36 protein-coding genes, 1 tRNA gene and 1 riboswitch are annotated in these 51,473 nt (G+C 62.5%); of the genes, 12 read left to right on the top strand and 25 right to left on the bottom strand.

Annotated elements, in window-relative coordinates; translation table 11 throughout:
• Nucleotides 1-47: 47 nt before the first annotated feature.
• Together mrdA and HRF45_09105 are read right to left on the bottom strand one after the other, a co-directional pair.
• Nucleotides 48-1,859, bottom strand: coding sequence for a penicillin-binding protein 2 (gene mrdA / locus HRF45_09110; protein ID MEP0766682.1), 1,812 nt, complete (start codon nt 1,857-1,859; stop codon nt 48-50).
• The gene (locus HRF45_09105; protein ID MEP0766681.1) at nt 1,856-4,162 is read right to left on the bottom strand and encodes a transglycosylase domain-containing protein; all 2,307 of its coding nucleotides are present in this window, start codon (nt 4,160-4,162) and stop codon (nt 1,856-1,858) included. Before HRF45_09105 ends, mrdA begins: the two co-directional genes overlap by 4 nt.
• 121 nt (nt 4,163-4,283) lie before the next feature.
• Here HRF45_09105 and HRF45_09100 point away from each other — a divergent pair, with 121 nt between their 5' ends.
• The 4 genes from HRF45_09100 (at nt 4,284) to nadA (ending at nt 7,524) form a co-directional block, all read left to right on the top strand.
• Nucleotides 4,284-4,736, top strand: a complete 453-nt coding sequence (locus HRF45_09100) for an OsmC family protein (GenBank protein ID MEP0766680.1) — start codon at nt 4,284-4,286, stop codon at nt 4,734-4,736.
• 2 nt (nt 4,737-4,738) lie between these two features.
• Nucleotides 4,739-5,545 (top strand): triose-phosphate isomerase, encoded by an 807-nt coding sequence (locus tag HRF45_09095; GenBank protein MEP0766679.1) that lies wholly within the window; start codon nt 4,739-4,741, stop codon nt 5,543-5,545.
• On the top strand, nt 5,496-6,083 hold the full coding sequence (locus tag HRF45_09090) for an acyl-CoA thioesterase (protein MEP0766678.1): 588 nt from the start codon (nt 5,496-5,498) through the stop codon (nt 6,081-6,083). The genes HRF45_09095 and HRF45_09090 overlap by 50 nt, the downstream gene beginning before the upstream one ends.
• 322 nt (nt 6,084-6,405) lie before the next feature.
• Complete coding sequence (gene nadA, locus HRF45_09085) at nt 6,406-7,524, top strand: quinolinate synthase NadA (protein MEP0766677.1); 1,119 nt, start codon at nt 6,406-6,408, stop codon at nt 7,522-7,524.
• Nucleotides 7,525-7,715: 191 nt separating this feature from the next.
• Here the strand turns inward: nadA and HRF45_09080 are convergent, their stop codons facing one another.
• Nucleotides 7,716-8,567, bottom strand: a complete 852-nt coding sequence (locus tag HRF45_09080) for a YihY/virulence factor BrkB family protein (GenBank protein ID MEP0766676.1) — start codon at nt 8,565-8,567, stop codon at nt 7,716-7,718.
• A gap of 12 nt (nt 8,568-8,579) precedes the next feature.
• The gene (purL, locus tag HRF45_09075; GenBank protein ID MEP0766675.1) at nt 8,580-11,006 is read right to left on the bottom strand and encodes a phosphoribosylformylglycinamidine synthase subunit PurL; all 2,427 of its coding nucleotides are present in this window, start codon (nt 11,004-11,006) and stop codon (nt 8,580-8,582) included.
• A gap of 107 nt (nt 11,007-11,113) precedes the next feature.
• Between purL and HRF45_09070 the strand changes: the two genes are divergently transcribed.
• On the top strand, nt 11,114-12,343 hold the full coding sequence (locus tag HRF45_09070) for a GAF domain-containing sensor histidine kinase (protein ID MEP0766674.1): 1,230 nt from the start codon (nt 11,114-11,116) through the stop codon (nt 12,341-12,343).
• Nucleotides 12,344-12,591: 248 nt separating this feature from the next.
• Here HRF45_09070 and HRF45_09065 read toward each other — a convergent pair whose 3' ends face one another.
• Nucleotides 12,592-15,120, bottom strand: coding sequence for a hypothetical protein (locus tag HRF45_09065; protein MEP0766673.1), 2,529 nt, complete (start codon nt 15,118-15,120; stop codon nt 12,592-12,594).
• Between the two features lie 287 nt (nt 15,121-15,407).
• Here HRF45_09065 and HRF45_09060 point away from each other — a divergent pair, with 287 nt between their 5' ends.
• Both HRF45_09060 and HRF45_09055 read left to right on the top strand, forming a co-directional pair.
• On the top strand, nt 15,408-16,799 hold the full coding sequence (locus HRF45_09060) for an MBL fold metallo-hydrolase (protein MEP0766672.1): 1,392 nt from the start codon (nt 15,408-15,410) through the stop codon (nt 16,797-16,799).
• 371 nt (nt 16,800-17,170) lie between these two features.
• The gene (locus HRF45_09055; protein ID MEP0766671.1) at nt 17,171-19,621 is read left to right on the top strand and encodes a trypsin-like peptidase domain-containing protein; all 2,451 of its coding nucleotides are present in this window, start codon (nt 17,171-17,173) and stop codon (nt 19,619-19,621) included.
• A 62-nt stretch (nt 19,622-19,683) separates the two neighbouring features.
• On the opposite strand, the gene HRF45_09050 is transcribed toward HRF45_09055, so the two are convergent.
• The 5 genes from HRF45_09050 to dacB form a co-directional block, all read right to left on the bottom strand.
• Nucleotides 19,684-22,149 (bottom strand): hypothetical protein, encoded by a 2,466-nt coding sequence (locus HRF45_09050; protein MEP0766670.1) that lies wholly within the window; start codon nt 22,147-22,149, stop codon nt 19,684-19,686.
• Between the two features lie 181 nt (nt 22,150-22,330).
• On the bottom strand, nt 22,331-23,215 hold the full coding sequence (locus tag HRF45_09045; GenBank protein MEP0766669.1) for a M48 family metallopeptidase: 885 nt from the start codon (nt 23,213-23,215) through the stop codon (nt 22,331-22,333).
• A 73-nt stretch (nt 23,216-23,288) separates the two neighbouring features.
• A complete protein-coding gene (gene mtnA, locus HRF45_09040; GenBank protein ID MEP0766668.1) occupies nt 23,289-24,260 on the bottom strand; it encodes an S-methyl-5-thioribose-1-phosphate isomerase in 972 nt (323 codons plus the stop codon).
• Nucleotides 24,261-24,263: 3 nt separating this feature from the next.
• Nucleotides 24,264-24,722 (bottom strand): thioredoxin-dependent thiol peroxidase, encoded by a 459-nt coding sequence (bcp, locus tag HRF45_09035; protein MEP0766667.1) that lies wholly within the window; start codon nt 24,720-24,722, stop codon nt 24,264-24,266.
• On the bottom strand, nt 24,662-26,056 hold the full coding sequence (dacB, locus tag HRF45_09030; protein ID MEP0766666.1) for a D-alanyl-D-alanine carboxypeptidase/D-alanyl-D-alanine-endopeptidase: 1,395 nt from the start codon (nt 26,054-26,056) through the stop codon (nt 24,662-24,664). Before dacB ends, bcp begins: the two co-directional genes overlap by 61 nt.
• 48 nt (nt 26,057-26,104) lie before the next feature.
• On the opposite strand from dacB, the gene HRF45_09025 reads away from it, so the two are divergent.
• Nucleotides 26,105-26,962, top strand: coding sequence for a hypothetical protein (locus HRF45_09025; protein MEP0766665.1), 858 nt, complete (start codon nt 26,105-26,107; stop codon nt 26,960-26,962).
• A 5-nt stretch (nt 26,963-26,967) separates the two neighbouring features.
• Complete coding sequence (locus HRF45_09020) at nt 26,968-28,176, top strand: phosphopentomutase (GenBank protein ID MEP0766664.1); 1,209 nt, start codon at nt 26,968-26,970, stop codon at nt 28,174-28,176.
• A gap of 138 nt (nt 28,177-28,314) precedes the next feature.
• On the opposite strand, the gene lysS is transcribed toward HRF45_09020, so the two are convergent.
• Nucleotides 28,315-29,817 carry a lysine--tRNA ligase gene (gene lysS, locus HRF45_09015; protein ID MEP0766663.1) on the bottom strand — a complete coding sequence of 501 codons (1,503 nt, stop codon included), beginning with the start codon at nt 29,815-29,817 and terminating at the stop codon, nt 28,315-28,317.
• An 8-nt stretch (nt 29,818-29,825) separates the two neighbouring features.
• Nucleotides 29,826-30,314: a transcription elongation factor GreA gene (locus HRF45_09010; protein ID MEP0766662.1), complete on the bottom strand. Its 489-nt coding sequence runs from the start codon at nt 30,312-30,314 to the stop codon at nt 29,826-29,828.
• Between the two features lie 604 nt (nt 30,315-30,918).
• A riboswitch (cobalamin riboswitch) is annotated at nt 30,919-31,034 on the top strand.
• A 127-nt stretch (nt 31,035-31,161) separates the two neighbouring features.
• Here HRF45_09010 and HRF45_09005 point away from each other — a divergent pair.
• Genes HRF45_09005 through HRF45_08995 form a run of 3 tightly spaced genes read left to right on the top strand, consistent with a single transcriptional unit; the run spans nt 31,162 to nt 33,666 of the window.
• Nucleotides 31,162-32,109: a hypothetical protein gene (locus HRF45_09005; protein ID MEP0766661.1), complete on the top strand. Its 948-nt coding sequence runs from the start codon at nt 31,162-31,164 to the stop codon at nt 32,107-32,109.
• The gene (locus HRF45_09000) at nt 32,106-32,894 is read left to right on the top strand and encodes a hypothetical protein (GenBank protein MEP0766660.1); all 789 of its coding nucleotides are present in this window, start codon (nt 32,106-32,108) and stop codon (nt 32,892-32,894) included. The genes HRF45_09005 and HRF45_09000 overlap by 4 nt, the downstream gene beginning before the upstream one ends.
• Nucleotides 32,887-33,666 (top strand): prepilin-type N-terminal cleavage/methylation domain-containing protein, encoded by a 780-nt coding sequence (locus tag HRF45_08995; GenBank protein ID MEP0766659.1) that lies wholly within the window; start codon nt 32,887-32,889, stop codon nt 33,664-33,666. Before HRF45_09000 ends, HRF45_08995 begins: the two co-directional genes overlap by 8 nt.
• A gap of 441 nt (nt 33,667-34,107) precedes the next feature.
• Here HRF45_08995 and HRF45_08990 read toward each other — a convergent pair whose 3' ends face one another.
• The 13 genes from HRF45_08990 to HRF45_08930 all read right to left on the bottom strand — a co-directional run.
• Nucleotides 34,108-35,133, bottom strand: a complete 1,026-nt coding sequence (locus HRF45_08990) for a hypothetical protein (GenBank protein MEP0766658.1) — start codon at nt 35,131-35,133, stop codon at nt 34,108-34,110.
• A gap of 56 nt (nt 35,134-35,189) precedes the next feature.
• Complete coding sequence (locus HRF45_08985; GenBank protein ID MEP0766657.1) at nt 35,190-37,664, bottom strand: DUF4982 domain-containing protein; 2,475 nt, start codon at nt 37,662-37,664, stop codon at nt 35,190-35,192.
• A 22-nt stretch (nt 37,665-37,686) separates the two neighbouring features.
• A complete protein-coding gene (locus HRF45_08980) occupies nt 37,687-39,960 on the bottom strand; it encodes a fibronectin type III domain-containing protein (protein ID MEP0766656.1) in 2,274 nt (757 codons plus the stop codon).
• Nucleotides 39,961-40,031: 71 nt separating this feature from the next.
• Nucleotides 40,032-41,117, bottom strand: a complete 1,086-nt coding sequence (locus HRF45_08975) for a deoxyguanosinetriphosphate triphosphohydrolase (GenBank protein ID MEP0766655.1) — start codon at nt 41,115-41,117, stop codon at nt 40,032-40,034.
• Nucleotides 41,068-42,246 carry a glycosyltransferase family 4 protein gene (locus HRF45_08970; GenBank protein ID MEP0766654.1) on the bottom strand — a complete coding sequence of 393 codons (1,179 nt, stop codon included), beginning with the start codon at nt 42,244-42,246 and terminating at the stop codon, nt 41,068-41,070. Before HRF45_08970 ends, HRF45_08975 begins: the two co-directional genes overlap by 50 nt.
• Before the next feature lie 6 nt (nt 42,247-42,252).
• Nucleotides 42,253-43,158 carry a helix-turn-helix domain-containing protein gene (locus tag HRF45_08965; protein MEP0766653.1) on the bottom strand — a complete coding sequence of 302 codons (906 nt, stop codon included), beginning with the start codon at nt 43,156-43,158 and terminating at the stop codon, nt 42,253-42,255.
• Between the two features lie 26 nt (nt 43,159-43,184).
• Entirely contained in the window at nt 43,185-44,174 is a 990-nt protein-coding gene (queA, locus tag HRF45_08960; GenBank protein ID MEP0766652.1) for a tRNA preQ1(34) S-adenosylmethionine ribosyltransferase-isomerase QueA, read from the bottom strand.
• Nucleotides 44,175-44,178: 4 nt separating this feature from the next.
• Nucleotides 44,179-44,898 carry an HAD-IA family hydrolase gene (locus HRF45_08955; protein ID MEP0766651.1) on the bottom strand — a complete coding sequence of 240 codons (720 nt, stop codon included), beginning with the start codon at nt 44,896-44,898 and terminating at the stop codon, nt 44,179-44,181.
• Nucleotides 44,899-45,078: 180 nt separating this feature from the next.
• Entirely contained in the window at nt 45,079-46,104 is a 1,026-nt protein-coding gene (locus HRF45_08950) for a BMP family ABC transporter substrate-binding protein (GenBank protein ID MEP0766650.1), read from the bottom strand.
• Nucleotides 46,105-46,125: 21 nt separating this feature from the next.
• Nucleotides 46,126-47,676, bottom strand: a complete 1,551-nt coding sequence (gene lpdA / locus HRF45_08945) for a dihydrolipoyl dehydrogenase (protein ID MEP0766649.1) — start codon at nt 47,674-47,676, stop codon at nt 46,126-46,128.
• Between the two features lie 20 nt (nt 47,677-47,696).
• Nucleotides 47,697-47,780: transfer RNA gene (locus HRF45_08940), tRNA-Leu, on the bottom strand.
• Nucleotides 47,781-47,805: 25 nt separating this feature from the next.
• A complete protein-coding gene (locus tag HRF45_08935; GenBank protein ID MEP0766648.1) occupies nt 47,806-48,999 on the bottom strand; it encodes a SpoIID/LytB domain-containing protein in 1,194 nt (397 codons plus the stop codon).
• Between the two features lie 468 nt (nt 49,000-49,467).
• A partial coding sequence (locus tag HRF45_08930) for a hypothetical protein (protein ID MEP0766647.1) occupies nt 49,468-51,473 on the bottom strand: 2,006 nt, incomplete at its 5' end.

Raw genomic sequence — 51,473 nt, 5'->3', positions numbered from 1 at the left:
CCCCCAAGCCAACCCCCCACTCCGGCTTCGCAGGCCCTCTCTGGCCTTCAGCGGGATGGGAGGGAAGTGGGTTGCGGAGTGGCATTAGGTTGGAGGTAGGTGCGGACCAGCTCCGCTGCGATCGGGGCGGCTTGCTCGCCGCCGTGGCCGGCCTTTTCCAACAACACCGCAACCGCGATCCGCGGATTGTCCACCGGAGCGTAACCTATGAACCAAGCGTGCGTCTTCTTGCTCTTGGTGTGCTCGGCCGAGCCCGTCTTCCCGGCCCAGCGAATACCCTCGATTCGCGCATGTGTGCCCGTGCCCGACTCGATGCACCGCACCATCCCACGCTGAATCGCATCCCAGCCGGCTGCCGACGTGTCCAGGCGGAACCTGCGCTCTGGCTCGGCTCGCCACAGCGTCTTGTCCGTCATCGGGTCCAGCACGGCGCGCACGAGGTACGGGCGATAAGCCACCCCGCGATTGGCGAGCAGCGCGGCCCAGTTGGCCATCTGCAGCGGAGTGGCCAGTAGGTAGCCCTGCCCGATGGCCATGTTCGCCGTGTCGCCACCCCGCCACGTGAGCTTCTTCTTCGCCAGCCAGGCATCGGTCGGAACCAGCCCGCTGCGCTCGCTCGGCAAGTCTACGCCGCTCGCAACGCCGAAGCCGGCCTTCACAGCGGTGTCGCGCAGCCGATCTGGCCCGGTTCGCATAGCGGCGTGATAGAAGAAGGTATCGCACGACAGCGCGATGGCGTCCACGAAGTCCACGTAGCCGTGCGTTCGGTGGCACCGAAAGCTCCTCTTGCCGACCTGATACGCCCCCCGACAGACCACGCCGGACCGTATCGAGATCTGCCCGGCATTTAGTGCCGCGATCGCGGTAAGCATCTTGAAGGTCGAAGCGGGCGGGTAGGCGGACTGCAGTGCCCGGTTCAGCAAGGGCTGGTTGGGGTCGTCCCTAAGTGCAGCCCAGTCTTCGGGCAGGATGCGCGACGCGAATAGATTCGCGTCGAAGGTCGGCGAGCCGGTCAGCGCGAGTACCTCACCGGTTCTGGGCTCGATCGCTACGACCGCGCCGAGGCGACCTCGCAGAAGCTCGTTCGCCTTTCGCTGCAGCCTGCCATCCAGGGTCAGCACGACCGTGCCACCCGGGCGCGGTGGCCGAGCGGTGATCAGCGAGGCCCCGACAGGGCGACCGACCGCGTCCACCTCCATCGCCTCGACGCCGGGCTGGCCGTGCAACACTCGTTCCTGATGACGCTCCACGCCGACCTTGCCGACGAAGTCCCCGGGATCGAAGTCTGCGCCGGAGAACTCTTTCAGATCTGCCTCTGAAGCTGGCCCGACATAGCCTACCGCGTGGCTGAAGCTGACACCATCCGGATAAACGCGAATTGGTTTCTCCGTGATCTGGATTGCGGGGTGCAAGAAGCGCTCCTCCGAAAGGGCCACATACTGCTCGGGAGTGAGACCCACCGCCACCGGCGTCGGAAGGTTGCGGTTCGGCGCTGCCTTAAGGATCTTGTAGATTCGTTCCTTCGGTTCTCCGAGCACTCGAGCGACGAAAGCGATGGTCTGGTGTTGATCCAGAGCCTCGGCGGGCACCATCGTAAGCACATCCTGTGCTTGCACCTTGGCGACCAGCTCGCCGTTGCGGTCGAGAATCTTACCACGCATGGGAGGCTGGCGCAGGCTCTTCGTGCGGTAGCGCTCGGCTTCTCGCTCGATCTCCGGTCCGAGGGCCACCTGTAGGTACCACAAGCGCGCAAGCAGCACGCCGAGCAGCCCGAGCACGACAGTTAGCAGCGCATAGGCGCGTCTACGGTCGAACGGCGCAGCATCGTTCGGCTTGTTCGCAGGGGTTAGTGTGGTCACCGCGGCCTCCCCGGACCGTGCAGGTCACATAGCCCAGGCGGCACACGATCCTTTGGAAATCTCCTCGGGATCGCCTCGGGGCAGTAGGCGTTGGCGGGCTTGCCACTCTCCGCGCAGATCCAGATCGTTACTTCGCCCCGGCCCAGACCCGGCGGCTGCACTTCCTGCACCGGGGGCTCTACGCCGCTCCTAACCGCAGGTTCGTCCACCGTCACGACAGGCTCGTCCTCGCCTACGTGCACAGGGCAGGCACTGGTCGGCTGCGTTCCCGCGACGAACGAGCGGCGTACAGTGGAGGGGCAATATTTCGTGGCTACCTGCCCCGTCTCTTCGCACACTGAGACCACCACCATGTCGCGGCGGCTCTCGGACTCCGGCTCAGGACGATCGGGCGAGCCAGCGATACGGATGACGGCGTTCATCATCCTGGCCCACACGGTGACCGGGACCGTACCCCCGTAAATGCCAGGCATCGGCCGGTACACCCACCGTTTCTCATTCTCGAGATACAGCGGGTTGCCCACCCACACCACACCGATATGGTTGCCAGCGTAGCCGATGAACCAGGCATCGCGGTGGTCCGAAGTGGTTCCCGTCTTGCCACGTGCGCCCTCCACGCTTCGCGCCCCGCTGCCCGTTCCTCGCGTCACCGCGTCTCGCAAGATGGAGTCCATCGCCTGAGCCGTGGTGACGCTGATCACCCCCCGCCACATCTGAGCAGAACCGCGATGAACGGTCACACCCTCTGGCGTCAGCACGCGCTCAACGAGGTAGGGTCGGACGCGGGTGCCGCCCGTAGCGAAGGTGCTGAAGGCTTCCACCATCTCGATCGGCCGTACCGCAGACGCGCCGAGCGGGAGCGACAACACCGGCTCAATCTTGCTGCGAAAGCCGAAACGTGCCGTGATCTCGTCGGCAGCCCGTCTTGGGCCGATAAGGGAGTTTGCGTATACAGCGGCGCAGTTCCTGGAGAGGCGCAGGGCGGTGCGGACGGTGATGCTGCCCATGTACCTGCCGTCCGCGTTGGATGGAGTGTAGAAACGTCCGGGCACTCCGGTCGGATAGCTCTTCTTGCTGTCGCTCACCCTCTCTTCCGGCCCCAGTATGCCCAGCTCGAAACCGACGGCGTACATGAGCGGCTTGAACGACGACCCGGGTTGACGGTGGCCCTGAGTTATCGTATTGAACTGGCTGCGGCCGAAGCTGGACCCTCCGATCATCACCAGCGTGCGCCCGTTAGTGTCCATTACCATCGAGGCGCCCTCGCTCACACCGCGACGGCGATACTGCCTAAGCGCATCGGCCAGCGCGGCTTCTGCAGCTGACTGCATCTTCATGTTGATGGTCAGCTCGACGCGGTAACCGCCTGCATAGAGTTGCTCCGGGTCCATCACGCCACGCAGCTCGCGCATGGCCTCGGACACCGCGTAGGGAGCTTGCCACCGCGACACCAGGGACGGTCGCTTGCTTGCAAAACGAGGCTTCTCCTGCTTCGCCGCTTCGGCCTCGTCTGCTTCGATCAGCCCCTGCTCCCGCATGAGGTCCAGCACTACGTCGCGGTTCCTCAGAGCCGCTTCTTTGCTGACGAACGGGTTCTCGGTCGAGGGTCTGCGAGGGAGTCGCGCGAGAAGCGCGCACTCGCCGAGTGTGAGTTGGTTGAGCGGCTTGTCGAAATAAATGTCTGCTGCGGCCTTCACCCCGTACGCGCCGCCGCCGTAATAGACCTGGTTCAGATAGAGCCGCAGAATCTCTTGTTTGGTGAGCCGGCGCTCGAGCTGGATGGCCAGCGCCATATCTTGCAGCTTTCGCCCGATAGTGCGCTCCTGGGTGGTGAATAGACGCTTGGCAAGTTGCTGTGCCAGCGTGCTTCCTCCCTGAAGAGAGCCGCCCCTCAGCATGGACCAGCCCGCGCGAACCATGGCGACGGGGTCTACTCCCGAGTGCTGCCAGAAGCGGCGATCTTCAGCCGCAATCGTGGCGTTCTGCAGGTGCTTCGGTATCTCTTCCAGCTTCGCCGGCTCTTGATATGCAGTGCGAAACTCTGCGAGGCGCACGCCGTCGGAGCTCGCGAAGACAGTGGGCTTGGATACGGAGCGAGCCGTGATCTCATAGATGCTCTGGATGGTCTGGTCGGCCCGATAGAGCAGCACGCCGAAATACACCGAGCCGAGGAGGAAGGCGCTCAGCAGGATGAACGCAACCCACGAGAGAGCGCGTTTGACGCGCCTCTTGACGGGATTGGAGGCCCGCCTTCGCCCCGCGTTTCGGCGGTCTGCGGACGTTCTTGCTGACTTCCCGCTCATCCTCTACTGGATACTGTACCTGAGCCCGATTCCGCTGCCAACCGCCCTCCCCGATTGGTGCGGCGCCGGCAGACGGGGACCGAATCGACTCCCAAACCCCAAATCAGGTGATAATAGGGACATGTCCAGCATTCATGATTATCCGGTTCGAGTGTCGTGGTCGGGGGGACGAATGGGAAGCGGTACGGTGCGCACCGAGGACAGCAAGGTGCAGGCCGAACTCGCTGTGCCGGAGGAGTTCAAAGGACCCGGCAACGCCGCCAACCCGGAACAACTGCTCAGCTGTGCCATTGCTGCATGCTATGCGATCACCTTCGGCATCATCGCCGAGAACCGTAAGCTGCCCGTCGAGGATGTTCAGGTCGAAGCGGTCGGGCATGTGGACGCTTCCTCGCCGCTGCCGAAGTACACATCCATCGAGATTCGACCGACCATCCGCGTCGCCTCTCCCACCGAAGAGCAGCGCAAACTCATCCTGGAGATGGCGGAGAAGGCGGATTCGTATTGCATCGTCACGAACACACTAAGGGAGAAGGTCGCCATTTCTGTGGAGCCAACCCTTATCGAGGTGTAGGTATGCGTGTTCAGCTCGTCGCGGGCAACTGGAAGATGAACATGACCGGGCCACAAGCCTGTGCTCTCGTGCAGGGCATAGTCGAGCGCGTAGATCAGCGTCCGGACGTAGACGTGGTGGTGTGCCCGCCGTTTACGGCCATCGAGAGGGTGAAGGACGAGCTCCGAGACAGCCATATCAAAGTCGGTGCGCAAAACATGTTCTGGCTGGAGTCGGGGGCATATACCGGACAGATCTCACCCCTGATGCTAATGGACCTGCGCGTAGACTACGTAATCGTAGGGCACTCGGAGACGCGGGGCAGATTCGGCCAGCCTTCGGACGAGATGAGGCCTGTGCTGGGATACTTCGGCGAGACTGACGAGACCGTCAACCGCAAGGTTAAGTGCGCGCTGTTCCACTCCATCCAGCCTATCCTCTGCGTGGGGGAGACTTGGGAAGAGCGGCAGGCGGGCAAGACGGACGACATCGTTCGCACTCAGCTCACCGGCGCGTTGCGGGGAGTGGAGCCCGACGAGATGTACGGGCTGGTCGTTGCGTACGAGCCCGTCTGGGCTATTGGTACCGGACAGACTTGCGACGACGAAGAGGCCAATCGCGTGTGCGGCACCATCCGCCAAATTCTATCGGAGCTGGCGGGAGAGGAGCCGGCGGACAACATTCGCGTGCTTTACGGCGGAAGCGTGAAGGCCTCTAACGCGAAAGGCCTGCTGCACCAGCCGGAGATTGACGGGGCGTTGGTGGGTGGTGCTAGCCTCGATGCCCACGAGTTCGTGGAGATTATCTACGGCGCACAACGTGAGGGCTGAGCAAGCGGCAAGCGACACCGAAGTCCGCATCTCCGAGCTTGCCACGCCGGAGATGGCGAACTTCCTCGGCAAGCTTTTCGGCGGCGCCCTCCTCGCGATGATTGACAAGGCCGCATATGTGTGCGCAGCTCGATACGCCGGGACCGTGTGCGTCACAGCCTCCTTCGACCGTGTGGACTTCCACTCGCCCATCGAAGTAGGCGAGCTCGTCCACCTGACCGCCCAGGTACATCACGTCGGACGTACGTCGCTGGGCATCGGCATCGAGGTGCACTCGGAGAATGTGCAGACGGGCGAGGTGCGACACACGAACAGCTCTTACGTGACAATGGTGGCACTGCGGGACGGCAAGCCCGCGCCGGTGCCGCCCCTCGTATGCGACACCCCAGAGGCAAAACGGCACTATCTCCTGGCGAAGTACCGTCGTGAGTATCGCACTGAGTACTCCGAACGCGTCGCCCGCCGCGAGGCCGAGCTGGTCCAGATGAGCGAGGAAGAGCTGGACCGGCTGCTCGCCGAGACCCGGCGCAGTTCCTGACGCTTGGGCAGAATGCCGGAATTTCCCATTCCCATGTGCCTCTACCGCTTGCGTTGGAAGCGTGCTGCTCTGGAGATAGTTGGCTCAGCGCCCCGATGACGCCGCTGTTCCTGCAGTGGAGACTGCTCCTTCTCCGGGTCACGCCACCTGTGCCTCCACCGCAAGCGATAGAGGCATCGCAGCACCAGAGATATTCGTCTATACCAGGCTAACGATCTCTTAGCATCTGTGGTAGAATAGAGCAGCTACGCGTTTTCCTAACGACGCGCAACATCCCCGTCCGTCCAACCCGGACTGCGCGCCGAGGAAGGGGTCGCAACCCGTGTACCAACCGCCTCTACCAGCGGAATACGTCTCGTTATCGGAGTCCGAGACCCACGAGCGAATCCAGGCCGCACGGCAGGTCCTGGGCAGTCGATTGGTCATCTTGGGCCACCACTACCAGCGCGACGACATCATCCGGTATGCCGACTACCGGGGAGACAGCTACAAGCTGTGCCGGGATGCAGCCTCGCGCCCGGAAGCGGATTACATCGTGTTCTGCGGCGTGCACTTCATGGCCGAGAGTGCCGACATGTTGTCCGCAGACCACCAAATTGTCATTCTGCCCAACCTCTCGGCGGGTTGCAGCATGGCGGATATGGCGAACACCTTCCAGGTTCGGCAGGCGTGGAGGCAGCTCGAAGAGGTCACGGACATCGCTCGGGTGGTCCCAATCACCTACATGAACTCAGCCGCCGCCCTCAAGGCTTTCGTTGGTGAGCGTGGTGGCGCCGTGTGCACCAGTTCCAACGCGTCGAAGGTGCTGTCCTGGGCTTTGGGGCAAGGCGACAAGGTACTGTTCTTCCCGGACCAGCATCTCGGGCGAAATACCGCAGTGCGCATGGGTTTTGACGTGGACCGCGACATGCTGGTGTGGGATCCCAACCAGCCCTTCGGCGGCAACGTGCCCGAGCGCATCCGCGAAGCCACATTCCTGCTTTGGAAGGGGCACTGCTCCGTGCATATGCGCTTCACCCTAGAGCAGGTTCGACTCGCCCGCAAGGTCCACCCCGGTATCAACGTCGTCGTGCACCCCGAGTGCACCAAAGATGTGGTGGATGCCGCCGACAGCTTCGGCTCCACTGAGTTCATCATCAAGACCGTGACGGCGGGCGCGCCGGGCACGAAGTGGGCCATCGGCACAGAGATCAACCTGGTCAAGCGACTGGCGGATGAGAACCCCGACAAGCTGATCTTCTGTCTCGACCCCATCACGTGTCCTTGCAGCACCATGTACCGCATCCACCCGTCGTTCCTGCTCTGGGTGCTGGAGAATCTGGTCGCCGGGCGCGTCGTCAACCGCATCGAGGTCCCGCCGCAAACCAAGCGCCACGCGCTGCAGGCGCTTCAGCGCATGGTGGCCATCACCGAGCAATCGGTTACCGCCTCCGCTGTCTGAGTTCCCATGATTGAGGGAGACACGGAACCGACATCCTCCCTGCAGGGCTGGTCACCGCAACCATACAAGCCTGTCGAAGCATGCAGCAAAAAGCCGCGATGGTAGTAGCCTTGCCAGAGAGCATGCGCCGGGCGAGCACCTGCTTCGACAGGCTCAGCATAACGGAACGCGAGCCCGAAGGTCCGCAGAATCTAAGTGATGGTCGGAAGTGGTTGGGGCCGGTCCGGGCGGCAAGAGGCCAGCACCATCTCCCCTCCGAGGAAGAACGCGAGCGAAGACACATATACCCAGAGCAACACCAACACCGGGCCGACGGCGGCGCCATACGCCGATTGCACGCCCGCCACCTCGACGTACCATAGAAGCAAGCGCTGGCCCGTCGCCACCAAGAGCGCACCGATCGCGGCGCCGGCCCACACATGACGCATGCCGATGCGTTCGGGCGGCAAGGTCACGTAAAGGATGGCGAACATGAGTGTAACCAGGAACCAGGTGATGATAGGTTCTGCAAAGCCACGATGGAGCAACCACGATGGGAGCCAGTCACTCAGCCACTCCCGCAGCAGGCGGACCGTGGCATCGAGGATCAGCCAGCAGAGAACCAGGGAAGCCGCGCAGAATACGAGTGCAGCCGAGAGCAACCTTTTCTTAGCAACCTGTGCTGCACCCCAGGTGGTGCGTCCCACGCGCCAGATGGTGTCTATGGAGAACTTGGCCTGGTAGAAGACGTTTGACGCGGCGAAGAGGGACACTAACAGGCTTGCCGCGGTGGTCAGCACGCCCCCCGTGTGGACGCCTACTCCCGATAGTATGCGGTGGACTAGTCGTCCTGCATCCTCACCGATGCGTAGACTGACGCCCTCCACTACTCGTGCCTGCGTCTCCTCGAAGCCATACACGTAGCCGACGGCAGCCAACAACACGACGAGCAGTGGTGCAAGGGCCAGTAGGGTGTAGAAGGCAAGAGCGGCAGCGTGATGGGGTAGGGCATCGGATCGCCACCGGCGGACCACCTGGGATAGGACTTGTGCGAAGCCCCTCATTAGCGTGCTTCCCTACGCCGGAATGGCTGCCGGCTCACCCATCGCGGAGGGGATAGCACCCTCGTACGCCGCGCGCGCTTCCGCGACCGGCACACGCACCCAAGGTTCCGCCGCTCCAACCACTACGATCTCCCGAAGGCTTGCGTCGTATGCACCCATGCAACGAACCTCGAGCCGCAATTCCTTCCCCAGTCGGTGCAGGGCCTCCCTGCGTGCTTCGAGCCTATCATCCGCGATGATGCCCAGTAGCACCATAGGGGCTACCTCGCCGAACAGCAGCGCCGCCGGGGAGCGACTCCATGTGAAAGGGTTGTGCTGAAGTGGAGCCCCCACCACCGCTCGACCTATCATCGCTCGCAGATCCGGACTGCCCGATGCAATGTCCCCGAGTGCGGCCGCGGACTGTGGAGTCATGTCACCTCCGAACATGCAGTACGCACCTACGTCTCCGGTGATACAGCATTCTGCTAGGGCCACGGCCAGGCCACCGTCCGAGCTGTCGTGAGCGCTGTCCACGATGCGCTCGTGAGCGGCGCAGAACAGGAACTCGCACACGGCCCGCTCCGCATCCAGGTCCACGTGCACGGGCAGTCCATCCTCAATCCCATGGCATACCGCCAAGTACTCGCTCGCCCCGATGCCAGAGTGCCGAACGGCGCCAGCAGGTCGCCACAGCACGAAGATCAGTCCACTCCCACCATGAAAGCCCATGCCGATACGTGCCGAAGCGTCCTCCAGCACACCCAACATGCCAATGGTAGGAGTAGGCAGTACCTCTCCCGTCGGGCTTTCGTTATAGAAGCTGACGTTGCCACTGATGACCGGGGTACCTAGTTGCTCCGCGGCCTCGGCGATCCCGCGAACGGCATTTTTGAATTGCCAATACACCGCAGGGTCGTTCGGGTCGCCGAAGTTGAGACAGTCGGTCACCGCGCGAGGTCTTGCGCCCACACATGCAACGTTACGCGCAGCTTCCGCGACCGCGTGCCGACCACCCTCATAAGGGTCGAGGAAGCAGTAGCGTCCGTTGCCATCTACGGACAGTGCGATCCCCCTCTGCGTATCCCGCAAGGCCAAGACCGCGGCATCTCCGCGTCCGGGAAGGAGCGCTGTCTGCGTCTGCACCTGATAGTCGTACTGCTCGTATACCCAGCGCTTGGAGGCGATGTTAGGGCTTGCGAGCAGCTTCAGAAGCGCTTCACCGTAGTCCGGCGACTCGGCGATGCTGTGCGGATCGAACTCGGTTGCCTTTCTCGCCACCTCGGGCATCCGAGCCTCCAGGTCATATACCGGACACTCATCGGTCAACATCTTGGCAGGAATGTCGGCGACGACCTGACCGTCGTCGGTGACACGCACGCGTCCGCCCTCTGTTACCTGTCCGATCACCTCGGCGGCCAATTCCCATTTATGGAAGACCCTACGCACCTCCTCCTCTCTCCCGCGCTGCACTACCGCTAGCATCCTCTCCTGGCTCTCGGAGAGCATCACCTCGTAGGGGCTCATATCGCGGTCGCGGAGGGGCACCTTCCGAATCTCGATCTCCATGCCCACTCCGCCCTTGGCAGACATCTCGCACGTAGAGCATGTTAGGCCGGCAGCCCCCATGTCTTGAATGCCCACTATGGCACCAGTCTCTAGCGCCTCCAGTGTGGCCTCGATCAACAGCTTCTCGGCGAACGGGTCGCCGATTTGCACATTGGGGCGACTGGCTTCGGAGTCCTCTCCGAGCGTGTCGCTGGCAAACGTGGCACCGTGGATGCCGTCCTTGCCAGTGGAGCTTCCAACGTACAGCACAGGATTGCCGGGGCCGTCGGCGCGCGCGGATGCGATGCTGTCGAGCCGAACTACTCCGACTGCCATAGCGTTTACCAAGGGGTTCCCACTGTAGCGTGGGTGAAAGAGCACCTCCCCGGCCACCGTGGGCACCCCCACGCAGTTTCCGTAGCCGCCGATTCCCGCGACCACGTGCTCGAACAGGTAGCGGTTTCTCGCGACCTCCTCCGACGGACCATCGCCGTCGCGGATAGGCCCGAAGCGCAAAGAGTTGAGGCTCGCGATCGGCCTGGCCCCCATGGTGAAGATGTCTCGAAGGATGCCGCCCACGCCCGTTGCCGCCCCGTTGTACGGCTCGACCGCGCTCGGATGGTTGTGGCTCTCCATCTTCATCGCGATACCCAGTCCGTCACCGATGTCCACGATTCCGGCGTTCTCGAAGCCCTCGCCCTCCAGCGCATCGGCATAACGCTTGAACAGACGGAGCACGTTTCGAGAAGACTTGTAGCCGCAATGCTCGCTCCACATCACGGCGAGCATCCCCAACTCCGTGTAGGTGGGCTCCCGGCCCAGCTTGCTCACGATTAGCTCGTACTCGGTGTCGGAGATGCCCATGCCTCGGTACACGGCGGGAGTAATGGCGGAGTCGGGTGTGGAGCCCATGGCGTCCTTCATACCCCGCGAAGCGCTCCGTTTTCCAATCCGGCCCTGGCCGAGTCGGGCGAAATGCACGGAACGTGTGACGGCTTGCTGCGGTAGAATCCGGCGATATGAGTGAGGCGGAGCGCCTAGTGTCGGCCATCCACGCAATGACCTCCGTGCTGTCCTCCAACCCGAGTGTGGGCAGCTCGCTCCGGAGCATTCTGAAGGTGTGCGTGGACCTGGTGGACGCGGAAGGCGGGACGATCTACATGCACGATCCCGTCTTGCGCACGCTCACCTTCGCCTACGTGATCCCGGCCGAAATGAACGAGCGCCTGCGTGGTCACAGCTTTCCCGACACGCAAGGTATTGCGGGGGCCGCTTTCGTTGCGCGAAAGAGTAGGGTAGACAACGAGGTTGAGAGATCGGAAGAGCACGACTCTCGCTACGACGAGGTCACCGAGCGGACTACCCGCTGCCTCATCACGGTGCCGCTGCTGGTCGCCGGTGCCGAGCCAGTAGGTGTCGTTCAAGTGTTGAACAAGCGCAGCGGCCCGTTCACGGAGTCCGACCTGCTGCTGCTGGAGATAGTGGGCAGCGTCTCCGCGATGGTGATACGCAACTCCCAACTCGCGGACGAGGCGAAGAAGGCCACGGGACTGCAGGCAATGGGTGACATCGCACACGACATCAAGAACAAGGTGGCTCCGCTCACCATGGGCGCGATGACACTGATGATTGATGTGGAGTCGCTAGCAAACACACTCCAAACGCTCGGGGTAGAACCGGATATCGAGCCGCTGCACTCATTGCGCGAGATCGCATCGGTTATCGTGGACGGCGCGCAGCGAACACAGCGGTACGCTCAGCTCATCGCAGACCTGGCCAAAGGCAAAGACCTAGCTGTGTCCAAGCATATGGGAGACATCAGCTTGGTTGCCGTTCGCGAGTTTCTCAACCAGCAGCGCCGTGCACGGCAGAATAACATCGAGCTAGTCGCAAACGTCAACGGACCGATCATCGTCCCCTTCGACGAGGTGATGCTGGAGCGTGCGATCTACAACCTAACACTCAATGCGCTGGACGCAACCCCCGAAGGTGGTCGAGTAGCCCTGAACATGCACGAGACGGACACAGAGGTAGTGCTGAGTATTGCGGACACCGGGTGCGGCATGACGCGCGACGTCCTGGATCGCGTGCTCGCAGGTACGGCGGAAAGTAGCAAGGTGGGTGGTACCGGTCTCGGGACCTCCATCGTGCGGAAGATCGCCGAGCTGCACTCCGGCCGCTTGGAGGCGGAGAGCGAAGTCGGTCAGGGCACTACCTTCCGTCTGATTCTCCCGAAGAACGGGAAGTAGCCGCCTGTCCACTCTCATTCCCGGCACCTATTTCGTCATGCCGAACTCGTCGAAGCATGCAGCCTAAGACCGCAATGTCAGTATCCCGAATCGAGAATTGGCAGTGTACGAGCACATGCTTCGACGCGCTCAGCATGACGGTGCGAGGGCTGCGCAGCTAGACACCGAGGCGAGAGCGATTCACACACGTTAGTGGGTGGCTGTGGGTACCACAGCCACCCACCTAGAGACGAGCGCAAGCACCAGTGCTATAGATCGCCCGTCGCGCCGAAGTTCATCAAAATGATGTTGAGGTCCGTCAGGGCTACCACGCCGTCCCCGTCGAGATCACCCAAGCCGGACGCTCCGAAGCAGGCAAGACCCATATTCAGGTCCTGAATGTCCACCGAGTTGTTCCCGTCGCAGTCGCCGTTCTTCAGTACGAAGTCGGCGGACGTGCCGATACCCACTGTCACGGAGGGCAGGGTCTGTCGCAGCCAATTGGCGTACTTGAGTGACAGGTCGTAGGTGCCGGCCATGCAGAACTGGACATTGTACTCACCCGTGCCCTGCAGGACGGCGTCGTACGTCTTCACCACGTTCGTTGTCCCAGGTGTGCGAAACTCGATGGTAATGATCTTGCCGCCGGGCGAGACTGCTAGATGCTCGAGAGTCACGAAACCCGTCAGGCTACCGACCGACACCGTTGCCTGACCCTGTGCCGGAAGATAGTCACGTTTGGTCGCAGTCACGTACATGGTGCCAGACGTCGCAGGCGATGGTGTGAAGGTAGCCACGCCGGACGGGTTCGTGGTGGTAGTAAGGAACACCTCGGACGGCTTCCATAGGCACACCGTAGCCGCATTCACCGGCGAGCCTCCGGAGGTCACGCTCACCTGGAAGGTGCTAGTGCCTGCCACGATTTCGTCAGGATGTTCAACGGCGAGTGCCTGGGGTGTGTTCTTCCAAAGCGGAGTCTCGGGATCGCCGAAGAGGTTGAGCTCATACAGGCAGTACCGATCGTGCGCGCTCGACTTAGCGGCAGCCACGCCGAAGTCCTTGCCTTCTCCGTGGGCCTGACCTAACGGATAGTAGTTATAAGTCGGGTTCAGCATGGCGCGCCAGAAGTACCGATCGAACGTTAGCGACAGCCCCTGGTTGCCATATCCTACCCAGTACCACCCATAGTGGCTGTTGCCGATGTAGAAACCTCCGCCGCTCGGGGAGAGCACGAATCGCTCGGCAAGACAGTCGTTCGTCGGGAAGTTGGCGGAGTAACATGATAGCGAGTACATGATTCCGCTGAACCGCGGGGAGTTCGTGCGGTTGTACATGTCATTGCCGTTGATGTAGTCGGCACCCGTCTGAATCACATCGTCACTGCCATGCCCGGAGTGGTTGATCAAGTTGTAACCGGTATTGATGGCATTGAGCGCCGCAGTTCGACTCAGGTTACCGGAACTCTCGTACAGTTTCGTGCACGTGAAGCGGCTGGGCACGCTCTCCGATTGGATCGTGTTCTTAAGCAAGGCGCTGTCGGTACTCGAGTCCAACCTGGAGGCGAGGAACAGTACCTTGAGCTGATAGTCCGTGGGAAGAGGCGACTGGGATGCCTCTGCCTCGTATTGCAGCACCTTGTTCACGAAGCGCTGCGCTTCCGTGGTAGAGCCCACGGGTGCGCGGCCGACGTACACGTCAGCGTACATGTCGATGCCGTCACTCGGATACTCGCCGAAGAAGGAGTCTCCGTCGTTGTTCCAAGTGCCGTTCAGGTCGGAGAAGTAAAGGTCGCAAGGGAGGTCGGCTCCGTTGCTGTCCGCCATCGCGTATGCCACGCGATAGGGCACGACGTTGACATCCCCTCCGAGCAGCACGTACAACGTCCCACGGTTCTGCCAGTAGTCCTTGATGCAGTGGCGTATGCGGTCCTGGTTGTCGCCTGACTGCTCGCCGGAGTAGTTCGCGTAGATCCACGTTAGCGTGAGCACCTCGGTCTTCACGCCCTTCTTGGTCTTCCAGTCAGCGAGCGGCTGGAAGGTGGCGGCCAGACCGGAACTTGTGATGATGAGGTATTCGACCGTATCGTCGGATGCAGCCGTCACGTCGTCGCCCGTCATGCACGCGGCCGACCACGGCACGTCCGCGGGGTTGTCCACCAACTTCTGAACCGCCTCGCGCACGACCTCTTCGGCCCAGCCCGAGCGGACAGTAACCATGGCTTCGGCCGGCTTCGGAACTGCGGTGACAGACACACGGATCTGCTGGTAAAGTGTCAGCTTACCGCTCCCGGGCTCGTACTGCAGGGGGTAGACGGCCACATCGGCAATCGGATACCCGGACTTGCTTCCCGTGCCGATCAACTCTCCCAACTCTCCCGGATAGGCCCGACTCGACCTATACACAGGCCCCTCGACCAGTCTCGGCTGCTGTGGAGGCGCAGAAAGCGGTACAGGGTCGGTGCCCGGTGCAATCCTGTGGGTTCCGGGGATCACGAGCGGTTCGCTTACCTCCACCCGCAGGTGCGACGCCTCGTAGCCAATCGGAAGAGCGATTCGCACGTAGCGGACCGGAAGCACCGGCTCGCCCGTTCGTACCCGTATCTCCAGGTCCCGCATGGTCACTGTCTCGTAATCCTGAAGCCGACCGAACTGGACATCTTCGGGAGAGAACGAGAGCGTGACCGACCGTTCGGCCACGGGGCCCGAAGCTCCCGCCTTGGCGAACTGTGCCGAGGCACCCAGCGAGAGCACAACCGTCAACGCGCCTGCCGACACCATCATCCGGATGAGCTTTCGCACTTCGACCTCCTTCCGCATGGAGAGCGTTCGGCCCACTCCGGAGCGAGCAGGGCCTAGCGTGAAAGCCCTGCAAAAGTGGGACCAACTGCGCCCTTCACGCTACGTTCCATCCAGTCTAACCATCCGATATGTCCAGAAGTTCCCGCGAAAGAGCCGCATCTGCCTGCCGTATTGAGCCGATATAAACATTTAGTGCAACTAAATGTCAGCGCTTTCACTGAACTTGTGGCCTCGTGGCAATCTATTTCGGCGAAGGAAGCGCCGGACGAGGGCGAGAAACCGAGCCTATGCCCCTACAAGCTCGACTGGACTTCCTCGGCGCAGCCGGCACCGTTACCGGCTCTCGCCATCTCCTCACGTGCGGCAAGCATCGTGTGCTGGTGGATTGTGGCCTGTTCCAGGGCAGGCGCGAGCTGAAGGCGCTCAACTGGAGCCCCTTTGCGGTGGAGCCCGCGTCCATCGATGCGGTCATCTTCACTCACGGCCACATAGACCACATCGGGTACCTGCCGAGGCTGGTCAAAGAAGGGTTTCACGGCCCCGTGTACTGCACACCGGCGACCGGCGCCGTCTGCGCCATCTCGCTTCCCGACAGCGCCCATCTTCAAGAAGAAGAGGCTCGCTTCGCCAACAAACGGGGATACACCGACCATCGCCCCGCCCTGCCGCTCTACACCATCGAGGATGCCCATCACGCAATGAAGCTGATCCGACGAAGGGAATACTACACATGGCATGAGCTGGCCGAAGGCCTCGTCTTCCGCTTCCACTGCGCCGGACACATACTGGGATCCGCCTTCGTCGAGATCGCCATGCCGTCGGGGGAGACGGTGTTGTTCGGCGGCGACCTCGGCCGTAACGGCACGCCTATCATCAACGACCCGGACGTTATCGAATATGCCGACTACTTGGTTCAGGAATCCACCTATGGCGATAGGGTGCATCCTAAAGACGTAGACGTAGCCCAGACGCTCGCCGAGGTGGTGCGCCGAACGGCAGACCGCGAAGGGGTTCTGCTGATCCCGGCCTTCGCGATCGGAAGGGCCCAGCAGGTGCTCTACCTGTTGCACGGCCTGCGAGAACGCGGCGAACTGCCGGAGTTGCCCATCTACCTGGACAGCCCGATGGCCGCTGCCGCCACGCGACTTCACACCGACTTCGTGGAGGAGCACGACAAGGAGATGGCACTGCTGATGAGCGTCGGCAACCCACTCGCCGGACCCGGAGTCCGAGTTGTCACCACGCAGCAACAGTCGCAGAAGCTGAACACCACACGAGGACCGATGGTCATCATCTCATCCTCAGGCATGTGTAACGGCGGGCGTATCGTCCATCACCTGTTGCACCGGCTGGAGGACGAGCGCAACACGGTGCTTTTCGTAGGATTTCAGGCGGAGGGGACACTCGGTCGGCGGCTTGTGGACGGAGAACAGTGGGTACGTATCTACGGTGAAGAAGTGAACGTAAAGGCGGAGATCGTCCGGATTGATGCCCTGTCGGCGCATGCCGACAGTGACGAGATCATGGAGTGGCTTTCTAGGTTCAAAAAGCCGCCGAAGATGACCTTCGTGGTGCATGGGGAACCACCGGCTGCCAACGCTCTCCGTCAGAGGATGCGTGATACGCTCGGCTGGCCGTGCTGTGTGCCGTACAACGGGGATCATTTCACGCTGGTATAGCCCCATCGAGGGTCGCCGCCGAGGGAGCACGAAGAGAATGGGGCCGCCTAGGTTCGGCCCCATAGCAGTTGCACAGACAAGAGAAAGAACTCTTGCTTTCGTCTAGCGATGCTTCTGTTAGGTCGGAACAGCAGGATTGCTCGAAGCGGATTCGCCTTTGCTCTCTACAAGGTATCAGAAATCGGGTTCCAATGCAAGCGGATCGTCCTGCCAGATCTACCGGTTTGCCCCTGTCTTCCATCGCCGAGACGGTAAACCCCCGGGCAGCGGGAGCGAGACCCAGCCGATGACGGGGGGAACCGCAGAACTATCGCCATTGTTCTGATTGGCAGGGGGCTTGCATCCTGCAGCCTGACGAAAAGGAGACCAGCATGCTCTTGCGTCTATCTACCTGCGCGACGTCGCTACATCGTCTGCTCGCCGCGATCCTCGTTGCGGGCGCATCACTGGGCTCTGCCCTTGCTCAGACGGCCGAACTGCCCAGCTTCAGTACACCGATATCCGTGGACTCCGGCCTCGTCTTCAACACAGAGACCGAGCCGGCGCTCGTGTGGTCGGAGACCGTGTACGTACCGAATGCCGATTGGGTCCGCCTTCGATTCGGAGTTGCCATTCTAGGGGACGGCCTAACCCATCCCGAGGGCTCGACCTTGCGTATCACCTCGCTCACCGATGGGGCGGTACAGCTTCTGAACGCGAGGACGATCCGCGAGTGGCGAAACACGAGTGCGTACTTCAACGGTCCCGCAGTGTTGCTAGAGCTGTTCGCCGCGCCGAACGGCCTTCCCAATCGCATTGTCATCACCGAGGCGACCGGCGGATTGCCGGGCGGCGATGTGTCCATTCAGTCCATCTGCGGGAGCACCGACGACCGCCAGCTCTCGTACGACCCGAGAGCCTGCAGGATGGTTCCTGTGGGTTGTACCGGCTGGATGATAGATGATCAGAATCGGTGTATGCTCACCGCAGGCCACTGTGCGAGCGGAGGAAGCCTGGATGTGGCAGAGTTCAACGTCCCCCTCTCGAATGGCAACGGTAGCATCGTCCACCCGCCACCGAGCGATCAGTATGCGGTGGACGACTCCTCCATTCAGTTCACGAATGGCGGTGTGGGTAACGACTGGTGCTACTACGGCTGCTTTCCGAATAGTACGACGGGTCTAACACCCTATCAAGCCCAAGGAGCCTCGTACGTTCTGGCTGCGACCCCGCCGCCTGTGCAGGGGCAGAGCATCCGCATCACCGGGTACGGCACGGTCTCCTCGCCGGTGTCGCCGACGTGGAACCAAGTGCAGAAGACGCACGTTGGCCCCTACTCGTTGTTCAGTGGCACGCAGCTAGGATATGCCACCGATACCACGGGAGGCAACTCTGGCTCGCCCGTCATCAACGAGAATACCGGTGAGACCATAGGCATTCATACGCACGGTGGATGTACGTCCACGGGCGGCTATAACAGCGGCACGGGGTGCAACCACTCCGGCCTTCGCAACGCCCTGGCCAATCCGAAAGGCGTGTGCGCAGCGGGCCTGAAGTTCGAGTTCCCGGACGGTAGACCGGCCGCTGTCAATCCCTCGGGCGGTACCACCATGCGAGTGGAAGTGGTAGGGGAGTACGGAAACGTTCCGCAGCCCGGCACCGGCATGTTCCACTACGACACCGGTTCGGGCTTCAACGCCGTTCCTATGACCCAGACGGAACCTAACAAGTACCTTGCCACGTTCCCCGGGGCGCCCTGCGGCAGTCAGATTCGATACTATGTGAGCGCCGAGACCACCACGGGCGGCATCTACAAGAGCCCGGCTAACGCTCCGAACGGAGCCTATGTGACGTACTCGGCCTCCGCGGTGATCACGCTGTTCGAGGACAACTTCCAAACGAACAAGGGTTGGACCGTTCAGAACAGCGCAGGCCTAACAGCGGGCGCGTGGGAGCGGGCCATCCCGAACGGTGGCGGCGCCCGAGGCGACCCACCAACGGATTACGACGGCAGCGGATACTGCTACGTCACGCAGAATGGTGCAGGTGACACCGACGTGGACGGTGGAAGCACCTACCTCATCTCACCGGTGCTGGACTTGACCGGCACCGATGCGGTCGTGAGTTACGCTCGGTGGTTCCACAACTCCTACGGCTCCAATCCCTATGAGGATGTTTTCGACGTTCACGTGTCGAACGACAATGGGGCGACTTGGGTGTTAGCCGAACAGGTCGGACCCACGGGCAGCCAAGTGAGTGGCGGCTGGTTCGTGAACAGCTTCTTGGTCAGCGATTTCGTGGCGCCGACAAGCACCGTGCGCGTTCGCTTCACGGCTTCCGACCTCGGCGGCGGTTCGGTGGTCGAGGCGGGTGTGGACGCCTTCAAGGTCGTCGGCTTCCAGTGCGCGGAGCCGGGCAGTCTGAGCGGGCGCATCGCGCTGGACTTCCTCGACGTGTCGCCCGCCGGAATCGGGATGACCATCGAGTTCCGCATCCCCGGAACTACCACTCTCGTGGAGAGCTACCCAGTGGTGCTGGACGGCTCCGGTAACTACAACATTGCATCCGTGGTGGGTGGCACGTATGACATCGCGGCCAAGGGCGGAACGTGGCTGCGGCAGGTTCTGCCGAACCGCGTCGTCGCCGGCGCGACCGTAGCTGACTTCTCACTGAAGAACGGCGACCTGAACGACGACGGCGCCGTGAACCTGTCGGACCTAAACTACGTGCTGGCCCTCTTCGGCACCACGTCCAGCTTGGCCGACCTAACCCGCAACGGTTGGGTGGACCTGGGAGACCTGAACGCCATCCTCGCGAACTTCGGCGAGGTGGGTGCTCCGTAGCACGCCGCGAGTGTCCCACGTAACTGTGGGGCGGCCCGGACGGGCCGCCCCACTCCAACACCTTAGAACCTGCCGGTAACCTTGTACTCGCCGGACAGGGCGGTGGGTAGTAGCACCGTGTCGTCCGCACGCACCGGTAGAGGTTTGCCGGCTAGCTCGGCAAACCGCAACGGACGGCCGTCCCCCGACCGGAGGCGCAGCACGATTTCCTTCGGCTTCACCTTTAACCCACGCAGAGACACGTGAACCGATAGCCAGTTCCCCTCCTCGGCCATCTCCGCGGAGATGTCTACCTGACCACCGAAGGTGGTGCCCATCCGGGTGACTCCCAACTTCATTCCCGGTCGCAACCAGCAGCGAGGGATGGCCTGCAACAGCCACAGCGACTGCTCGCCACCGTCGTACCCCTCGCGCTCGTTCACGAACATCGCCCGGATGGCCTGCCACCGCTCCGAGTCTCCCGGCGCGCACGATGGCACTCCGTCCAACGACTCCACACCCACTCGCCAGTCGCGGTGCACTACCACTGCTAGGTTGTGAAACAACCACTCGAAGAAGCGTGGCAGGTCGTCGCGTGCGAGAAACAATGGTGCGCCGACCGGCCACATGGTCTCGTACTCCACCCAATGGCGAAGCAGGTAGTGTCTATCCGCCACGGGATCCGAGATGTCGGCGAAGTTACGGTCGGCAATGTCGGGGTTCTGAGCCGGTGCGTTGAAGTAAGGGCCTTCGCCTTTCGGCATCCCGGCTTCCACGAAAGTCAGCGCCCACGTTACCAGTGGGTCGTACGGATCCAGCGCGCCCCACGCGCCGGCCCGGAGCGGTCCATATCCGGTGTATGTCCAGTCGATCTTCGCCCAGTCCAGCTCCTGCACCATGCGCGGAACATAGGGGATGCTCGTGCCGTCCGGCAGGGGCACTCGTCGCGCACGAGCGCTTGCCTCGGCGTACCGGTCGCGTAGGCACTTGCGGTAGTCGGCTAGCTCGGCACGCATCTCCTCGGCGCGCGGGTGCCCTGTCTCACGCAACAGACGCACCACCTCCGCCATACCGTAGATGCAAAAGGCGTCGTTGAAGATGGTGTTACCTGCCAGCCAGTCGTGCGCGGATGCGGCGGGTAGCAAGCCCCAATAAGGGACGCGCTCACCGTCCACCTCTCGCATTGTGCGCCGCCTCTGCTTTACCACCCAGTCGAAGGCGTCCACCATCGCCTGTAGGGGTGGATGCTGACCACCATGCAGCCACTTGTCGTCGCGCGTGATTCGGTAGTGCTGTGCTAGCGCCCACATGCCGAGACCATGGCTCAGAAGTAGCGGGTTGGCCGTCCACTCCCCGAAGTTCCCAAGGAAGCCGTGGATCGCCTCGTATCCCTCGCCCGCCAGCGCTTCGCCCTGCCCCATGGCACTGCGGGCCAACCCGCCCACGTCTGCGGTCTGGTGATCCAAGAAGCCCTGCAATACCCTACGGTTCAGGTCGCCGAGCCCGCGGTAGTCGAAGGTCGGGAGGGCCTTCGCGGCGTTGCATGGCCAGTAGCCCTCATAGTGGTTGGGGCTGGTCTTGTACATCCATACATCGGATGCGCGGCGGAAAGCCACCTGCTGCGCCATCTGGCCCACCACTGCCGACAGATAGTCGTTTACGAACGGATCGGGGGTGAGGATCTCTCCGGCACCCGACTGCATATGCCGCCAGTAACGCACCACCTCGTCGCGTCGCCGCTGCGGGTCCTCCTTCAGCAATCGCTGTGCCTCTGGCTTGTCGAGCAAACCATAAGGGATGGCCAAGCGAAAGTCCGCCGTTTCACCCGGTTTGAGCGGCACCTCCCACCGAAGCAAGCCGGCCTCGCGCTCCTGCACCTCGCCATGGTCGGGCCTAGGCAGCACGAACCGTACCTTCTCGCCGAGCAATCCGAACGGCGGGTCGAATCGAATGGGAAGGGCAGGTGCGAGCGCGGCGCCCTGACTCGCCTTGTATCCTAGGCGCACGGACGACATATCACCAAAGTGCAGCCACAACCTGGCCACGGCGTCTGTGCTGCCGCCGTTGGCGGCAGAAAAGCGCACCTGCGCCACCAGCACGTCGTCGGGCTTCGCGGTCTCGTTGCGGCCGGGCGCTCGTCCGAGAAAATGCGCGAACACCTCCTCTCGGTACACGAGATCGCCGTCCCGGCTCTCGACCCACGGGATGGGGTAGCGGCCGTCCAATAAGCCTCGACGCAACCGAGAATTGCCCGTCCCCTTACGGTCGAGCAGGCGCATCGGCTCTCCAAAACCCACCGATACATGCATCCGGTGGTCGCCCAGCGGCTCCATCTCGCGCTGCATGACTCCTAGGCTCAGGAACTCCAGCGGCCCGAAGACCAGCGCGCCATCCCACATCACCCCCACTTGGAAGGGGTAGCCTGGCATGCCGACGTGCTGCACGGGTCGCACCATCGGCGTCCATCGGTCACGGGCTTCTTCGAGTGTCCACTCCATCGGCGCACCGTTCTGTAAAGCGATCCATATGAGGCAAGGCGCAAGAAGCATGGCGTCCTCTCCTTGAGAGTAGGTCGAGCGCAGCGGCGCCCTCTCGTCAGCCGCAACCGATTACGCCGCATCGCCTCAAGCCTCCTTGCCGTGTGCCGCCGGCGCATGAAAGCGCAGAAAGCCCCCAGCTACAGCGGAGGATTCATCACAGACCGGCCGGGTAGGGACAGCGCGGGTGGCGCTACACCGCGGCCTTCTCGGGGGCGCCGAGGTACTCGCCGGAAAGAATCTTCTGATACTCCCCGCCCTCGAACCACTGCTCGAGCTGCTGCGCGCGGAAGATCGGCTGCGGGTGCGTGTAGGTGGCGGTGCGGAGAAGGAACACGATCACCTTTGCCAGCTTCTCGAGCGCCCCGGCCTCCTGATACATGCGAGCCTGCGTCATGAACTCGTCCATATTCATTTCATCCGCAAACCGGCTGCGACCGCCCGCCAACACCATGATAGTCTCCACCGCGCCCTGCTTGTCCTGGAGCGTGAGCAGGCCGCCGCGGTCGCACGTCAGCTCCGCTTGTCGCATCCACTCGTAGAAGGCCAGCACCAGGCCGATGGACACCGCATCGCCGAGCCGCAACGTCATGCGCCCCAGCGCATCGAGCAACGGCAGAATCCAGCGCGCGACGGTCATGTACAGAACGTGTCCGGCCTTGATGTGCGCCAGTTCGTGGCCCATCAGATACAGAATCTGCTCGTCCGAGAGCGCGTCCAGCAGCGTGCTGTGGACGGTGATGAAGGGCCGCTCCACGCCGAACGTATACGCGTTCGGCCAGGGGTTGAACTTGATGTACAGTTCGGGCTCGGGAACGTCTAGAATGGCGCACGCCTCGCGCATGATGGCGTAGGGGGTCTTGAACTGATTGGGCCCGCAGCGGACAGACTCCGCCATGTTCAACGAGTAGGCCCAACGGTCAATGCCCAGATCGTAGAACTTGCGGACCACTTGGGGCAGGATGGGTACCTTGCGAAGGGCGTCCAGCGCGAGCTTGTCCGTTTCAGCGGTGAAGGCGTCGGGGTGCATCCCCGGGAATCTCTTACGTTCGGTTTCGAAAAGCTTGGTCTCGGCCATGTGGTCCCCCTATTGCGGCACGTTCCGTTCCGATGTTCCTACCGTCGCGGCGTCGATTCGGTTGCATCGGCGCTCAAAATGGCGGGGAGAGAATTCCTCGCTCCGTAATGAACCCAGTAATCATTTGGGCAGGCGTCACGTCGAAAGCTGGGTTGTAGACCTCTACCCGCTCCGGTGCCAGTCGTTGCCCCGCCAGTATCGTGATCTCCTCCGGCTCCCTTTCCTCTATCGGAATGGCGTCGCCGCTGGCAACAGCCGGGTCGAAGGTGCTCCACGGTGCTGCCACGTAGAACGGTACCGAGTGAGCCCTACACAGTACAGCCAGAGAGTAGGTGCCTACCTTGTTTGCGCTGTCGCCGTTCTTTGCGATCCGATCCGCGCCGACCAGAGCGAGGTCCACGAGCCCTTGGCGCATCAGCAGGCCTGCCATCCCGTCGGTGACAATGCGGAAGGAGACTCCGAGGTGCTGAAGCTCCCACGCGGTTAGCCGCATGCCCTGTAGTCTTGGACGCGTCTCCAGCACCCACACGAAGGGCCTCTTACCATCCGCATGAGCTGCACGCACCACACCCAGCGCCGTGCCGTATCCGCCGGTCGCGAGTGCACCCGTGTTGCAGATGGTGATCACCTTCACACCCTCGGGCAGCAGCTTCGCTCCATAGCGCGAGAGAGCCTTGTCCGCCTCGATGACCTCCCGGTGGATGGCGTGGGCGGCCTCGACGAGGTCCAGACCGGAGGAAGCGGCAGTACGCATACGTTCCACCGCCCAGCGTAGGTTCACAGCCGTCGGTCGCGCCGCTGCAACGCGGTCGCATGCCCGTTCCCATTCGTGAGACCCGACGACGTGCTCACGGCCGGCCAGGACGACAGCGTACGCCCCCGCCACGCCGATCGCCGGGGCTCCACGCACCACCATCTCCCGGATCGCCTGGTGCACCTGCTGCCAGCCGGTGCATACCACGTACTCCTCGCGCTGCGGGAGCAACCGCTGGTCCAGCAGGGCCAAGGCGTCGCCTCGCCACTCGATGGCCCGTATCTCTCTCACGACCTACAGGTTCGCCAGTGCTTCTTTCACCTCTTGCACGTGACCCGGAACCTTCACCTTGTGGAACGCCGCGCGCACGACTCCCTTGCCGTCAATGACGAAGGTAGAGCGCTCGATGCCCATGTACTTCTTGCCGTACATGCTCTTTTCGACCCAAACGCCATAGCTCTCGGCTACCTTGTGGTCGGGGTCCGAAGCCAGAGTGAAGTTGAGCCCATGCTTCTTCGCGAACTTCTCGTGCGAAGCTAGGCTGTCCGGGCTGACCCCCACGACTTTCACGCCCAGATGCTCGAAGTCCGGCATCGCATCTCGGAAATCGCACGCCTCTTGCGTGCATCCCGAGGTGTCGTCTTTGGGATAGAAGTAGAGAACCAGCGGCGACCCAGCGAAGTCCTTTAGAGTCACCGGTCCTTGCTGGGTGTCGAGCTTGAAGTCCGGCGCGCTGTCACCTGTTTGAACCACTCTCTCGCCTCCTGATCGCGATACAGCCAACGCACCGTCTCGTCCTGCAGCCGCCGAGCGGCGGCAGTGTCTCCGTGGTTGACTATTATGCAGAACGCAGCGACCCGGCCCGACTTCGTCCACACGTACCCGCTGAGCGAGCAGGCACCGCCCATGGTCCCGGTCTTGGCGCGCACACGCCCTACGAGATCGCTCAGTCGCTTGGCCACCGTGCCCTCCTTACCCGCCAGCGGGATCGACTCACGAAACGCATCGCCCCAAGGTTGCCTGGGTGCGTAGCGGAGCAGCGCTACCATACTGCCGGCCGTCACAAGGTTGAGCCTCGAGAGCCCGGAGCCGTCCCCGACACGCACGGCGTCGGAAGCGAGACCTGCCTTGCGGGCAAAGGCGAGCACTGCTTCCGTCCCGCTCCGAAAGCTGCCCAGCCCAGTGCGCGCGTAGCCGAGTTCCAGAAACAGCATCTCGGCCAAGAAGTTGTCGCTGGGCTTGTTGATGGCTTGGACGATCTCGAAGAGGGGCTTGCCCTCATGCACCACCTCGGCCTTACCGTCTTGCCTAGGACTACCGGCGGGCACGCGGGCAAGGGCTGACCGGAGCCAGTGTGTAGCCCATGGTGTAGGGTCGGCAATCGAGAGCGCCTGCACGGGCTTGTCCGTCGCGTGGCCTGCCGGCACGGCCCCGCGTACCACGTACACATCCCGCCCGGGCTCGCGCACGACGCTCAGTGGTCCGGCGCCGCCCTCGAATCGCACCTCTCCGTACTGCGGCACGACCGTAGCTCGCGGCGGGTCCCCGGGCGAGACAAATACCTCGACCACGTTCTTCCCGACCGCGAGCGCCGAAAGGGTAGGCAAGTAGTAGTATCCGAGGTCGTCGAGCTGCCAGCCAGGCGCGAAGGTCTCGCCGCCGTAGCGCGAGAGGTCGAGCGTGACGTCCAGCCCGTCCGGCATCCCCGCCTCGCATAGCCGCGTCACCATCGCATCGAGGTCCGTTGTGTCGAGGAGCGGGTCGCCGCCCCCGATCGCGCTCAGCGTGCCCTTCCCATCGGCCCACTCGGCACGCAACACGGTCCGGTGGCGGTATTCGGGCCCGAGCAGGTCCAGCGCGGCGGACGTCGTCAGCAGCTTCATGCCAGATGCCGGAACGAGCAGCAGCTCCTGGTTGTGTGCAAGCAACGGCTGCCCGCCGCTCACGTAGGCCGCATAGATGGCGATGGTGGCATGACGCAGCCCCGCCTCCTGCGCGATCCGTGCGAGGCCTGGCGGCAGGTCCGCATGGCAGACGAGCCCGAACCCGACGACTAGACAGGCAAGAGCGATAGCGATACGTCGCATGCCCTTTGCGTTCTGTGCGAGCGCTATACTTCCCCCGTGAGCGTGGGTGTGATCTGGAACCGCGCGGCACGGCGCGCTCGGTATCTCCCGGTGCATCGGCTGTTTCAGGAGGCGGAAGTCGTCGTCACCGAGAGCCCCGAGGAAGCCGAGAGCAAGGCTCGGGAGCTCGCTCGGCGCCATCAGACCGTGGTGGCGGTTGGGGGCGACGGCACGATCAACTCCGTTGTAAACGGGCTGCGCGGCTCCGAGGCTGCTCTGGGACTAATCCCCGCCGGGACAGGCAACGTGCTCGCGAGGGAGTTGTTCGTCCCGGTCCACGATCCGTCCGACGCGGCGCGGATCTGTATGGGCGAGGCCTCGACGGCCATAGACCTGGGCGAATGCGGCGACCGGCTGTTCGTCGCCTCGGCGGGATTCGGGGTGGATGCCGCCGTGGTCGCCCGCGCCGATGGGTGGAAGCCGGTGTGGGGCCGCATGGCGTTTGCAATGGCCGCATCGGTCGAACAGTTCCGACGGCACCGATGGCGCGTGGTGATAGACGCAGAAGGCAAGCGTGTGTACGAAGACGAGGCTGTGCTGGTGGCGGCCGTGAACTGCCCCCGCTACGCCGGGTGGCGAAAGCCGATGCCGGATACGAGCCTAGCGGACGGGCTATTGGACCTATTCGTAGTGACACCTTCACACCTGGCCGGCACGCCGCTGGCGGACGTTGCGGCTTGGGCGCTGCTTGGACTGGCTCATCGAAGCAAACGCGTCCGGACCTTCCGAGCAGCGGAATTCCAACTTCGATTCGAAGGTCCCGAGCCCGACTGCCAACTCGACGGGGAGCTTGTGCCCAATGTCGCGAAGAGTCTCCGCGCACTGCCCAAAGTGCTGCAGGTGAAGACGCACAAAGCGGTAATCTAGTTGTAATGCCTATCCAGCGCGTGATCTTGGTGGTGATGGACGGCTGCGGCGTGGGAGCGGCTCCCGACTACGCGCAGTTCGGCGATTTCGGGGTGAACCGGCCCGACACGATCGCCAACACCGCTCGCATGGTCGGTGGTCTGAAGCTGCCCTATCTGCAGTCGCTGGGATTGGGCCACATCACGCAACTCTACTCACCGCACAAAGAAGTCAACCCCATCGGGTGCTACGGCAAGTTGCAGGAGATATCCATGGGTAAGGACACGGTGACCGGGCATTGGGAGATGATGGGCATTCATACGAAGCATCCTTTTCCCACCTACCCGGAAGGCTTCCCGGCCGATCTCGTGGCAGCATTCGAGAAGGCCATCGGCACTCGGGTGCTAGGCAACGTCGCCGCATCCGGAACGGAGATCATCAGGCAACTCGGAGAGGAGCACGTTCGCACAGGACGGCCCATTCTGTACACGAGCGCGGACAGTGTATTCCAGATCGCGGCCCACGAGAACGCCTTTGGGCTGGAACGGCTATACGAGTGCTGTCGAATCGCCCGTGAAATGCTAGTGGAGCCCCACAACGTGCAGCGGGTGATCGCTCGGCCATTCGTCGGAACGAGCGCTGCGAGCTTCACGCGAACAGGTAATCGGAAGGACTTCCCGCTTCCTGCTCCACCAAACGTGATCGACGCACTTGCCGAGGCAGGCATCAAGTGCCATGCCATCGGCGTCGTGGGAGAAGTATTCGCGGAGCGTGGCTTCTCCAGCAGCGAGCGTTCGCGCAACAACCACGAGCACCTCGAGGCGCTGCTGCGGGCGTTGGACGGAGATGCTAGGTTCATCTTCGCGAACTTCGAGGACTTCGACATGCTCTACGGGCACCGAAATAATGTGGAGGGATTTGCCCGCGCCCTGATCGAGTTCGATGGCATGCTTGGCGATGTGATGGCTCGATTGCACCCGACCGACCTTCTCATCCTGACCGCGGACCACGGCAACGATCCGACGACCCCCAGCACCGACCACAGCCGCGAGTACGCACCGCTACTGGTGTACAGCCCGTCGCTGGCTATGGGTTGCGACCTGGGAACGCGCGGCACCTTCGCGGACGTCGGGGCGACCGTGGCGGAGGCGTTCGGGGTCTCCTCGCCGATGGGCGAATCGTTCTTGGAGCGACTCGGCCTCCGCACCACCGATACTCCGCTCTTCTTTGACTGAGCCGCCGTGCCCTCGACTTCACCCCCCAACGAGCGGCAACGAATGCTCAACTCCGAACTCAGGGCCCTCTTCGGGTCACGCACGGAGATCGGCGACTGTGCAGGCCTCAGCTTTCTCAGCGGGCTGTAACACGGGGAGCTAGCCGTCCGACTGGTCTTCGGGGCGCAGGGTGGGGAAGAACACTACGTCGCGAATCGAACCTGCGCCACTCAGCACGATGGCCATGCGATCCAGGCCGATCCCCAGTCCGCCCGCGGGCGGCATGCCGGCTTCCATTGCGTAAACGAACTCCTCGTCCAAAGGATGCGCTTCTGCGTCTCCGGCTTCTCGCTGTGCTGCCTGCAGCATCAGTCTCTCTCGCTGGTCTATCGGATCGTTCAGCTCGCTGAAGGCATTGGCCACCTCCTGGCGCATCACGAAGCCTTCGAAACGCCTTACGAAACGTGGGTCCTCCTGCGTCTTTTTGGCCAACGGCGAAGTGTCGAGCGGATAGTCGGTCAGGAAGGTTGGCTGGATCAGGTGCGGCTGGACGAACCGCTCCATCAGCTTCTCCATGATGCCGCCGGGTAGGGTCTCTGTGCTCATATCCAGGCCGAGCGACTCCCCAGCCTTCTTGGCACTCTCCAACGAGGCGAACGCCTCCTTGCCGACCCCCGTGCGCTCTTCGATTGCGTCGGTCAGCTTCATGCGGTGCCACGGCTTAGAGAAGTCAATCTCCGCATCGCCCACCTTCACCACGGGGCCGCCGAAACAGGTGACTGCTACGTGGTGGAACAATCTCTCCGTCAGAGTCATGATGTCTTCGAGCTGAACGTACGCCTGATACAACTCCAGCAGCGTGAACTCGGGCAAATGCTTGGTGGAAATCCCCTCATTGCGAAACACCCGACCCACCTCGTACACCTTCTCGATGCCACCGATCACCAGGCGTTTCAAATACAGCTCCAGAGAAATGCGGAGCTTGAGGTCCACGCCCAGCGCGTTGTGGTGCGTGATGAACGGACGCGCTGCCGCTCCTCCCGCTTCGTACTGCAACACGGGAGTCTCGACCTCCAAGAATCCTTCAGAGTCCAGGAACGCCCGTACAGCCGAGACCATCCTAGAACGGGCGACGAGCCGCTCGAAGGATTCTCGGTTCGCGATCAGGTCGAGGTGACGATGGCGATAGCGTTGTTCTCGGTCGTGAAATCCGTACCACTGATGCCCTTCCTTCTCCTTGCCGAGCGGAAGGGTCTGCAGGCACTTAGCCAGCACGTCCACTTTGCGGGCGTGCACGCTCTGCTCCCCGGTTCGCGTGACGAATGGTTCGCCGTGCACCCCTACCAAGTCGCCGATGTCAACCTGCTCGACTACCGGCCAGTCGTCGGGTAGGTCATCCTTGCGGAAATAGATTTGCAGCTTGCCGGTCGCGTCGGATAGGTGTACGAACGCGACCTTGCCCATGGACCGGTGCGACACCACTCTGCCCGCAACCGCAACGGGCTGGCCCTCGAGTCGTGCAAAACAGTCGTGCACCTCTTGGAGCAGATGTGTGCGGTCGAACCGTTCGATCCGATAGGGGTCACGCCCCATCTCTCGGAGCGCCGCGAGCTTGGCTAGTCGGACCTCTCTCTCACCGACTGCCTCGGTCACCTTGCCCATAGGCTCGCCTACTTCTTCCTGATTTCGATGATCTCGTAGTGCAGTTGCCCGGCGGGCGCATTGATGACGACCTTGTCGCCGACAGCACGATCCATCAGCGCCTGTCCCCACGGGCTGTCCGAGGAGATCGAGCCTTCGTCTGGGTCGGCCTCGAACACGGTGACGACCCGAACTTCGAGTATCTCGCTGCGCTTCTTCAGGTTCCTGAGGACCACCACCGAGCCGATACCGACGTGGTCCGTCGGAATGTTGCGCATAGAGAGCTTCTGCGCCGAACTGAGCAATTCCTTGAGCTCGGCGATTCGGCTCTCTACGAGAGCCTGCTCGCGCTTGGCTTCCTCGAACTCCGAGTTGTCGTCGGCGAACTCGCCCTGCTCCTTCGAAGCACGGATTCGCTCGGCTATCTCGGGACGCTTGACGCCGGTAAGCTGGGCCAGCTCATCACTGAGCCGCTTGTAGCCCTTTTCGGTTAACAACACGACGCCTTCCTCAGTCATGACTGGTACCTTTCGTGGTCCTTCGTCGGGCGACAGCCTCTCAGTCGCCTCAGCGGTGGTGGGTGGGACTACGGGAGAACGGCATTTTGACACAGTACCGCCGGTTTGTCAACAAATTGTCAAGTGAAATGCTCGGCGATTCGCGAAATTCGGCTCAGGCGGATACACGTTGTGGGTGGCAGTCCGGCGACCTCTGCGACATTGGCGAGATATTCGAGAGCCGTGCCCTGGGGATGTCCCGCCGTACGGGAGTTGCAGCGCTACGCTGGATTGTGATCTCACGCGGAGCATGCAAGAGAATCGCCAACGGCGCAATCGGCTTTCTTTCTGTCTCTCATCCCTTGGGGCGACCGAGTAACGGAGAGACCCTGCCTTCCCCTTGTGGAATGTAGCGGAAGCTCGTCCTCGCGCATGCGGGAGGGAGAGGGCGGGGATTAAGTTCATTTCTCCGAGCGAGTGTCGCGAAACTCTCGCTGACGGAGGCATTGCCCTTGTCAGTGTCCCCATCCCTCCAGATGGACAGCGAAAAAGCGCGAGCGGGCTCGCACAGTCCCCAACCCGTACCCTCGACCATAGCGAGGAGGTTTGTGGTATGATAATTCCAACAAGCAAATCGCTGGGTTGCGTGGCCACGGGGAAGCCGGTGAGAATCCGGCGCAGTGCCGCTACGGTGTTGCGATAACCTCGCTCAGCCCGACCGCCACCACGCAGCCGGTCACGGTAACCTCTTCGCGCTTGAGAGGGTGACTGCGCAGCAGCTCTAGCAGACCCCGTCCCAAAGCGAGGAGCGGGGTTTTCGTTTGCCCCGTTTCCCGAACCGGCGCCCGGCTCGATACATAGGAGAACCATGAATCGAGTACTGGCCATCACGCTATGCGCGGCCGTCGCCGTTACGGTCAATGCATTCACCCCTGCAATCGGCTATCGCACGGTCGATCTCGACATCAACGGTTCCGCCATCGCTGTCTCACCTTCCGGCAAGCTCGCCGTGGGCGAAGATGCCTTCGGTGGAGGCGCCGTGGTACGCGTGTTCGACAGCGTCCTTCCCGGGCGGAACCTGCTCTACACTATCACCGCTCCGAGCGGCCACAACTGGCAGTTCTTGGCGGCGCTGACCTGGCAAGACGACGACACCCTTTTCATCGCCGAGAACGGTGACATGGACACCGTTTACGCTTCGGTGGGAACGACCGTCACGGCGCTGGCTCCGGTCGGTTCCATTCCGAGCATCTCCGGTTTGACCCTCGGTTTCGGCGGCGAATTGTTTGCTACGGGCGCAACCGATCCGGGAACCGGGACGGTGTACCATGTTCAGTCCGGCACCGCGACCATCTTCGCCACCTCCCTAGGCACCGGCTATCTAGGGGGCGTTGCCTTCCTGAACGACGTTCTCTATGTCGCCGATAACAACGATCCCTTCTTCATGGGCAACCCGGGTCTAGTCCATCGCTTCGCCTCGGACGGGAGCTACCTGGGAGCAATCTCGTTGGCTGGAGGCGGTGGTTCCGGTGTGGTGGACATCCTGTTCGACACCGAGGGCGACCTCGTCGCTACGACGGGCACCACCATCACCATAAACGGCGAGACGCTGGGTACTTTTAGCGGCCCCTGGCCATTCCCAACCTTCTTGGCCTACACGGGTACCGGCTTCGAGCCCTTCTCCGGTACGGGGTTGCTGTTGGTGAACGGCACGTTCACCGAGGTGGGTGGCATCTTCGGCATAACGCCGGTACCCGAGCCGGGAGCCATCGCCTTGCTTCTGCCCGCGCTCGCACTCATGAGGAAGCGCAGGTGATCCTCCCCGCGCTCGCTATCCTGTACCAAGGCATCTTCGGCCCGTCCGACTTCGCAACCAAGCTGTTCGACTACAGCGGCGTGAATGGCGTGCCGGGATACAACGTGGATGCGACCAAAGTGCTAGGCTACCCGTCGCCTAACGCAACACCGTCGGTACCCGACAACAGCGACCTGTTCTCCTTCGGCTGGGGAGGCTACGTGACCGTGGGCTTCGACCGGCCTATCCGAAACGGCCCCGGACCGGACTTCATCATCTTCGGCAACGCCTTCTACATGGGCGGAGACCCGCTGCAGGTATGGCGCGAGCCGGGATTCGTCGAAGTCGGAGTGGATGTGGATGGCAACGGCGTTCCGAGCGCGGCGGACCGGTGGTACCTGCTCCGCGGCTTCCCGTTGCCTCCGTTCCCGCTCGACCCGTACTTCTATGGCTGGTTCGAGCCAGAGGTGCCCTGGAGCTATGCGGACTGTACGCCGACGGACAACACCGGTAACCCTCTCATCCCCGACGACCCGCTGACACCGGGAATCGACCCCGTTTCCGCGGGCGGCGATGCGATGGACCTCGACTGGGCCGTGGATTGGGTGACGGGTCTGCGCGTTTTTCTCAAGGAGGTGCACTTCGTGCGCATCACCCACGCGCTGAACTCCTTCCACCCCATCTTCGGGCCGTCGTCCACAGAGGTGGACGCGATCGCCATCGTCCACCCAGAAGGCCTGCTCACAACGACGCCGGTACCCCGCGGCGAATCTAAGAACGAGGTGCCTCCGAGCGGACGTGGATAGCAGAAGGGCTTTCACGTTGATCGAACTGCTCGTGGTGATAGCCATCATCGCGATCCTGGCGGGCATCCTGTTCCCCGTGTTTGCATCAGCGCGGCAACGTAGCCACGACGCGAAGTGCGCTGCCAACCTAAGGCAACTCGTGCAGGCCAACCTGATGTACGCAGGCGATACCGGCAGGTACGTTCCCGCTGCACAGGACCTGTACGAGACCAATCGCCGACGGTGGTTCGGAGTGCGGGGCTCGGACGGGCGGTTCGTCCCAGAAGACGGACCGCTCGTCCCCTACCTCAAGGACGGCGGACTCCTCCGCCAGTGTCCACTATTCTCGACGAAGATCGGCTTCTCCCTCGGCGCGGGCGGCTACGTATACAACTACATCGCAGCTGGCTCCAACGTGTGGGACATGGGCTTCGTGCCCGAGGCGTATCACACGTCGCGAAGAGAAGGCAGCATCGCGCGAGCAACTCAGGTGGCGATGTTCGCGGACGGTGCCCTCGATATCGGCAGTCCCCAAGGTCTTGCCGAGTACACCTTCCTCGAGCCGCCCGACGAAGTGCTCCGCCGGATGGGCAGCCCTTACTCGATGGACCCCTCGCTCCACTTCCGCCACTCCGGCCGGGTACTGGTGGGCTACGTGGACGGTCACGTCGGCGCGGCTCGCTTGGCACGATCCGTGGTCAAGAGCGGTGTGTACCCCCGGGCCAACCCCGCCGCCCACGGCCTCGGCTGGATGGGCCCCTTCGACAGCGAAACCCCCTACGATCCGCTCTAGCCGCAATCATTACCCAAAGGGACGGCGTGGAGAACCGCATCGAGGAGGTGAAGCCGGACCTGGTCTCCGGCCGGACCAACTATCACCGATCCCTCGCCAATCAATTCCGACTTCTCATGCACGCTGCGGCTGAATCTGCTCGAGGTCGGGACCCGCGTCACACAGACCACGCGTCGAACGTGGCTCCACCTGCCGACGGGTTACCTTCCTGCGGCACATCATCGCGGATGCGGGGGGATGAATGACCTTTTATGCCTCCGTTGTCCTTTAGCGGAGGCTCCTCTGTCCCGGTCGGTCACACCGCACATGGCTTCCACTACAGGGGCAACGGAGGCATGGGCCGGACTTCTGCAGACGGTCGTCGCCGTCTCGGCGACGACCGTCTGCAGGGAATTGGTGGGCCGCAGGGCACACCGTTCTTTCGGTGGCTGGACGGTAGAGTTACGACTCGCCTTGGGCGCTGAAGTTGAGCAGCACGATGTTGAGATCCTCGAGCCCGACCAGGCCGCTGCCGTCCAGATCGGCGGCCGTGGATGTGGTCCCGAACCACACCAGCACGCCGTTCAGGTCCGTCAGAGTCACCGCGTTGTCCAAGTCCAGGTCACCGTTCAGGAGTGAGAAGTCCACGCCGACAACGTCACCCCCGTTCGTGTTCACCCCAGTAACTCTGCCGCGCAGCCAGTGCGTCACCTTCGCCAGCACTTCCACGCTGCCCGGGAGGTGCGTGGTCACGGAATAGGACCCGTCAGCCGCGAGCGGCACGTTGAAGTACTCGGTAGTAACACCGTTGCGCACCCACACCTCGGCAACTAGCCCGCTCACGGAGCCGCTGTATAGCTGAGGCTCCACCCGTCCGCTGATGCGCACGCCAGGGCACTCGCACTTCACACTCGTCCCGCGCACGTTGTCCACCACCAGGGTCCACGGCGGGTTGAACAGGGTCTTGATGTAGCCTTTGTACGTGGCCTTCGTCCGCGAAGGATCCGTAGTCATTACCTCGCCCGGATCCCGCCACCTTCCGCCAATAAAGCAGGTCGAATGCCCAGTGACCGTGCCCGCAACCGTCTGGTCCACGCTCGTTAGCACGAATGTGAGGGTCGTCCCGAGGTCCGGCACGTACACGTCGAACTCGATGTTCAGGCCGGACTGGTTGTGTGACACGATGAACTCGCCCGTGAGCGGCTCCAGCGTGCCGGTTGCAATAAACGAGTAGTCCACCAGGCCGTCCGTCAGCTCGCTGACGTTGATCGTCATTCCGAGCGTCACGGGATTGCCGTCATCCTCGAATGGATTCGCAGTGGCGCACGAGCTGGAATAAGGATTGTTGTACTCGTCGAAGGAGTACAGGATGCTGCTGAAATGCACGTCCGCCAACCCGCTCTGGGACCACTTCGATCCGTCCAAATCATAGTCGGCAACGACGGGAATCACGAGGCAGCTAGTAAGAAGAGCCGCTAAGTATCGCATCACATCTGCTCCAAAATATACTGAGGCGGCCGGCCTTCTTTGGACCGACCAGGTCATTATAACGCAGGAGCGCGATCCTGGCAACACACACCGCGGGGGGCGCGTCTCAAGTCTGGTGCCGCTACCTTCACTCGAAAGCGTGCCTCCCCGAGCGCGCAGGCAGCAGACAGTTCGGTGAAGCCGGGGGTCAGTCCGCGTATCAGGAAGCTCGCCACGCCACCCTCCGTAGGCATAGTGTCTGAGCCTACGACTTCTGCTGAGCCTGAGGCACGCAGGCTGACTGCCAGCCCGTTGGTGAAGCAGGGGACTCCCAGAGCATCCAACACCTCGACGCGGACCCACACGCAGTCGAGCCCGTCCCCCCGAAGCGGGATGCCCGCGTCGTCCACGACCACCCGAATCTGCGTCGCCTCACCGGGCGTCCGGACCTCGTGGGTGGCTGCCGCGTTTCCTCGGACGTAAGCGACGGCCTTGAGCGTTCCCGGCTCGAACTCTACGCCTGTGAAGGTGAAGGGTGGATGATCCAGATTACGTGCGTTTCCACCATCGAAGATCGCGGTGGGCTTGTCGGGAGGTGGGCCCCCGCTCGGCAGGAAGCCGCCATTCGACCAATAGAGGGGATCCGCCTGTGGGGGCACTCCGTATTCTGTGTCAGGCCCATCGTCGGAGGCCCTCATGCCGAGCGACCGCCCATTCAGGAAGAGTTCCACCCTGTCAGCATTCGAGTAAACGATCACTTTGTTCGGTGAAGGGGGCTCCCAGCGATTCGCGATGCGGACCATTGGGCCTTGCTCGACCGGTCTCTGGCTCTGGAAGAACCAATAGACCGGCTTGGGCCTCCGGAAGAGGTCTAGCGCACCACACTCGGACGCCCCGGGTTCGTTGGGGAATCCACGATGGTGGTCTATGCCCACCCAGCTACACGTGCCCAAGGTCCAAGGTAGCGCCTGGTAGCGATTCAGCGACCACTGGTAGTTCCACGCTTGCAGCATAAGATCGGCCTCACTGGCAGTCAGCCCGACGCGACTCGTACTCACGCTTCCACCGAACTCGTAATCCCCATACTCCCGGTGCAGACCCTTGCCACCCATTTCCTTCGGCATCGGACGCAGAAATGGGTCCGCCCAGAGAGTATATGGGACGTCGTAACCAATGCTCGAAGGGTCGGCGCGACCGTAGGTGTCACCGCATGTGAGGATGGTCGAATACGGTGACTCACTCCGCGCGGCGAGCACCATCCTTCGGAAAAATGCATCGGGAGGGCCATAGGTCTCATTCAGCGTAGTCTCCCACAGTGCAACACACGCACGGTTGCGATCACGCCGGACCATGTTCCTAACATCCTGCTCCACCCGATGGGCGAACACAGGATCGTCGGAGTAGTGCTGCCACCCGGGAACGCACGAGATCACGAGCAAGCCGTAGCGGTCGCACGCGTCGAGAACTGCCGGGTCCTGCGGGTAGTGGGCCAGGCGAAGGCAGTTGAAGCCGGCTTCCTTCAGCAGCTTAACGTCTCGCTCCTGCATACGCGGAGGAATGGCATTGCCAAACCATGGCATGTCATTGTGGCGATTGGTGCCACGAACCAGGAGCGGGGCGCCGTTCACCAACAGGTTACCGGACTCGCCGACGGCGAATGTGCGGATGCCAATGCGCAGCCGCTCTTCGTCCACCACCTCGCATCCCCCGTCAACCTGTACCACGAGTTCATAGAGATGTGGCGTGTCGGGGTGCCAAAGACGCGGCCGCTCGACTACCATGCGAGCCTGCAGCCGGGCCATCCCGCCCGCGCGGACCTTCACTTCGCCGGATGTACCGGATGCTACGGCGCGCCCTTTCGCCTGCAGAGTGACACGCAGCTTGGCGCCTCGGCCATCTGGCGAACCGTTTTCCACATCCGCTCGAACTACCACGGTCGCTTGCTTCGGTGACACCGTTTCGTACGAGACGAAGATTCCACCGCGCCCGGCGCCGTTCGCTAGAAACGGATCACGGATCCGAACCGCAGGCTTGATGGTGAGCGTAGCGTCGCGATGCAGCCCGCCGAAGTAGGCGAAGTCGACCGCCCGCTGCGGCTTGCCAGGTGGCACCGTCGGGTCGTCCCTGTTGTCGAGCACGATGACCAGATCACCTTCGGGCTCGCGCGTCAACTCGGCAGTCAGGTCCGCTACTACCGGAAGATAGCCTCCGTAGTGGGTGGTGATGAGCCTATCGTTCCAGTACACTTGTGCCTTGTGCATCGCCGCGCCGATTCTTAGTATCACCTGGCCGCCCGGTGCGATGCTCGGAACCTGCAGGTGCTTGCGATACACGCACACCCCTTGCCACACTTGGTTGGAGCGAGGGGTGTGAAGTTGCGGAGTGTGTGGTAACTGGACAGTAGACCAGCTCAAGCGTGGACCTAACTCGACCGTCCAGCTAGTATCCATATCGAGACGAGCGAACTCCCAGTCGCGAGACAGGTCAATGCTTTGAGGCGGACTCGCACCCGTCATCGTCACCACCAAGCCGAGCAGCATCCCTGCAAGCATACACTCGCTCTAGGCGAAACTGCTACGGATCGCCGACGCGGCCGAAATTCAGTAGTACGATGTTCAGGTCCGCTAAGGCCACCTCGCCACTACAGTCGAGGTCTACTACCGGGTCGGCAATACCGAAGCGTGTCAGCACCGCGTTCAAGTCCCCGATGTCCACGCTGTTGCTGTTGTCCGCATCCCCGTTGATCTGCAGGAAGTCCACATAGTTCATGCCTGCGATGAGTGTTCGATTAGGCGACACGCGCCGCAGATGGTGCTGAAACTTTACTGCCAGGTCGAACGTGCCGGATGGTGCGCCGACGGCCTCGTATTGAGCGCCGTCGTCCAGGGTGATCGGAAGCATCGCCCGCACGCGAGTAGTGCCGGGGTCACGGAACTCCAGTAGCGCCGTATGCCCTTCGGGATTCATGCACTGCTGCATCGCTACTACGCCACGAATGGTTGCCGCGCGATCCATCAGCATCACGTCATAGGAGCTGTATATCTCCCCCGCAGTCGCCCACGAACCGGAGTACTGACTGGTCGAGGAGCTGCTCCTCGTTGCCACCGTGAAGTTGAATCCTAGCTGCTTGCCCGAGAACAGGCTGATGCCATTAATGAGGGGATCGTTCTGTCGGAAGTATGAATAGCTATCGCCGGGGCCGAGGGCGGTAGGTATCTTCACCTCGAACAGATACTGGCCTCCGGACTGCTTGTAGGACACCGCGCTGCCCGCTATCGAGCTGCTACGCTTTCTTACGGTCGGCACGCCGTACTCGGCTATCAGCACACCGTCTTCGATGTAGCTGTCACCATATGCCGTGTCCGAATACAGACTGCCGTTTTCGGCGAACTTCCCACCGGAATCCCATCGCCCGTTCTCGGCCGATCCGTCCAAGCATATCCACACACGCACGCTCTTGTTCGATGTGAAGTGCAGATAGAGCGCATCCGGTCGCCAGCACGCACGCACTTGCATTGTCAGTGTCGGGTCCTTGCTGAAAACGAACCCGTCGCTCAGCCACTCATAGCTTGCATCGGCATCTCCGTCCATCGCCGGGTCGGAAGTCGCTTGCCACAGTACGGGGGCCATGCGCACCAGTGGCCACGGGTCCTGTCCGTCCAAGATTCCATCCCCATCGGTGTCCTGAACGTTAGGGTTGGAGCCCGCATAGCGCCCGGCGCACATCTCGTCGAAGTCACTCAGCCCGTCGCTGTCCGTGTCCGCACTGGCAGGAGAGGAGCCGAAGCGAGCCTCGTCAATCGGTACGCGGGGGTCGTCGTCCGGCACGCCGTCACCATCTGCATCCACCACTTCGATGTACCCGTCCCAGGGCGCCAGAAAGTCGTGGTAGGCGTTGTACACTCGGAGAACCTCTCCCATCCCATCGAAGTGCGGTCCGGCATCGAAGAGGATCCCTGGAGGCAATGGGTAGGCCCATGGAAAGTGGTTGAACAGCATCTCTGGATGTCCGCTATAAGCGCACAGCACCAGGTCCAGCGCGTGGCCGAACTCGTGGGTGAAGCCCCACACCACCGTGGGGTCTGTGTCGTTCTTCCCTTCGTACTGGGACGGCACGCCACACACACGCGCGTACGCCGACGCGGTCTGTCCGAGGATGACGAACCCACCGTAGCACCCACTCAGGTTGTTGCCCGTGACGAAGCACCCATCATACTGGTTGTTCTGCACGCCTCTCGCGCGAAGATCCGCCTCGATGTTGGCCATGGTAGGGCCACTGGTATCCGGCGGATAGGTGGGGATGATCATCGGAACCACGTTGAGGTTGTAGCGAAGCAGGCTGTTGCGCCAATAGAACTCCCTGCCGTCGCGCACTACGCCGTTGTACAGCCTATCCACCTCGGCCTGGGACATACCACCCGTGTAGATGACATACAGTAGGTCGTGTGTGGTTACGCGAAGCAGGTTCTGTGCCGATACGCCTGTGCGCACACGAACCTCGGGGCTCCACGCCTCGCTCATCAGCCCAGCCTGGTCCAGCGGCGCGACGCGATAGGAGTATTCCACTCCCGGCATCAGGCCGTAGTCGGTTAAGTCGCCCTTGGCCGAGTAGCGCACGACCTCCGGCGACGATCCGGCCCCGACCGTGGAACGCAGCACGGCGTAGCCCGGCGCACCGGTCTCCGGCCAGGTGAGGTGGACCGTGGTGTGATAGGGCACGGCGCGCAGCTGGAGCCCTACCGGCTTGCGGGCGTCCATTGCTGACGACTGCGCCAGAATGGCTGCGAGGATGATGGCGAATGGCATAACGCTTACCTCTATGTTCTGAAGCTTCTCTCCCTCGGACAAGCTCGAGGCACCCCCGGTTCCCGGAGCTCACACCCGATGTCCGGTTTCGCTCGCCGCTGAAGCCCTGGTGCCTACTCAACCCGGCGCCAGACCTTGGGGAGAAACAGCGACTCGAACTGCTGCACGGCGTAGCGGTCGGTCATGCCTGCGATGTAGTCGCACACCGCCTGAGGGAGTTGTGCGAGGTCCGTTGGAAGGTGCCGCTCGGGCAGCAGCTCTGGGTGGTCCAGGTAGTGTCGAAAAAGCAGACGAAGCATCTCCTTGGCTCGCTCGATATCGGGTGCGGTGCGCGGGTTGTTCACGTACAGCCGTTCGAACATGAACTCCTTCAGTTCGTTCAGCAGCCCCTCCATCTGCCGGGACATCAGTACATGCGGACCGTCCCCGGTGGCCTGAATGATGTCCGTCACCATGCGCGTGATTCGTTCACTGTTTCCGATGCCAAGTCCCTCGCTCACCGTCACGGGTAGTTCGTTCGGCAGGATGTGCCCCGCGCGAAACGCATCGTCCAGGTCGTGGTTGAGGTAGGCTACGCGATCGCACGTACGCACCACCTCGGCTTCCATACTGCCTACAGGGACTCGAGATGCGTGTGCAAGGTCGTCTCGTCCTTTCGAGTGCCCTCCGATGCCCTCCAACGTCTCGTAAGTTAGGTTCAGCCCGGCTCCGTCACGCTCCAGCACCTGCACTACTCGCACCGACTGCTCGAAGTGGCGAAAGGAGAGTGTCGGGTCCACTTCTTGCATAGCATCGTTCAGCGCCTCCTCACCCGCGTGGCCGAAGGGCGGGTGCCCTAGGTCGTGGCCGAGCGCGATGGCCTCTGTTAGGTCTTCGTTCAGGCGCAGCGCACGTGCCACGGTTCTGCTGATCTGCGAGACTTCCAGCGTGTGTGTTAGTCTTGTGCGGAAGTGGTCGCCGTCCGGGTCGATGAATACCTGCGTCTTGTGTTTCAGCCGCCGAAACGCCTTGCAGTGCAGCACTCGATCGCGATCCCGCTGGTAACAGGTACGAATCGGGTCCGGCTTCTCCGGCAACGGGCGCCCCCTGCTCAGGGCGGACTTGGCAGCATGGGGCGATAGCAGCTCGAGCTCGATCTGTTCCGTGCGCTCACGAATGGACTGAGGCGGGCTGAGTGGGAGTTTCCTGTTGCCTTTCACCTAGCACCTCCTCGTATAGTCGCTCAATCCGGCCCACGTACTCGTCGGGCGAGATCCGTGCGGGCGAACGAAGTGCGTTTTCCGACATCTTGGCACGTAGCACTGGATCACGCAGAATCTCCTCGACGGCCTGTGCGAACTCCTGCGCATCATCGGCCACTACCATCCCGTCTACGCCGTGCTCTATCGTTTCCGGCGCACCGCCCCCCCGAACTGCAACCGCCGGGAGCCCCAGGCTTTGCGCCTCGCCGATGACCAGCCCCTGCGTTTCCGAAGTGGAAGGGAACACGAATAGGTCCGCAGCAGCCATGTACACGAGCACCTCGTCATGCCCTACCTGCCCGTGTACGGTAAGGCGTTCTCGAATGCCCAATTCCGCTGCACGTGACTCCAGGAGAGGTCGCCCGGGACCATCTCCGACCAGCCGCAGCCGAGCGTTCGGGAACGAGGTCCGCCAGCGGGGAAGGCAGTCCAGAAGTAAGCCTAGGTTCTTCTCCGACGCCAGCCTGCCGACGTAGAGGAGCGTGCTCTCATCTTGTGGGATCCCCAAACGGTCGCGCGCTTCAGACTTCGGAATGGCTTTGGCTTGCGGAATCCCGGTACGCACCACCTCGATGGGAGTTGTCACCCCATGGCCGCGCAACACGTCGGCTGCCGCGTGCGAGGGTGTTATCACCCTTGCGACGCGGCCGTAGTAGTATCGCGTGTGCTTGGCGACCTTGTATGCGACGTAGCGTCGGGTGAAGAATGGCACATAGTGCACGTAGCGGTCGTACATGGTGTGATAGGTGGAGAGGATCGGGATGCCCGCCGACTCGGCCCACCTAAGCCCGCAGAAGCCGATTGTGAACGGAGTGTGTGTGTGTACGATCTCAATAGGGAGGCGCTGGAACCTCCTCAGAGTACCGCGAAAGGGTGGACGGGCGAGTGGGTATCCCTTTGCCCATGGCGTGATGAGCGATCTGAAGCGGACTACGTCGGGATCCGTGTCACGGTGCCCAGGGAATGCCGGCGCGAACACCCATACTCGATGCCCACGAGCACGCAGGCCGGCGACGAGCGTATGCACGGATACGCTGACCCCGTTCAGCACGGGCAGATAGCTGTCCGAGAAGATGGCTACGTTCAACTGCCCCTACTCGAGTTTGGCTCGAAACTCCCTGACGAACTCCGCGATGTCGGATAAGCGAAACCTGCGCTGGTTACCCTTCGTCCGATGGTGCCTCAGCCAGCCCTTGTTGGTGTAGCGCCGCACGGTCGCCGGACACACACCGAGCAGCTTCGCCGCTTCCTCCAACGATAGCTCGGGGTTGGTTATGCGCGAGAGCATCTGCTCTTTGCTCTCGCCACGGGAACGTTGGTAGTACTTCTCGAGGACGGTGTCGTTTCCGAGACCTACAAGGCTGCGAAGCTCCTCTGGGACCGAGGGCGAGGGATTTGTCGCTTCGGTCCTGGTACGCTTGCGGGGGCGTGGTCCCGAAAGCTCTGGCCTCTTCAGCTTTCTCGGGGGCTTCGGCGGCGAGTGCTGCTGTGACCTATGGCTGCCGACTTCCATGTTCACGACGGCTTTGGCCTGGGCTCGCGATGGTCGGGTATCCGTAGTCAGCCCGGGAAGGTAATCCTCTATGTTGGGAATGCGGAGCTGCACCGCCTCGCCGCCTTTCACGCGCCTGCGCTTGGTTGCGGGCGAGACCTCGCGAGCGGCCTGTAGTGCGGCATCGGCAATGGGCACCGCAGCATCTTCCTTCCGCGCCTCCGTCTCCACGACCGCTCCGACCGGCGGCTGAGGTGCCGGCTGTGGAGGTGCGGCCTGCTGCCTGGTCTCCTCCGCGGGAACAGGGGGAGGCGGCCCGCCCAAAGGCGAGTACACCGTTCCGGCCGTCGGCGCGTCCAGGCCTCCGTGCGGCAATCGCCCTCGAGTGGTAGCTTGACGCTTCGCCGTAGGCGGGCTTTGCTGCGAGGTCGCCTCCGGCGTGTCTAAGAATTGGCTGTCTATGTACGCATAGACGTCATCGTATCCGGGAACTCGCTCGACCTCCATGGTCCACTCACCTCAAAGAACAGCAATCATAGAATAGCCATCGCATCGCCGAAGCTAAGGAACCGGTAGCCCGCCCGCTTTGCTTCCTCATACGCTGCGAGCACCCGTTCCCGCCCTGCGAAAGCGCAGATCATCAACAACATCGTCGTCCGGGGCAGATGGAAGTTCGTCACGATCCCCTCGACACACCGGAACTCGTATCCCGGCCTAATGAACAGCCGCGTGGTCGCTTGACCCATCTCCATCTGCTCCCGCGGTCCCGCCGATTCTAACACCCGCACCGCCGTCGTGCCAACCGCAATCACTCGTCCCGAGCAGAATCGAACCGCATTGGCCGTCTCCTCGGGGATTGTGTAGGTCTCCCCGTGCATCTTGTGCTTTTCCACCGGCCCTTCCGGCAACGGTCGAAAGGTGTCGAGCCCGACGTGAAGCGTGACTCTTGTGACGCGTACGCCCTTCCGTTCGATGCGAGTCAGCAATTCCTGCGTGAAGTGCAAGCCAGCCGTTGGCGCTGCGCTGCTCCCGTCTTCCGCTGCATACACGGTCTGGTAACGCTCCGGGTCTGGCAACGTGCCGTGGAAGTAGGGAGGTAGAGGCATCTCCCCAGCGTCTCCGAGCGGCCCGTCGAACCGAACGACGCGCTGACCGCCTTCCCCGACCTCTTCGATGAAGGCTTCCGGAGCATCATCGAAGATCACTCGTTCGCCCGGCCTCAGGCGGCGTGCGGGCCGCGTCAACGCCTGATAGCGATTGCCGCCGAGCGAGCGCATTAGAAGCAGCTCCACCGCGCCCCCGCTCGGCCTCCTGCCAAATAGTCTGCGGGCGCTGACACGAGTGTCGTTGAGTACGAGTACATCTTCTGGCTCGAGCAGCTCGGCCAGATCGCGGAAGTGCCGATGCTCGATGGAGTCGCCAGCGCGAGGCAGAACCAGGAGCCGCGAGCTGTCCCTCGGCTCCACTGGACTCTGCGCAATCAGCTCGTGTGGCAGGTCGTAGTCGAACAGTGAGCTGTCCATCGACTCACTCATAAAGCAGTGCCAAATCCGTCAAGGACCGAATGCGGGCGAACGGAAGCCCCGGATATGCGCCGTCGCGGTCCACGATGATGGGGAACAGGCCTGCACGCGCCGCGCCTTCCCCGTCGTCCAACGGGTTGTCGCCGACGTGTGCCACCTCGAACGGCTCATAGCCCAGCCGTCCCACCGCCCGGCCGAAGATGCGCGGGTCGGGCTTCTCCCAACCTACTTCCAGGGAAGCCAGTGCGAACTCGAACTGCTGTGCGATGCCGAGGAGTTCGAGGACGGGATGGAGTGTGTCGTCCCAGTTGGACACCACGGCCAGCCGCGCGCCCCTGCGGCGCAGCAGCGACAGAGCCTCGCGCACATCGGGATATAGGCGCCAGTACGGCGAGTTCTCGCAAAGCAACAGCTCATCACTTCTCTCCGACATTCGGGCAAGATGACCTTCGCTCAATGGCACTCCGATTGAGGATAGTAGGTCGGCAGTGAATCTCTTCCAAAACGCCCGCCGTCCTCGTGCGCCCATCGCCTGTATCGCCTGGGCATACTCCCCCTGCCTGGCAACACGCATAGGAAGGTACTCGGTGCGAAGGGTTTCCTCGTCAACTTCGATCTGCTGTTCCCGTAACAGTTCCAGCATGAAGCCGACGGGTTCGTACCGGACGTCTACGAGTGTGCCGGCAGCGTCGAAAGTGATGGCGCGGGGAGACAATCGAGGCATTGCACCCTAGTGTGTCATGACCCACCAGGTCTGCGCACGACACGCTGAACTCGGGCCGCGGTTCACGGGCCTCTCGAGAAAAAAATCCCTATGCCCCACCTGTCCATAGGTTCCCGTGTGCACTGCAGTGGCAGAGAAGCGGCGAGCGCAGACCGGGGCATAGACACTCTTACAGCAGCCCTAAGGCTGGAAGGCGGCCAGCTCGGCTCGCGTTTTCGGCACCTTCAGCTCGCCGGAGATGATGCGCTGCTTGAACTCGTCCACCTTGGCGAGCACGGTGGGGCCGATCTTGTCCTTCGTGTACTTCATTTCACTCAGCCCCACTCCGCCCTCGGCGAGACCTGCCTCGATGTCACCACCCTTCAGCTCTCCGTTCTTCAGCATCTTGGCAAGGCGGAACACCTGCTCATCCACACCCTTGATCATGCTCGTCAGGATGGTCCCAGGCTTTAGGCCGTCTTGGTCGCTGTCTACGCCGATTGCATAGAAGCCCTTCTCCTGCGCGGCATCGAAGACGCCGAGACCGCACTTGCCCGCGGCGTGATACACGATGTCTGCGCCATCCGCACGGCAAGCCAGAGCGGCTTCCTTGCCCTTGCCGATGTTGTCCCAGTCCTCGGTGTACTTGGCGACCACCCGGGCCGATGGATTGACCGCCTTCACGCCTGCCGCGAAGCCACACTCGAACTTCTCGATGAGCGGGATCTTCATGCCGCCCACGAAGCCTAGCACGTTCGACTTGGTCATGCTGCCCGCCAGCACGCCCGCCAAGAACGAACCCTCCTCCTCTTTGAAGCGCACCCCGATCACGTTCGACAATCCGTTGGAGTGCCCGTCTATGATGCCGATGTACACGTCCGGGTGCTTGGGTGCAACTTCCTCTACGGCCTTCTGCATGCCGCCGCCGACTGCGATGATCAGCTTGAACCCGAGGCGGGCCAGGTCCTCGAGGTTGGGCTTGTAGTCAATGTCGCTTCGAGAGGAGACGGTCTTCGTGACCATCCCGAGCTCTTGCTCGGCCTTCGCCCTGCCTCGATCGGCGCTGTCGTTGAATGATTTGTCGCCGACGCCGCCCTTATCGAACACGATCGCCAGGCCGCTCTCCGGGCTGTGTTTGCCTGTCGAACCGCCCGAGCCTTCCTTCTTCTCCCCGCACCCGGCGAGGATCAGGACGCCGAGTATCGCGACCAAGAGTGCGTGCTTCATCGTTCCACCTTCCTTGTGTGACTATGCCTTGTGGATGGCGTGGCCCTGTGCGTCGTGAATGGCCTCACCCAACGCCTCCGCGAAGCTCGGGTGGGCATGGATGGTCTGCTCCAGTTCTTCGAGCGTTGCCTCCATCTGCACTGCCGCAACAGCCTCGTGAATGAGCGACGAAGCGTGAGGACCGATCATATGCACTCCCAGCACCTCGCCGTGCTCGGCGTCTGCGACCACCTTGACGAAGCCTTCCTGCTCCAATGCCGCCATCGCCCGGCCGAGTGGACGGAACGCGAATCGCCCAATCTTGAGAGGCCTGCCGGCTTCCGCGGCAGCTTTCTCGGTCAATCCCACCGCGGCGAGCTCCGGAGCCGTGTAGACAACGTCCGGCACGGCCTTGTAGCTCATCTCGGCGGGGATGTCTGCGCAGTTGGCAGCGGCGACTAGCGCCTCCGCAGAGGCGACGTGTGCAAGCTGAATCTTTCCGATCACGTCGCCGATTGCATAGATGTGCGGCACGTGCGTCTGCATCCGCTCGTTGATTACCTCGATGCCGCGCTTGTGCAGGCGGACGCCCACCTTCTCGACGTTCAGGCCTTCCGTGTTAGCCTTGCGTCCGACGCCGAGCAGCACGACGTCCACCACGACCTCGGTGACGCCGTCCGGCGTGCTCACGAAGCAGTGCCAGCCGTCCCCTTTCTGCTCGCACTTCTCGACCGTGCTGTTCACGTGTACCTTGATCTTGCTCCGCCCGAACAGCTTGGCGAGCTCCTTGCCCAGGTCCTCGTCCATCATCGGAACCAGGTTGGGCATCATCTCGACGAGCGTAACCTCGGCACCGGCGCCGTTGAACACGTAGGCGAACTCGCAGCCGACCGCACCGCCACCCAGGATCAGCATCCGCTTCGGCACCGAGGTGGCGGTCACGGCGTCATCGCTGGTCCAAACGTTGTCCCCGGTGAGTCCCGGGATGGGGATGCGCACCGCGGACGAGCCAGTTGCGATGATGAAGTTGCGTGCCGTTACCTTGCGCTTCTCGCCCTCCGCAACCAGTTCGATGGTGTTCGGGTCAAGGAACACCGCTTGCCCCTGGAGGTGGTCCACCTTGTTCTTTTTGAACAGCGCAGCGATGCCACGCCGCTGGGCATCCACCACCTTGTCCTTCCGGTCCATCATCTTTGCAAAGTCGAATGTCGGCTGGCCAGGCAGTTCGATTCCCATCTTCTCGGCGTGCTTCACTTGCTCGAAGCGTTCCACCGCGGCAATCATCACTTTGCTGGGAATGCAGCCCCAGTTTAGGCAAGTGCCCCCGAGGTGCGACTTCTCGACGCAGGCGGTGTGTAGGCCGTGCTGCGCGGCGCGAATGGCAGCAACATAGCCGCCAGGCCCTGCGCCTATCACGCACACGTCGTACTCGTGGCGACCGTTGGACATAGGCTTCTTCTTCTCCAGTGGCTCGAGGGTGGTTTCGGGGATGATGTCCGTGCCGTGAGGTCCTTCGAGTACGCGCTTCTTGCTCCTAGGTTTGCTAGGGGCGATCACGCTCGCAGACTCGGTGGAATAGGACGGGGTTCTCATCCGTGCGTCACGCCTTCCGTTGGTGCCCAGGGCGGGAGTCGAACCCGCATGAGTCGCCTCAAGGGATTTTAAGTCCCCCGTGTCTACCGTTTCACCACCTGGGCTCGTCTCGGCAGTATACCTTTGGCCTTAGGGCTTCACTGAGAGGGCCGGCCGATCATCCGAAAGGACTTTCTTGAGTTCGGTTCCGGGATAGTACGCAGCCAGAATCTCCTCGAAGCTTTGCCCGGCAATCGCGCGTCCGGCGGCACCGTACTGGCACAACCCCACGCCGTGACCCCAGCCGTTCCCGACCAGCACCCATCCTTCCGGCGTCTGGATGGCGCTGAACATGGTGCTCTTGCACACATCGTAGCCCAACACTTTGCGGATGGCGGCGCCGGTGGTCTCCAGTGTGCCCTTCGGGCCCTGTATGCTGACCGACTGAGCACGGCCGCTCGGCCCGACCTTGGTGACCGCGAGGGATTGCACCGGCCCCACGTCTTTACCCAGCTTCTTGGCCAACTGCGCCCACTGCTCGGTGGTTCGCTCGACGCGCCACCCGCGGTGTGGGCTCGTGGAGCAGTAGGGGGCGTCTGGCGTGCCACACAGATAGGGCGTTGTGCCTCCAAATCCCATCTCGTCCGATGCCGCCGTGTGACCGCCGCAATCAGCGCTGTACACGGTGTCGCAATAGTCCCCTGCGAAGGTGAGCACCAGCCCGGCGGTAGCCATCACGGCTTCGGTGGTGGTCGGCTTCTCGGTGGCGGTGCCTGCGTAGGTTTGTGCGCCCTCCCCGTCCGTCAGGTCGAAGTCTTTCTCGGCGTTGGTCAGCATACGCTTGAGCATGAAGGTTCGGGCGGCCACCGCCTGCGCGCGCAGCGCTTGCTGTGGGAACCCGCTCGGCATCTCGGCGGGCACGACCGACATCAGGTAGCTCTCGAGTGCCACCTCGTTGGTCAGGCGTAGCTTGCCGTCCACGACTGTGACACGGAGCCAGCCGCGATAGGAGGCTTTTTTCTTCTCGGAGACCAGGGAGACGGAACCGGCGATGGGGGCGACCACAACTTCAGCCATGGGTGCGGCGTTCGGCCGGACAATGCCTGCGGCGTTAGCCGTGAGGCTGACAGACTCTCCGGGTTTTGCCTGGCTGAAGCGACTGCCGTCCGCAGACAGCAGCACGAGGCCCGCCTCCGCCGATACTTGGACCTGCCGCACGCCTTCCCAGGACTTGAGGAGCACCCGCACAGGCCGGAGCTGCGCCCGAGCGGGGGCCGCGAGCGCAGCGAACACTGCGATCCAGAGGGCAATCCTGATAACCCGGCAGATCGTTCTGGCCTCCATGCACGGGTATTATGGATCGATAAAAGGGGGGGTCGTAGCTATGCGAAAAGCTTCAGCCGGTTCACTCACAATGGCGGCCATGCTGTTGGCCGCTGCGGGAATTACTCTGTATGCCGCGATGTCGCGGCCAGAGCCCACCGTCAGCGCGAGTAAGGGCGGCGCCGTCTGCCCTGTCTCAGACTGCTCGTCGTCCTGCATGCCCATCGGCCCAGCGGCCGCTGCTGCAGCGAACTCAGGGGGGAAGGTCGCCAAGGGCGACTGCGTGGATCCTTCACAGTGTCCCACGGGCGCCTGCCCAGTGAAGGCGGACGATACGCAGTAGGCTCCGTGTAAAGGGTTGATCCCGAAAAAGTCCCGGCGCGGGCGGTTAGACCGCCCGCGCCGTTTCCTCTTGCCAAGCCGGGCCGCCGTGCGCCGACGGCCCTGAACCCCGGAGCCCGCCTCTGCCGGAGACGGGCTCCGCTTGCTTTACGGGTGGAAGAGTAGAGCGTTCGCCATCTCGATCAGGAGGCACCCGATGGGCTCTTCATCGCTATCCACCAGATACCCCTGCTTGCCGCGGACATCGCCTTGCGTCAGAATCTGCACGAAGTCGATGGCCGATGTGCCCACCACCGTCTCGAACTGGATGAGAGCGTCCAGGTCGTTCGGGATGTCCAGCGCCGCATAGAGTGCCGCTGCGACGTCGGGGGCGATTTTGGGTATCTGCGTCCTGCCTGCCGCGACGGTCGAGAAGTACTCGATGTTGCAGCGGATCAGGTCCCGCGTGAGCCATCTCTCACCGTTGACGATGACCTCTAGATCAACTGTCTCCGGCGGGGAGGTTCGTCCATCGGGCAGTCGTCGGACGAATGTCACAGACAGGTTGTAAGTCGTGTACGGCGGCGAGAACAGCACGCTTCGGTCACCGAGGCAGGTGGCGTCACCCGTCCCGAACGCGATGCTGCAGATGCTGCGGTACAGGTCGGCGTTCGTGGCCTTCTTCAGGCCGCTATCGAAGTTAGTGTTCAGACCGGATCCCGGACCGAAGACGAATGCACCACACTTGTATAGAGGCGATACCTTCGTGATACGCACCGCCTGCAGGATCATGTCGTCCAGCGGCTGGCCGTTGCATCGCAGCACGTCCCAGATGGTGATGCCGTCAATGTTAATCACCTCGGGCCGGAACATGCGCCGGAGAACTCCGTCCACCGGGTCGACACCGAGATCGCCACAGATCAGGTTCGGGACCTCGATCGGCGGGCACTCGAGAGGCAACAAGTCTACGCAGTAGCACAGCGTGGTCTCGTTACCGCACTCATCCACGGCGCGGATGCAGATGGTGTGCTGGCCGAGTGCCAAGCCTTCGGTGTTCCACACCACACTGCCATTCGGTCCGGTTCCGGACGACGGCGTCAGGCCCGCCGTACTTCCGTCGACAGTGACATACCACGTCACGTCGGTAAGGTCGCTGATCGAGAACTGGATCGGGATCTCGAGCCCCTTCACCTCCGTGCACTGGCCTTGCGGCGGAACGGGCGGTGTGATCACCGTGATCTCGGGCCTAGTAGTGTCCACGGTGAAGCTCTTGTTGCTCACGCAGACGTTGCCGGCAGCGTCGGTGACTTCTAGGCGTAACGTGTAGCGACCGTCTGCCAGCGGGATGCTGGCAGTGAACGGATCGGCGTCCGTACCACTTGCCACCTCGACCGGCGTACCACCCTCGGGAAGGAGTGTGAGTACCCAGCGGAAGCCGCTGCAGTTGTCCGTAGCGGTCCACGTGGCCGTAACCGGACTCGAGTTTTGACACCCTTCCGGTGTCAGCAGCGCGCAGTCCGGCGGTGTCGTATCCACGGTCGTGGTGGCTTCGTCTGAGCCGACGTTGCCACATACATCCTCTGCCTCGACCCGGATGACGTAACTACCTTGCGCTAGCACGTAGGGACCTGCAGTGTGCGAACCTTGTGGCAGGTCCGTGAACGTGTCGCGCAACACGCCGTTCAGGAACACTCGAACGGTCAGGTTGCCTGGCAGGTTGTCCGTAACCGTGAAGTCCACGTTGACCGGCGACGGGATGCAGTCTCCCGAGGGGGCCGTAATATCCACGGTCGGCGGTGTCTCGTCTACCTTGAAGTTGACGACCGCGCTAACGCCTACATTGTCGCAGTCGTCGGTCACACGCACCTGCACGGTGTGCGGGCCGTCACTCAACGTGAAAGGACCGACCGTGTGCGTGCCCTGCGAGCACGGCGCGTCGGTGTGAACCACCACGCCGTCTATCAACACCTCGCAGCGCTTCAACGCACCAGGCAGGTTGTCCGAGGCGGTGAAGGTGATGCTCACCTGGCGCCCGGTGCACTGGCCTTCGGTCGGGAGGTCGACGCTCGCAGTCGGCGGTGTATTGTCCACCTTGAAGTTGACTAGCGTGCTGGTACCGACGTTGTCGCAGTCGTCCACGGCGCGAACCTGCACGGTGTGAGGACCATCGGACA

This window comes from Fimbriimonadia bacterium (assembly GCA_039961735.1).
Lineage (GTDB): Bacteria > Armatimonadota > Fimbriimonadia > Fimbriimonadales > JABRVX01 > JABRVX01.
This window is presented reverse-complemented; position numbering and strand designations above follow the sequence as displayed.

Bases quoted from the DNA above. Each gene is read 5' to 3' on its own strand.
- HRF45_09105 (MEP0766681.1), bottom strand. From the start codon at position 4,162: ATGAGCGGGAAGTCAGCAAGAACGTCCGCAGACCGCCGAAACGCGGGG.
- HRF45_09100 (MEP0766680.1), top strand. From the start codon at position 4,284: ATGTCCAGCATTCATGATTATCCGGTTCGAGTGTCGTGGTCGGGGGGA.
- HRF45_09095 (MEP0766679.1), top strand. From the start codon at position 4,739: ATGCGTGTTCAGCTCGTCGCGGGCAACTGGAAGATGAACATGACCGGG.
- HRF45_09090 (MEP0766678.1), top strand. From the start codon at position 5,496: ATGCCCACGAGTTCGTGGAGATTATCTACGGCGCACAACGTGAGGGCT.
- HRF45_09080 (MEP0766676.1), bottom strand. From the start codon at position 8,567: ATGAGGGGCTTCGCACAAGTCCTATCCCAGGTGGTCCGCCGGTGGCGA.
- purL (MEP0766675.1), bottom strand. From the start codon at position 11,006: ATGGGCTCCACACCCGACTCCGCCATTACTCCCGCCGTGTACCGAGGC.
- HRF45_09070 (MEP0766674.1), top strand. From the start codon at position 11,114: ATGAGTGAGGCGGAGCGCCTAGTGTCGGCCATCCACGCAATGACCTCC.
- HRF45_09060 (MEP0766672.1), top strand. From the start codon at position 15,408: ATGCCCCTACAAGCTCGACTGGACTTCCTCGGCGCAGCCGGCACCGTT.
- HRF45_09055 (MEP0766671.1), top strand. From the start codon at position 17,171: ATGCTCTTGCGTCTATCTACCTGCGCGACGTCGCTACATCGTCTGCTC.
- HRF45_09050 (MEP0766670.1), bottom strand. From the start codon at position 22,149: ATGCTTCTTGCGCCTTGCCTCATATGGATCGCTTTACAGAACGGTGCG.
- HRF45_09045 (MEP0766669.1), bottom strand. From the start codon at position 23,215: ATGGCCGAGACCAAGCTTTTCGAAACCGAACGTAAGAGATTCCCGGGG.
- dacB (MEP0766666.1), bottom strand. From the start codon at position 26,056: ATGCGACGTATCGCTATCGCTCTTGCCTGTCTAGTCGTCGGGTTCGGG.
- HRF45_09020 (MEP0766664.1), top strand. From the start codon at position 26,968: ATGCCTATCCAGCGCGTGATCTTGGTGGTGATGGACGGCTGCGGCGTG.
- lysS (MEP0766663.1), bottom strand. From the start codon at position 29,817: ATGGGCAAGGTGACCGAGGCAGTCGGTGAGAGAGAGGTCCGACTAGCC.
- HRF45_09010 (MEP0766662.1), bottom strand. From the start codon at position 30,314: ATGACTGAGGAAGGCGTCGTGTTGTTAACCGAAAAGGGCTACAAGCGG.
- HRF45_09005 (MEP0766661.1), top strand. From the start codon at position 31,162: ATGAATCGAGTACTGGCCATCACGCTATGCGCGGCCGTCGCCGTTACG.
- HRF45_08990 (MEP0766658.1), bottom strand. From the start codon at position 35,133: ATGCGATACTTAGCGGCTCTTCTTACTAGCTGCCTCGTGATTCCCGTC.
- HRF45_08985 (MEP0766657.1), bottom strand. From the start codon at position 37,664: ATGCTTGCAGGGATGCTGCTCGGCTTGGTGGTGACGATGACGGGTGCG.
- HRF45_08965 (MEP0766653.1), bottom strand. From the start codon at position 43,158: ATGGAGGTCGAGCGAGTTCCCGGATACGATGACGTCTATGCGTACATA.
- queA (MEP0766652.1), bottom strand. From the start codon at position 44,174: ATGGACAGCTCACTGTTCGACTACGACCTGCCACACGAGCTGATTGCG.
- HRF45_08955 (MEP0766651.1), bottom strand. From the start codon at position 44,898: ATGCCTCGATTGTCTCCCCGCGCCATCACTTTCGACGCTGCCGGCACA.
- HRF45_08950 (MEP0766650.1), bottom strand. From the start codon at position 46,104: ATGAAGCACGCACTCTTGGTCGCGATACTCGGCGTCCTGATCCTCGCC.
- lpdA (MEP0766649.1), bottom strand. From the start codon at position 47,676: ATGAGAACCCCGTCCTATTCCACCGAGTCTGCGAGCGTGATCGCCCCT.
- HRF45_08935 (MEP0766648.1), bottom strand. From the start codon at position 48,999: ATGGAGGCCAGAACGATCTGCCGGGTTATCAGGATTGCCCTCTGGATC.